Source organism: Acidocella aminolytica 101 = DSM 11237 (assembly GCF_900129125.1).
In the GTDB taxonomy this organism is placed as follows: domain Bacteria; phylum Pseudomonadota; class Alphaproteobacteria; order Acetobacterales; family Acetobacteraceae; genus Acidocella; species Acidocella aminolytica.
This window is the reverse complement of the sequence record NZ_FQVJ01000007.1, coordinates 47,637-104,014: the sequence shown is the minus strand read 5'-3', so window position 1 is coordinate 104,014 and position 56,378 is coordinate 47,637. Positions and strand designations below refer to the sequence as shown.

General features: G+C 61.3%; 54 protein-coding genes and 3 tRNA genes (1 of these 57 only partly in view). 28 read left to right on the top strand and 29 right to left on the bottom strand.

The genetic code is table 11. The features are described from left to right. The 4 genes from BUB54_RS05785 to BUB54_RS05770 form a co-directional block, all read left to right on the top strand. Positions 1-35 carry the 3' end of an ROK family transcriptional regulator gene (locus tag BUB54_RS05785; protein ID WP_048880318.1) on the top strand. Its footprint begins 1,252 nt before the window's first position, so the window shows 35 of its 1,287 coding nt (coding positions 1,253-1,287); its start codon lies off the left edge, out of view; the stop codon is at positions 33-35. An 18-nt stretch (positions 36-53) separates the two neighbouring features. Further along, positions 54-983: a carbohydrate kinase family protein gene (locus BUB54_RS05780; RefSeq protein ID WP_048880319.1), complete on the top strand. Its 930-nt coding sequence runs from the start codon at positions 54-56 to the stop codon at positions 981-983. Between the two features lie 389 nt (positions 984-1,372). Next, a complete protein-coding gene (locus BUB54_RS05775; RefSeq protein WP_048880320.1) occupies positions 1,373-2,215 on the top strand; it encodes an N-acetylmuramoyl-L-alanine amidase family protein in 843 nt (280 codons plus the stop codon). 50 nt (positions 2,216-2,265) lie between these two features. Beyond that, positions 2,266-4,167: a peptidoglycan D,D-transpeptidase FtsI family protein gene (locus BUB54_RS05770; protein ID WP_048880336.1), complete on the top strand. Its 1,902-nt coding sequence runs from the start codon at positions 2,266-2,268 to the stop codon at positions 4,165-4,167. Between the two features lie 8 nt (positions 4,168-4,175). Here BUB54_RS05770 and BUB54_RS05765 read toward each other — a convergent pair whose 3' ends face one another. After that, complete coding sequence (locus tag BUB54_RS05765) at positions 4,176-5,891, bottom strand: thiamine pyrophosphate-dependent enzyme (RefSeq protein ID WP_048880321.1); 1,716 nt, start codon at positions 5,889-5,891, stop codon at positions 4,176-4,178. 124 nt (positions 5,892-6,015) lie between these two features. Between BUB54_RS05765 and BUB54_RS05760 the strand changes: the two genes are divergently transcribed. Continuing rightward, positions 6,016-8,733 carry an ATP-dependent DNA helicase gene (locus BUB54_RS05760; RefSeq protein ID WP_048880322.1) on the top strand — a complete coding sequence of 906 codons (2,718 nt, stop codon included), beginning with the start codon at positions 6,016-6,018 and terminating at the stop codon, positions 8,731-8,733. Positions 8,734-8,842: 109 nt separating this feature from the next. On the opposite strand, the gene BUB54_RS05755 is transcribed toward BUB54_RS05760, so the two are convergent. Together BUB54_RS05755 and BUB54_RS05750 are read right to left on the bottom strand one after the other, a co-directional pair. Then, entirely contained in the window at positions 8,843-9,133 is a 291-nt protein-coding gene (locus BUB54_RS05755; protein WP_048880323.1) for a hypothetical protein, read from the bottom strand. 138 nt (positions 9,134-9,271) lie between these two features. Then, positions 9,272-10,135 (bottom strand): LysR family transcriptional regulator, encoded by an 864-nt coding sequence (locus BUB54_RS05750; RefSeq protein ID WP_048880337.1) that lies wholly within the window; start codon positions 10,133-10,135, stop codon positions 9,272-9,274. 96 nt (positions 10,136-10,231) lie between these two features. Between BUB54_RS05750 and BUB54_RS05745 the strand changes: the two genes are divergently transcribed. Continuing rightward, positions 10,232-11,533: a chloride channel protein gene (locus BUB54_RS05745; protein ID WP_048880324.1), complete on the top strand. Its 1,302-nt coding sequence runs from the start codon at positions 10,232-10,234 to the stop codon at positions 11,531-11,533. 3 nt (positions 11,534-11,536) lie between these two features. On the opposite strand, the gene eutC is transcribed toward BUB54_RS05745, so the two are convergent. The 4 genes from eutC to BUB54_RS05725 all read right to left on the bottom strand — a co-directional run bounded on the left by eutC (position 11,537) and on the right by BUB54_RS05725 (position 15,057). Next, the gene (gene eutC, locus BUB54_RS05740) at positions 11,537-12,277 is read right to left on the bottom strand and encodes an ethanolamine ammonia-lyase subunit EutC (RefSeq protein ID WP_048880325.1); all 741 of its coding nucleotides are present in this window, start codon (positions 12,275-12,277) and stop codon (positions 11,537-11,539) included. After that, positions 12,267-13,670 carry an ethanolamine ammonia-lyase subunit EutB gene (locus BUB54_RS05735; protein ID WP_048880326.1) on the bottom strand — a complete coding sequence of 468 codons (1,404 nt, stop codon included), beginning with the start codon at positions 13,668-13,670 and terminating at the stop codon, positions 12,267-12,269. Before BUB54_RS05735 ends, eutC begins: the two co-directional genes overlap by 11 nt. 43 nt (positions 13,671-13,713) lie before the next feature. After that, the gene (locus BUB54_RS05730) at positions 13,714-14,121 is read right to left on the bottom strand and encodes a response regulator (protein ID WP_082075785.1); all 408 of its coding nucleotides are present in this window, start codon (positions 14,119-14,121) and stop codon (positions 13,714-13,716) included. Positions 14,122-14,184: 63 nt separating this feature from the next. Next, positions 14,185-15,057 (bottom strand): TrmH family RNA methyltransferase, encoded by an 873-nt coding sequence (locus BUB54_RS05725; RefSeq protein WP_048880327.1) that lies wholly within the window; start codon positions 15,055-15,057, stop codon positions 14,185-14,187. 69 nt (positions 15,058-15,126) lie between these two features. On the opposite strand from BUB54_RS05725, the gene BUB54_RS05720 reads away from it, so the two are divergent. From BUB54_RS05720 to BUB54_RS05700, 5 genes are all read left to right on the top strand, one after another. Continuing rightward, positions 15,127-15,212: transfer RNA gene (locus BUB54_RS05720), tRNA-Tyr, on the top strand. A 54-nt stretch (positions 15,213-15,266) separates the two neighbouring features. After that, complete coding sequence (locus BUB54_RS05715) at positions 15,267-15,992, top strand: L,D-transpeptidase family protein (protein ID WP_052948449.1); 726 nt, start codon at positions 15,267-15,269, stop codon at positions 15,990-15,992. Positions 15,993-16,230: 238 nt separating this feature from the next. Next, positions 16,231-18,111, top strand: a complete 1,881-nt coding sequence (locus tag BUB54_RS05710; protein WP_048880340.1) for a ribonucleoside-diphosphate reductase subunit alpha — start codon at positions 16,231-16,233, stop codon at positions 18,109-18,111. An 85-nt stretch (positions 18,112-18,196) separates the two neighbouring features. Beyond that, complete coding sequence (locus BUB54_RS05705; protein WP_048880328.1) at positions 18,197-19,240, top strand: ribonucleotide-diphosphate reductase subunit beta; 1,044 nt, start codon at positions 18,197-18,199, stop codon at positions 19,238-19,240. A 574-nt stretch (positions 19,241-19,814) separates the two neighbouring features. Next, on the top strand, positions 19,815-20,105 hold the full coding sequence (locus BUB54_RS05700) for a hypothetical protein (protein ID WP_048880341.1): 291 nt from the start codon (positions 19,815-19,817) through the stop codon (positions 20,103-20,105). 11 nt (positions 20,106-20,116) lie between these two features. On the opposite strand, the gene BUB54_RS05695 is transcribed toward BUB54_RS05700, so the two are convergent. Further along, positions 20,117-20,680: a DUF6134 family protein gene (locus BUB54_RS05695; protein WP_342351557.1), complete on the bottom strand. Its 564-nt coding sequence runs from the start codon at positions 20,678-20,680 to the stop codon at positions 20,117-20,119. Between the two features lie 186 nt (positions 20,681-20,866). Between BUB54_RS05695 and BUB54_RS05690 the strand changes: the two genes are divergently transcribed. Beyond that, positions 20,867-21,394: a SixA phosphatase family protein gene (locus BUB54_RS05690; RefSeq protein WP_048880330.1), complete on the top strand. Its 528-nt coding sequence runs from the start codon at positions 20,867-20,869 to the stop codon at positions 21,392-21,394. 5 nt (positions 21,395-21,399) lie between these two features. On the opposite strand, the gene BUB54_RS05685 is transcribed toward BUB54_RS05690, so the two are convergent. From BUB54_RS05685 to BUB54_RS05670, 4 genes are read right to left on the bottom strand one after another with little or no spacing between them, the layout of a single operon-like run. Continuing rightward, positions 21,400-22,833, bottom strand: a complete 1,434-nt coding sequence (locus BUB54_RS05685) for an MFS transporter (protein ID WP_306309104.1) — start codon at positions 22,831-22,833, stop codon at positions 21,400-21,402. Next, positions 22,830-23,027, bottom strand: coding sequence for a Trm112 family protein (locus BUB54_RS05680; RefSeq protein WP_139284809.1), 198 nt, complete (start codon positions 23,025-23,027; stop codon positions 22,830-22,832). The genes BUB54_RS05685 and BUB54_RS05680 overlap by 4 nt, the downstream gene beginning before the upstream one ends. A 48-nt stretch (positions 23,028-23,075) precedes the next feature. Further along, positions 23,076-23,750: an LON peptidase substrate-binding domain-containing protein gene (locus tag BUB54_RS05675; protein WP_048880332.1), complete on the bottom strand. Its 675-nt coding sequence runs from the start codon at positions 23,748-23,750 to the stop codon at positions 23,076-23,078. 4 nt (positions 23,751-23,754) lie between these two features. Further along, a complete protein-coding gene (locus BUB54_RS05670) occupies positions 23,755-24,693 on the bottom strand; it encodes a thioredoxin family protein (RefSeq protein ID WP_048880333.1) in 939 nt (312 codons plus the stop codon). 146 nt (positions 24,694-24,839) lie between these two features. Here BUB54_RS05670 and BUB54_RS05665 point away from each other — a divergent pair. The 5 genes from BUB54_RS05665 (at position 24,840) to murA (ending at position 27,043) form a co-directional block, all read left to right on the top strand. Then, a tRNA-Gly gene (locus BUB54_RS05665) sits at positions 24,840-24,914 on the top strand. A 21-nt stretch (positions 24,915-24,935) separates the two neighbouring features. Continuing rightward, positions 24,936-25,010, top strand: a tRNA-Gly gene (locus tag BUB54_RS05660). A 67-nt stretch (positions 25,011-25,077) separates the two neighbouring features. After that, positions 25,078-25,239 (top strand): hypothetical protein, encoded by a 162-nt coding sequence (locus BUB54_RS20705; RefSeq protein WP_175556470.1) that lies wholly within the window; start codon positions 25,078-25,080, stop codon positions 25,237-25,239. Beyond that, complete coding sequence (dcd, locus tag BUB54_RS05655) at positions 25,230-25,784, top strand: dCTP deaminase (RefSeq protein WP_048878181.1); 555 nt, start codon at positions 25,230-25,232, stop codon at positions 25,782-25,784. The genes BUB54_RS20705 and dcd overlap by 10 nt, the downstream gene beginning before the upstream one ends. An 8-nt stretch (positions 25,785-25,792) precedes the next feature. After that, on the top strand, positions 25,793-27,043 hold the full coding sequence (gene murA, locus BUB54_RS05650; protein WP_048878182.1) for a UDP-N-acetylglucosamine 1-carboxyvinyltransferase: 1,251 nt from the start codon (positions 25,793-25,795) through the stop codon (positions 27,041-27,043). Positions 27,044-27,098: 55 nt separating this feature from the next. On the opposite strand, the gene BUB54_RS05645 is transcribed toward murA, so the two are convergent. From BUB54_RS05645 to BUB54_RS05630, 4 genes are all read right to left on the bottom strand, one after another. Then, positions 27,099-27,659, bottom strand: a complete 561-nt coding sequence (locus BUB54_RS05645) for a DUF3035 domain-containing protein (protein WP_048878183.1) — start codon at positions 27,657-27,659, stop codon at positions 27,099-27,101. Positions 27,660-27,674: 15 nt separating this feature from the next. Next, on the bottom strand, positions 27,675-28,157 hold the full coding sequence (lspA, locus tag BUB54_RS05640; protein WP_048878184.1) for a signal peptidase II: 483 nt from the start codon (positions 28,155-28,157) through the stop codon (positions 27,675-27,677). Then, complete coding sequence (gene ileS, locus BUB54_RS05635; RefSeq protein ID WP_048878185.1) at positions 28,157-30,919, bottom strand: isoleucine--tRNA ligase; 2,763 nt, start codon at positions 30,917-30,919, stop codon at positions 28,157-28,159. Before ileS ends, lspA begins: the two co-directional genes overlap by 1 nt. A gap of 120 nt (positions 30,920-31,039) precedes the next feature. Beyond that, positions 31,040-31,975 carry a bifunctional riboflavin kinase/FAD synthetase gene (locus BUB54_RS05630; protein WP_048878186.1) on the bottom strand — a complete coding sequence of 312 codons (936 nt, stop codon included), beginning with the start codon at positions 31,973-31,975 and terminating at the stop codon, positions 31,040-31,042. An 81-nt stretch (positions 31,976-32,056) separates the two neighbouring features. Here BUB54_RS05630 and BUB54_RS05625 point away from each other — a divergent pair, with 81 nt between their 5' ends. Continuing rightward, complete coding sequence (locus BUB54_RS05625) at positions 32,057-33,232, top strand: DUF2125 domain-containing protein (protein ID WP_048878187.1); 1,176 nt, start codon at positions 32,057-32,059, stop codon at positions 33,230-33,232. A gap of 49 nt (positions 33,233-33,281) precedes the next feature. Here BUB54_RS05625 and BUB54_RS05620 read toward each other — a convergent pair whose 3' ends face one another. Then, the gene (locus BUB54_RS05620; protein ID WP_048878188.1) at positions 33,282-33,905 is read right to left on the bottom strand and encodes an MlaC/ttg2D family ABC transporter substrate-binding protein; all 624 of its coding nucleotides are present in this window, start codon (positions 33,903-33,905) and stop codon (positions 33,282-33,284) included. 21 nt (positions 33,906-33,926) lie between these two features. Then, positions 33,927-34,721 carry an MlaA family lipoprotein gene (locus BUB54_RS05615; RefSeq protein ID WP_244890751.1) on the bottom strand — a complete coding sequence of 265 codons (795 nt, stop codon included), beginning with the start codon at positions 34,719-34,721 and terminating at the stop codon, positions 33,927-33,929. A 177-nt stretch (positions 34,722-34,898) separates the two neighbouring features. Here BUB54_RS05615 and metF point away from each other — a divergent pair, with 177 nt between their 5' ends. The 4 genes from metF (at position 34,899) to BUB54_RS20700 (ending at position 39,169) form a co-directional block, all read left to right on the top strand. Continuing rightward, on the top strand, positions 34,899-35,834 hold the full coding sequence (metF, locus tag BUB54_RS05610; RefSeq protein WP_048878189.1) for a methylenetetrahydrofolate reductase [NAD(P)H]: 936 nt from the start codon (positions 34,899-34,901) through the stop codon (positions 35,832-35,834). Between the two features lie 3 nt (positions 35,835-35,837). Further along, a complete protein-coding gene (locus tag BUB54_RS05605; RefSeq protein ID WP_048878190.1) occupies positions 35,838-38,009 on the top strand; it encodes an ATP-dependent helicase in 2,172 nt (723 codons plus the stop codon). Then, the gene (locus BUB54_RS05600) at positions 38,002-38,880 is read left to right on the top strand and encodes a 50S ribosomal protein L11 methyltransferase (RefSeq protein ID WP_048878191.1); all 879 of its coding nucleotides are present in this window, start codon (positions 38,002-38,004) and stop codon (positions 38,878-38,880) included. The genes BUB54_RS05605 and BUB54_RS05600 overlap by 8 nt, the downstream gene beginning before the upstream one ends. Positions 38,881-39,013: 133 nt before the next feature. After that, positions 39,014-39,169 carry a hypothetical protein gene (locus BUB54_RS20700; protein ID WP_158320085.1) on the top strand — a complete coding sequence of 52 codons (156 nt, stop codon included), beginning with the start codon at positions 39,014-39,016 and terminating at the stop codon, positions 39,167-39,169. 186 nt (positions 39,170-39,355) lie between these two features. Here BUB54_RS20700 and BUB54_RS22030 read toward each other — a convergent pair whose 3' ends face one another. The 9 genes from BUB54_RS22030 to BUB54_RS05555 form a co-directional block, all read right to left on the bottom strand. Further along, on the bottom strand, positions 39,356-39,724 hold the full coding sequence (locus BUB54_RS22030; protein ID WP_408735447.1) for an FRG domain-containing protein: 369 nt from the start codon (positions 39,722-39,724) through the stop codon (positions 39,356-39,358). 364 nt (positions 39,725-40,088) lie between these two features. Then, positions 40,089-41,498 (bottom strand): NAD(P)(+) transhydrogenase (Re/Si-specific) subunit beta, encoded by a 1,410-nt coding sequence (locus tag BUB54_RS05590; protein ID WP_048878193.1) that lies wholly within the window; start codon positions 41,496-41,498, stop codon positions 40,089-40,091. Positions 41,499-41,504: 6 nt separating this feature from the next. After that, positions 41,505-41,894: a proton-translocating transhydrogenase family protein gene (locus BUB54_RS05585; RefSeq protein ID WP_048878194.1), complete on the bottom strand. Its 390-nt coding sequence runs from the start codon at positions 41,892-41,894 to the stop codon at positions 41,505-41,507. 21 nt (positions 41,895-41,915) lie between these two features. Then, positions 41,916-43,049 (bottom strand): Re/Si-specific NAD(P)(+) transhydrogenase subunit alpha, encoded by a 1,134-nt coding sequence (locus tag BUB54_RS05580; RefSeq protein WP_073211352.1) that lies wholly within the window; start codon positions 43,047-43,049, stop codon positions 41,916-41,918. A 147-nt stretch (positions 43,050-43,196) separates the two neighbouring features. Next, entirely contained in the window at positions 43,197-43,934 is a 738-nt protein-coding gene (locus BUB54_RS05575; protein WP_048880479.1) for a class I SAM-dependent methyltransferase, read from the bottom strand. Between the two features lie 32 nt (positions 43,935-43,966). Continuing rightward, positions 43,967-45,316: an ABC1 kinase family protein gene (locus BUB54_RS05570; RefSeq protein WP_048880480.1), complete on the bottom strand. Its 1,350-nt coding sequence runs from the start codon at positions 45,314-45,316 to the stop codon at positions 43,967-43,969. After that, the gene (locus tag BUB54_RS05565; protein WP_048880481.1) at positions 45,313-47,127 is read right to left on the bottom strand and encodes a M3 family oligoendopeptidase; all 1,815 of its coding nucleotides are present in this window, start codon (positions 47,125-47,127) and stop codon (positions 45,313-45,315) included. The genes BUB54_RS05570 and BUB54_RS05565 overlap by 4 nt, the downstream gene beginning before the upstream one ends. A gap of 141 nt (positions 47,128-47,268) precedes the next feature. Beyond that, positions 47,269-47,526: a DUF2312 domain-containing protein gene (locus tag BUB54_RS05560; RefSeq protein WP_048880482.1), complete on the bottom strand. Its 258-nt coding sequence runs from the start codon at positions 47,524-47,526 to the stop codon at positions 47,269-47,271. A gap of 64 nt (positions 47,527-47,590) precedes the next feature. Further along, on the bottom strand, positions 47,591-47,902 hold the full coding sequence (locus BUB54_RS05555) for a DUF1244 domain-containing protein (RefSeq protein ID WP_241869479.1): 312 nt from the start codon (positions 47,900-47,902) through the stop codon (positions 47,591-47,593). 27 nt (positions 47,903-47,929) lie between these two features. Between BUB54_RS05555 and BUB54_RS05550 the strand changes: the two genes are divergently transcribed. The 3 genes from BUB54_RS05550 to BUB54_RS05540 all read left to right on the top strand — a co-directional run bounded on the left by BUB54_RS05550 (position 47,930) and on the right by BUB54_RS05540 (position 51,222). Then, a complete protein-coding gene (locus tag BUB54_RS05550) occupies positions 47,930-49,057 on the top strand; it encodes a glycerate kinase type-2 family protein (protein WP_048880484.1) in 1,128 nt (375 codons plus the stop codon). Between the two features lie 9 nt (positions 49,058-49,066). After that, entirely contained in the window at positions 49,067-50,488 is a 1,422-nt protein-coding gene (gene pyk, locus BUB54_RS05545; RefSeq protein ID WP_048880485.1) for a pyruvate kinase, read from the top strand. 152 nt (positions 50,489-50,640) lie between these two features. Further along, positions 50,641-51,222: a hypothetical protein gene (locus BUB54_RS05540; RefSeq protein ID WP_139284807.1), complete on the top strand. Its 582-nt coding sequence runs from the start codon at positions 50,641-50,643 to the stop codon at positions 51,220-51,222. A 43-nt stretch (positions 51,223-51,265) separates the two neighbouring features. Here the strand turns inward: BUB54_RS05540 and BUB54_RS05535 are convergent, their stop codons facing one another. Next, on the bottom strand, positions 51,266-52,636 hold the full coding sequence (locus BUB54_RS05535; protein WP_048880487.1) for a glutamate--cysteine ligase: 1,371 nt from the start codon (positions 52,634-52,636) through the stop codon (positions 51,266-51,268). Between the two features lie 23 nt (positions 52,637-52,659). Beyond that, the gene (locus tag BUB54_RS05530; protein WP_342351556.1) at positions 52,660-53,397 is read right to left on the bottom strand and encodes a 16S rRNA (uracil(1498)-N(3))-methyltransferase; all 738 of its coding nucleotides are present in this window, start codon (positions 53,395-53,397) and stop codon (positions 52,660-52,662) included. Between BUB54_RS05530 and ubiA the strand changes: the two genes are divergently transcribed. The 3 genes from ubiA (at position 53,384) to BUB54_RS05515 (ending at position 56,226) form a co-directional block, all read left to right on the top strand. Continuing rightward, complete coding sequence (gene ubiA / locus BUB54_RS05525; RefSeq protein ID WP_048880488.1) at positions 53,384-54,283, top strand: 4-hydroxybenzoate octaprenyltransferase; 900 nt, start codon at positions 53,384-53,386, stop codon at positions 54,281-54,283. The genes BUB54_RS05530 and ubiA overlap by 14 nt on opposite strands. A 9-nt stretch (positions 54,284-54,292) precedes the next feature. Further along, a complete protein-coding gene (locus BUB54_RS05520) occupies positions 54,293-55,156 on the top strand; it encodes a PrsW family glutamic-type intramembrane protease (protein ID WP_048880489.1) in 864 nt (287 codons plus the stop codon). Positions 55,157-55,272: 116 nt separating this feature from the next. After that, positions 55,273-56,226 carry an ABC transporter substrate-binding protein gene (locus tag BUB54_RS05515; RefSeq protein WP_048880490.1) on the top strand — a complete coding sequence of 318 codons (954 nt, stop codon included), beginning with the start codon at positions 55,273-55,275 and terminating at the stop codon, positions 56,224-56,226. Positions 56,227-56,378: the final 152 nt, after the last annotated feature.

Sequence of the window (56,378 nt, the reverse complement as noted above, 5' to 3'; positions counted from 1 at the left end):
TGCTCACTGGCGGCAACATCCCCAGCGCGGCGTAAGCGTAAGGAAAGACGACTATGATTCTGGTATGCGGTGAAGCTCTGTACGATGTCTTCCCACGAGGCGAAGCTGGCGCGGCCCTGAAGATGGAAGCCTATCGCGGCGGCTCCCCTTACAACGTCGCCATCGGGCTAGCGCGTCTGGGGTCTGAAACCGGGTTTTTCGGCGGCTTTTCAGACGGCCCGCTCGGCGCTGCATTACGCGCCTCGCTCGATGCCGAAGGGGTGGACACCACCCTCTCACCGGACAAATCCGCCCTCACCACCCTCAGCCTTGTGCAGCTCGATGCTTCGGGCTCCCCGCATTACGCGTTTTACGGCGAAGGCATGGCGGACCGCCTACTCACCCCCGCAGACCTGCCCACCCTGCCGGATAGCGTGAAGGCCCTGCATTTCGGCTCTTTCTCCCTGGTCGTGGAACCTTGCGGCAGCACGCTGCTTGCCTTTGCTAAGGCGCAGTCCGGGCAACGGCTGATCGCATACGACCCGAATGTGCGCCCCACCGTGGAGCCGGACATGGCGCTCTGGCGCTCCAAGCTAGGGGAATGGCTGCAAATCGCGGACATGGTGAAGGTCTCGCAGGAGGATCTCTCCTTGCTCTATCCCGGCCGCGACCCGCTGGAAATCGCACGCAACTGGCTGCACCACCGCCCGGCGCTGGTCGTGGTTACACGCAGCGAGGAAGGCGCAGTGGCCCTCACCGCCGGCGGCAAAATCGCCGTCCCCTCCCCAGCCATTGAGATGGTGGACGCGGTCGGCGCTGGTGATGCCTTTCAGGCCGGGCTGCTGCGCGGACTGGAGCTAGCCGGGCGCCTCAGCCGCGCCGGACTAAAAACCCTCACACCGGAAGCCCTCACCAGCGCCCTGCGTCTGGCCGTGGCCGTGGGTGCCAAAACCTGCACCCGCGCCGGTGCCGACCTACCCCGCGCCGCTGAACTCGCCCTCTAAGCCTCCTTGGTTGCGGGACACTTCCCGCAACAAACCGTTGCAAACTGTGTCTTTTTACAACAAAACCGTGAAATTTTCCCCTCCGGGCTTCATGCCTGTCCATGAACACCGCACGCTACTGCGCCGCCCGCTCCCGCAAACCCCTCATAAAACCAGCAACTCAGCCCAACCGGCCCGGCCTGTTTTCAAACAGCCCTTCTGTAACCAACACATTTCACGGCAAAACAAGATTACAAGAAACTGCTGCCCGACAAAGCATTCTTCTTAACACAGCCCCACAGTTAAGGTAGTAGTGAAAGAGTTCTTTCTAATAGCTTGAACAAACAGGTAAGCTCAGTGCCTTCACCCCAAGGTGATGCCTGAGCAAATTCGTCGAGGGGACCTGTGAAATGGAGTTTACGCGCCGCTTTTTGTGTAATCTCGGCACAAAGCTGACCTTATCCATGCCGCTCTGGATGCATACGGGCATCGCCCGCGCCATGCAGAAAAACCTGCATCCCGCCTCGGACCAAACCATCCCGCGCAAGATCGACCCCTCGCATCTCATCGTCATCGACCCCGGACATGGGGGGCGTGACCCCGGCTGCATCGGCTCCGGCGATGTTTTCGAGAAAGACATCGTTCTCGACACCGCGCTCGACCTTCATAACGCCCTGCGCCGCGCTGGTTACCGCACCATGATGACCCGCGACCGCGATGTGTTCATCCCCCTACAAAACCGCGTGGATTTCGCGGAACGCCACCGCGCAGCACTGCTCATTTCCGTGCACGCCAACGCCATCGTCGGCCACCCCAACATTCGCGGCGCTTCGGTTTACACATTTTCGCCCGACCCATCAGACCCGCTGGCCGCCGAAATTGCCCGCAGCGAAAACAGCGTGGAAGTCCTCTCCTCCCCCTCCTTCAAAGGCATATCCCCAGAAGCTAGCAAGATTTTATTCGACCTCATGGGCCGCAACACCAAGATTGAATCCATCCTCGCGCAAAAAACCATGGTGGACTCACTCGCGCGTCATGTGGACATGCTCGGCAACCCCGCCCGCAAAGCTACCTTCGCCGTGCTGCAATCCAACGCGATTCCCAGCATTCTGGTTGAAACTGCTTTCCTGTCTAACCCCACGGACGAAGCCGCCTTGCGTACCCCGGCCTTCCGGCATCGCCTGTCTCAGTCGATGAAAAACGCTGTCGATGCCTGGTTCACAACCCGTCAACGCGAACTCGGCAATATCTGACGAGGCGCCCCCTCTTGTCGTCCAAATTCTCAGAGCGCCTCACCGCGCCCATGGAACATAAACGGCATTATGTTCTGCCCAAGGGCTGGCGTCAAAAATACAAATTCCGGCTTTCCAGCTGCATCGTTTTCTTCATCTTCGCGTATATCACGGTCTTTTTGCGGGTTGTGTATGTCACCGCCATCCACCCCATCAAACCCGCCGCCGCCTGGCTGGCCGCCGTTCTGCCAACCCCGCATATGTCCGCCCCCCTACCGGACCGCGCCTCCATCGTGGATGACAAAGGCCGCATCCTCGCCGTCTCCTTGCCGGACGCCGCTTTATATGCGGACCCCAAGCAAATCACTGACCCTCAAAAGGTCACCAAGGCACTCGCGACCATCCTGCCGGACATCAACCAGCAACAAACCGAGGCACGGCTGTTGCTGAAGCAAAGCAGCTTCGCTTACATCGACCGCGCCTTAACCCCGGATCAGGAAATGGCGGTCAACCGCCTTGGTGTACCCGGCCTTTATTTCCTGCCCAGTTGGAAGCGCCATTACCCCAACGGTTCCATCGCCGCGCATATATTGGGCGGCGTCACACCCGGGCAAAACGGCATCGCCGGGGTGGAAGACAGCTTCAACAAACGCCTCTTAGAACACCCCGGCCAGCCCTTGAAACTTTCAATCGACCTGCGTGTTCAGGACATTGTTCAGCGTGAACTCACCCGCGCCATGAATAATTACGATGCCCGCGGCGCCTGCGCCATTGTTGAGAGCATGACCGGGCGCATCGTCGCCATGGTCAGCCTGCCCACCTATAACGCCAACGACTTCCACGACGCCCCCACAGACGCCCAGGCCGATCGCTGCATCTCCGGCGATTACGAACCCGGAAGCGTCATGAAGCTGATGACCCTTGCAGCGGGCCTACAATCCGGCCTCGTCCATGTATGGGACAAATTCAACACCACCCACCCGCTTTTTGTCGGCGGCTATGCAGTGACAGATTACGAGCCCGTGCATCATTGGCTCGCCATGCCTGCCATCCTGGCATATTCCTCGAATATCGGCGCCTCGCGCATCGCCACCATCATAGGTCCAGAACTCCAACGTGCCTGGCTGAAGAAAATGGGATTCTTCAATCGCTCCCCTATCCAGTTGCCCGGCGCACAATACGGCCTCTGGCACGCCCGCCGGGACTGGCGCTTGCTCACCACCATGTCCGTTAGTTTCGGCAACGGCATCGCCATGCCGCCAATCATTCTGGTCAACGCAGTGGTCGCGGATCTGAATGGCGGGATCCTTTACAAACCAACCTTGCTCGCTCCCCAGCCCGGCGCCCCTCCGCGCCAGGGCGTGCGCGTCATGCGCCCTGAAGTCTCCGTTGACATGCGCAAGATGATGCGCGGTGTCGTGCTCTCGGGCACAGGCGTTTACGCCAATGTTCCCGGGTATCTGGTCGGCGGCAAAACCGGTACGTCACAAGTTGTCGGCGCCAACGGCCATTACGAGACAGACTTGAACAACGCCTCGTTCATCGCGGCTTTCCCCATCAACCATCCGCGCTATGTTGTCTATGCGTTGGTTATTCACCCCAAACCAACCAAGAAAATGCAGAAATTTTCTTATGGTTTCACTACGGGCGGCTATGTCGCGGCGCCGGCAGTGGGGCGCATCATCAGCCGTATCGGCCCCATGCTAGGTATCAGACCGCTTTCCGGCACCGCGCTTAAAGCCGCCAACGCCAAATGGCATTTCCCTCTGGCGCCCAAGCCGCCCGCCTCAGTTGTGGCGTTGGGGCCGGGCCATCCGTTCCCGCCAGGCGCCAACCAATATGCTTACGACCTCACCAAACACCCCGCCCCCGAACATCCTGACAACGCCGCCAAACTGGCCGCGTTGAAAAAGATCGAGCTGGCAAAACCATTCCGCCCTGCCTCCAGCGCGGCAGAGATCGCGTCGTCCTGACACCGCGCTCAGCGTAGAAAATTATCCCGCAGCAACGAAACAACCTCCCCCGCACGCCCATCCAGCACCGCCTTCACGCCAAACAAGGCAGTGGAGGCCACTTGCCCCGCCGTCACTTTTGGCGGCATCACCAACTCCACGCGGTTCACCTTCACATCCAGCAAAGCCGGTCCCTCCGCTGCCAGCCAGCTTTGCATCGCGCCTTCCAGATCATTGGCATTTTCCACCTTCCAACCGCGCAGGCCGCAAACCTCAGCCAAACGCGCGAAGTCAGGATTCTGCAAATCGGTATATGAATCCAGCAACCCTTCCACACGCTGCTCCATCTCCACAAAGCCGAGGGAGCTGTTGTTGAAAATCAGCAATTTCACCGGCAGCTTTTCCTGCACCAGTGTCAGCAGATCGCCCATCAGCATGGACATGCCGCCATCCCCGCACATCGCAATCACCTGCCGGCGCGGATAAGCCGCCGCTAGCCCCATCGCCTGCGGGTACGCATTCGCCATTGTTCCATGCAGCAAACTCGTCAAAAAACGCCGATTCCCATTCGCGGTCAGATGCCGCAGCAACCAAACCATCGGCGAGCCGCCATCGGCGGTGAACAACGCATCCTCCGCTGCCAGCCGGTCCAGCATATGTGCGACGGTTTGCGGATGAATCAGCGCCGGGTCCTTCCCCTCAGCGGATTTCTCATAAGCCCGCTGATCCTCCGCCCATTGCTTCAACGCCTTGTCCAGATGCGTGCTATCCTCAAGCGGTTGTAAGCGCGGCAGCAGCGCCTCGATGGTATCGCCCACATCCCCAACCAGCCCCAGCCCCACAGGGGCGCGGCGGCCCAGATGCGCGGCATCGCTGTCTATTTGAATCACATGCTTGCCTTCAGGGTAGAATTGCGTCCACGCAAAATCCGTTCCCAGACACAGCATGATATCCGCCGCATCAATCGCCTCAACCCCGGCCCGGTTTCCCAAAATCCCGGTCATGCCGATGTTAAACGGGTTCTCCGGCTCAATAAATTCCTTCGCGCGGCTTGTATGCACCACTGGCGCCTTCAAGGCCGCCGCCAGCTTCACCACCTGCGGCGCCGCTTCGCGAGCGCCAATGCCCGCATAAATCGTTACCGTCCCGGCCTTGTTCAGCGCCTCGGCCAGCGCCGTCATCTCCGCGTCTGAAGGGCGCAACACCGGGGCCGGGCGATGCACATGCCACGCCAACCTGTCCTCAGTTTTCTGCGTGAACATATCGCCATTCACGATAATCACCGCCACGCCGCGCTTGCTCAGCGCCGCCTGCGCCGCCTGCGTGGCAATCCGCCGCGCCTGCTCGGGGTGGCTGATATATTCGCAAAACACGCTGGTCTGTTCATAAATCTTCCGCTGGTCCAGCTCCTGAGGAAAATTCAGCCCCACCTCCGTGCGCGCCACGTCCGACGCAATCAGCACAACCGGCGCGCCGTTTCTATGCGATTCAAAAATTCCATTCACAAAATGCAGGCTACCCGGCCCGCACGTGCCCGCGCACAAGGCCAACTCGCCGGTCATATAAGCTTCTCCGCCCGCCGCCAGCGCTCCGGCTTCCTCGTGGCGCACATGCACCCAGCGGACATCGCTTTTGCGAATGGCATCGGTGAAATGGTTGATGGTATCGCCCACGATTCCCCAGCAACGTTTTGCCCCGGCTTTTTGCAGCGCATCGATGACGACTTCCGCAACGGTCCTGGTCATTCCACCCTCCTCATCAATCAGATGACTTTCAGGTAAGGACGCGGAACACGCCCTATAAGCCGTTAAAACCTTACCGATACGTAACCCAAGACAAAGCGTGAACATCCCCCTATAACGAATCACGATGCCGAATCTTCCCGCCCTGCCCGCTCTGGCCGCCGGCCATGGCCGCGCCGTCCTGCTGGATACAGACGGCGTCATCTCCCCCCTCAGGCAAGGCACGGTGGCCCGGCAAGTAGGGGCAAGCATCCCGCTGGCCATCCACGCCCCGGCCACGCTCAAGCGCCTCGGCAACCCGTCCATCCAGTTGCTTGACCTGCTGGAGCTGTTCGCCTTCGTGCATCCCGCGCAAAGCCTCGCTCCTACCCCGACCGGCCTCGCCCGCGCGCTGGAACTCCCCATCCCCACCTCGCTCGAGTCAGCCGCCCAGGCACTGCCGGAAATGGCTGAACTGCTCCTCACTCGTCTGGCCGCAGGCAAAAACACCGTAGCCAACCGCGACGCGCCGGGTCTTGCCGCGCGCATGGGGGCAGCGGGCTGGCTCTGGGCGCCTTATGTGCTGCACGCTCTCTGCACACCGGACGCAAGGCCGGACGACATGGCCATGCGCCTCTGGAAGCGCCTGCCGAAATGGGAGGACGTCGCCCCCCGCCCGCCTCCATCCGCCTTTGCCATCACCCCGACTGAAGCTCGCTCCCGCCTCGCGGGCCTGCTAGGCCCGAGCGCTGAGCAGCGCCCCGCCCAGGCGGATTTCTGCTCCGCCGCCACGGCCGCCTTTGCCCCGCGCGCGTCAGAGGGCCACCCGCAGGTCGTACTGGCCGAAGCCGGAACCGGAACCGGCAAAACCATGGGCTATCTCGCCCCCGCCTCACTGTGGGCGGAGCGGAACAAGGGCTCGGTCTGGCTATCCACCTACACCCGCCACCTCCAACGCCAGATCGAGCAGGAAGCCACCCGCCTGCCCGCCGGCACCAATGTCGTGCTACGCAAGGGGCGGGAAAATTATCTCTGCCTGCTCAATTTCGAAGATTCGATGCACGCCCAAACCCGCGCCATCCCGCTCGGCCTTATCGCCCGCTGGGCCGCCGCCAGCGCGGATGGCGACCTGTTCGGCGGCGACCTACCCGGCTGGTTCGCGGAGTTGTACGGCCAACCCCTCCTAGCCCAAATCGCGGATCGGCGCGGCGAGTGCATCCATGCCGCCTGCCCGCATTTCTCCGCTTGCGTGATTGAGCGCGTCATCCGCAATGCCCGCCAGGCAGATCTCGTCATCGCCAATCACGCACTGGTCATGGCCCAGGCCGTCTGGGGCGGGCTGGACGATGACAGCGTCCCCACCCGCTATGTATTCGACGAAGGCCACCACATCTTCGACGCGGCGGACAGCGCCTTCTCCATCGAGCTTTCCGGCACCGCCATGGCGGAACTCCGCCGCTGGCTCTTGGGCGCCGAGGGCACACGCTCCCGCGCCCGTGGCTTGGCCAAACGGCTGGAGGACATGGCCGCCATGGACGAAGCCACGTATAATTTCATTACCCAGGCTACGAAATTCGCCAAATGCCTGCCCGCGCCCATGTTCTCCGTGCGGCTGGACCCGGAGCTGGCCTCAGACAACAACCCGGCCGAGGAGCTTTTGCGTGCCCTGCGCGCCCAGGCCCGCGCCCGCGCCACGGAGCCCGACCTCGCCGCCTCCACAGCTTTTGAAACCGATCTCCACCCGCTGAACGAGGACGTTCTCCCCGCCGCACACAAGCTCGCTAAAGCCATGGAGCAGCTCAGCGCCCCCCTCAAGGCCTTGCGTGAGCGGATGCTGGAACGGCTGGAAACCGAACCCGACCTTGAAGACGCCATGCGCCAAAGGCTGGAAAGCACCGCCCGCAGCCTGAAACGCCGCGCCATTGACCCGCTCTCCGGCTGGAAACGCATCCTCGACGGGCTGGACGCCGAACCCGCTCCTGGCGAGCGCCCTGCCCGCGTTGAGTTCCTGCGCCTGGACCGCGAAGCCGGAACAGACAAAGATATTGCCCTGCTCTCGCATCTTCTGGACCCCACCGAAGCCTTCACCCAATCCATCGCCGCCCCCGCGCATGGGCTGCTGATCACCTCCGCCACCCTGCGCGACGGTCCGGATGTTGAAGAAGCCTGGGAAAACGCCGAATCCCGCACCGGCGCCGCGCACCTCGCCACTCCCGCCATCCGCGCAGCGTTCGACAGCCCCTTCGATTATGGCGACCGCACCCGAGTGGTGCTGATCTCAGACGTCAATACGCAGGATATCGGCCAACTCGCGGGCGCCTACAAAGCCCTGTTCGAGGCATCGGGGGGCGGCGGCCTTGGCCTGTTCACCGCCATCTCCCGCCTGCGCGCCGTCCACGCCAAAATCGCCGCCCCGCTTGAAGAGAAAAACATCCCCCTCTACGCCCAGCATGTCGATGCGATGGATAATGCCACCTTAGTCGACATCTTCCGTGCCGAGGAACATTCCTGCCTCCTGGGCACGGACGCCATGCGCGACGGCGTGGACATTCCCGGCAATTCCCTGCGCCTCGTGGTGTTCGAACGCACCCCCTGGCCCCGCCCGGACATTCTCCACCGCACGCGCCGCACCCACCTCTCTCACGGCGCCCCACGCACCTACGACGACGCAATCGTCCGCCTGCGCCTGCGCCAAGCCTTCGGCCGCCTCATCCGCCGCGCGGGCGACAGAGGCGTCTTCGTCCTGCTGGACCGCCAATTCCCCTCCCGCCTGCTTACCGCGTTTCCGGAACAAGCGCGGATCATCAAATCGTCATTGTCGGATGCGATTACGGGAATTGGCCGATTTTTAAAGGAGAAGGTTTAATGTTGTCTCCAAGGGAAGAAGTTTACGGCCATCCGGCTTCAAGACACCACCATAAGTTTCCAAAAATCAACATCCCGCGTGCGCCGGAGCAGATCATTGGTTTCCAGCGTTACATTGCGCTGTCCGTGAACTCAACGCCGATCTGATGTCCGGAATTCCAGCGTTGGCGCACCTGAAGTTGCGTGCCATCGCTAAACCTCAGACAAAAAGTCTCTGGAATATCAACGGTTAATATTGTCTCAAGATGCGCGCCCTGAGCCGAAAGATTCAAAACCAAGCAATCAACCACAGCTCCCCAAGAACCACCAAAAACGATCTTTGCGGACTTCAGTACTGACGCCCGCGTCTCTTTGCGTTGGTCAGCGCGAGATACATCAAACTTTGGTGTCAGGGCGTTCATAAAACATCATATAACTAACACACTCGCACCAAACAATTCAAAAATCCTTTATAAAAGCCTAATTTTAAATAGCACACACATCCAAAGAAACTAACAAAACGGATATCAACTTGAATTTTAAGGTTTTTTTATCACCGCCTACCCGCCCCGTAACCGTCCCGTACTCGCCAGCAACACATCCGCCAGCGCCGTCACCGCGTCCCGGCCACCATATTTCGCGCCCAGCACAATAAACTCCACCGCCCCCAGCGTCGGCAGCCCGCTGGAGGTAAGCTCGGCCAACCCGGGTGGAATCAGTTGCGCGGCCAGGGGCACAACACCCAGCCCCGCCATGGCCGCCGCACGCAGCCCGCTCAGGCTTTCGCTGGTGCAGGCCACCCGCCAGCGCCTCTGGTTCGCATCCAGCACCGCGAGGGCCCGACGGCGCGTCATGCTCGGCGGCGGATAAAGCACTAGCGGCAGCGGGGCCCCCAAATCCGGCGCCATCCCCGGCCGCCCTACCCAGCAAAGATCATCCACCCAGGCCCGCCGCCCGCGCGCATCCCCCTCCCGTCGTTTAGCCAAAATCAGATCCAGCTGCCCGGCATCAAACCGCTCATACAGCGCCTCGCTCAACCCCACGGTCAGTTCCAGATCCACCTCTGGATGGCGCGCGATAAATTCCGCCAGCATGTCCGGCAGCGCTGAGAACACAAAATCCTCAGACGCCCCAAACCTCACCCGCCCCCGCAGCGCCCCGGCCTGGAAATATTGCCGTATCCGCGCATTCGCCTCCAACGCCCGCTTCGCGAAGGGCAGCACGGCATCACCATCCGGAGTGGTAGTCACGCTATGTGTGTCGCGCGCCAGCAGCTTGCGCCCGGTCTGCGCCTCCAGCCGGGTGATGTGCTGGCTGACGGTGGACTGGCTCACCCCCAACTGCCGGGCCGCGGTGGAAAACCCTCCCGTCTCCACCACCGCCACAAAGCTGCGCAACAAAACCGGGTCGAGCAAACCGTCCATATCCATCCTGCCTATCACGAAACAGAATAACCAATATCGCTGTTATTCCACCTGCGAAAGCGCCAAAACAAATCCGTTAACAAGGAACACGGAACGATGAGCGGCGGAACAGCACAACAAACCCTGAAACTGGCGGCGGTCACGCTGCTGGTGGGCGTGGCCGGCGGCGTAGGCGGCGGCAGCATGGCGCTGCTGCTGCATTTTGTTCAGCACACCGTTTACGGCTACAGTCTGGCTGATCTGGTGGGGCCCGAAAGCTTCCTGCAGGCCGTTAGCCGTACCTCCGCTTTGCACCGTCTCCTGGCGCTCACGGCGGGCGGCGTGCTAGCGGGGCTGGGCTGGTGGATGGTCTATCATCGCGGCGCCCGGCTGGTCAGCATCAAAGCCGCCGCCACCACCGGCCAGCCCATGCCCTACGCCACCACCACCGCCCACGCGGTTCTACAAATCGTCACCGTCGCCATGGGTTCACCGCTAGGGCGGGAGGTCGCTCCACGTGAAATCGCCGCCATTCTTACCCAGAAACTCACCAACTGGGCGGGCCTCACGGGTGAGGACGCGAAACTGCTGCTCGGCTGCGGCGCCGGGGCCGGCCTCGCGGCGGTGTATAACGTGCCACTGGGCGGGGCCGTATTCGCGTTGGAGGTACTGATCCTGCGGCTGGACCCTAAGGCCATTCTGATGGCGCTTTCCAGCTCCTGCATCGCGGCGGTCATCGCCTGGGCCGCGCTGGGGAATGCGCCGCAATATCACATCCCCGCTTTCACCCTGTCCGTGCCACTGATGGTGCTGTGCGTCCTCAGCGCCCCGCTCATCGGCCTGGCCGGGTACAGCTTCGCCCGCCTCACCGCCGCCGCGCGCCGCAACATGCGGACTGATTCCCGGCTTATCCTGCGCTGCGTGGCGGTGTTCGCGCTCATCGGGCTGGCTGCCACGGCGTTTCCGCAACTGCCGGGCAATGGCAAAGGCCCAATTCAGTTGGGGCTGGAGAGCAACATCCCCCTGCATCTGGGGCTGGCCTTGCTGGCCCTGAAGGTGGCGGCCATTGGCGGCGCGCTCTGGGCGGGGGCGGAGGGCGGCGTGCTGACACCCGGTCTCACCGTAGGCGCACTATTTTCCACCCTGTTGGTGTTGGGCTGGAACATGGTTCTGCCCCCCATTCCACCCGGCGCCTTCGCGCTGGTGGGGGCGGCGGCGTTCCTGGGTGTTTCAATGCAGATGCCCTTCACCGCCGTGGCGCTGATGTTCGGCTTCACCCATGTCGGGCAGAATTTCCTAGTGCCGCTGATCCTCACCGCCACTATCGCCAGCGCTACCGCCCGCGCGGTGCCGATGCTCTCCGCCTTGGTCTCCCCCCGCGCGGAAAACATCGCCCCGGAAGGGGAAGCGGCACAATAACCTTCAGCTAACCAGCGAAACGGCGCCATCCTGCGTCAGCCCGCTGGCCTCTTTCAGTCCCACGCCGGTCAGACCGCGCCGCAGCGCCTCGCGCATCAGCCAAGCCAACATATCCGCCGCCGCGCCGTGAGAGAGCCCGCCATGGGCATGCACGTTGGAGATACAATTTCGGGCGGAATCCAGCGTGCCGCGTTTCGGGGCGTAAGTGAGATAGATCCCCAGCGAGTCAGATACGGTCAGCCCCGGCCGCTCGCCAATCAGCACCGCCACCAGCTTCACCCCCAGCGCCTCGCCGATATCATCCCCCAACGCCACGCGCGCCTGCGTGGCAATAATGGGGGGAGTCAGTTTAAACCCGCTCAACCGTGCCGTCAGCGCCTCATAAACCGGCACGGCATTTTGCATCACCGCCGTGGCTGAAAGTCCGTCCGCGATCACAATCGCCGCGTCATACTCACTTTTGGACAGTAAGGGCAGGCAGTCCCGCGCCAGCTTGCGGCCCAGATCAGGGCGGCGGAGATAGGTTTCGCGGTCCGGGGCCTCGCTGTGCAGCGCGATGGCACCGGGTAGAGCCGCGCGCAGGGCGGCGGTATCCAGCATGGTATGCACAGCATCACGCGCCTTGGCATGGGCGAACTGGAAGTCCAGCACATCGCCAATCTTCATCGCATCCCCCGCGCGGCCCAGCCCGATGCGCGCGCGGGTGGCCTGACGCAGCTTGGCCCAAGGATCCTCAGGCGGCATTCTGCCCCTCCCCGAGCAACAGGCGATTTTGCGCTTTGTTTTGCGGGCCGGGCAGGCGCATCCGGCCGTGGCGGTCCATCATCTCCATCTTTTCCAGCCAGTCCTCGAACTCCGGCGCCGGGCGGGCGCCGAAGGTGGCACGCAGATATAAGACATCGTGATAAGAAAGGCTCTGGTAATTGAGCATCACATCATCCGCCCCCGGCACTGCGATAACGAAATTCACCCCCGCCGCGGTAAGCAGCGTCATCAGCGTGTCCATGTCATCCTGGTCGGCCTCGGCATGGTTGGTGTAGCAAACGTCACACCCCATGGAGATGCCGAGCAGCTTGCCGCAGAAATGGTCCTCCAGCCCGGCACGGATGATCTGTTTGCCGTCATAGAGATATTCCGGGCCGATAAAGCCCACCACCGTATTCACCAGCAGCGGAGAGAAGGCCCGCGCCACCGCATAGGCCCGTGCCTCGATGGTCTGCTGGTCCACGCCAAAATGCGCCCCGGCTGAAAGTGCCGCGCCCTGGCCGGTTTCAAAATACATCGTATCCTGGCCGATGGCGCCCCGTTTGAGGGATTGAGACGCCTCATACGCCTCTCGCAAAATCGAGAGGTTGACCCCGAATCCCTCATTCGCGGCCTGCGACCCGGCGATGGATTGGAATACCAGATCAACCGCCCCGCCCGCATTCATCACTTCGATGGAGTTGGTGACATGGGTGAGCACGCAAGTCTGGGTGGGGATATCGTAACGCGTGCGCAGATCATCCAACATGGAGAGCAGCGAGAGACAGTTTTGCACGCTGTCCGTGGCAGGGTTGATACCAATGACGGCATCGCCCGTGCCGTAGAGCAGCCCGTCCAGCGTGGACGCAGCGATGCCTTTTAAATCATCCGTGGGGTGGTTGGGCTGCAGGCGGGAGGACAAGCGCCCTTCAAGCCCGACGGTGTTGCGGAACGCTTTAACCACCCGGCATTTGCGCGCGACGGCAATCAGATCCTGGTTGCGCATTAGTTTGGAAGCGGCGGCGGCCATTTCCGGGGTCAGGCCCGGCGCCAGGGCGGTGAGTGCGGCGCTGTCCGCCTCGTAAGAAAGCAGCCAATCCCGGAACTGCCCCACGGTCATGTGCGCCACGGGGCGGAAGGCGGCGTGGTCGTGCGTATCGAAAATCAGCCGCGTGACTTCGTCTGTTTCGTAAGGGATTAGCGGGTCTTCGAGGAAAATCTTAAGCGGCAGATCTGCCAACACCGCCCGCGCGGCCACACGCTCGGCATCAGATGCGGCGGCGAGCCCAGCCAGCTCATCGCCAGAGCGGCGGGCGGAGGCACGGGCCAGAACGGTTTTCAGGTCAGGAAAACGGAAGGTTTCCCCGCGAAAGACATGTGAAAAATTCCCCATGCCACATGGAACCACGCAGTTTACCGCAACGCAACGTAAATTATCAGGAAGAAGACGGGCTAGACTCCGCCAGCAGATTATGAACCTTCAGCCCCAGCATGGCCAAGGAGAAAGGCTTGGTAATAATCTCCGCCCCGCCGCTGGAGGCGCTGCCAAACCCAGCATCATGGGCATAGCCGGTCATGAACAGCACTTTTAAGCCCGGACGCAGATGTTTGGCGGTTTCTGCGAGTTGGCGCCCATTTACGCCGGGCAGGGTGATGTCCGTCACCATCAAGTCGATCCGCGCCACCGATTGCAAGATCAGCAGCGCGGCATCGGCATTTTCCGCCTCAACCGTGGCCAAGCCCTGGTCTTTCAGGGTTTCAGCGACAAGCATCCGCACTGTTGGTTCGTCATCGACGACCAACACCGTCTCATCAACGGTTTTCCGTGCCAATTTTTGTCCCATCCAACCTCTCCCAACAGGGTTGTAATGCGGTGTTTCTGGGGGGAAAAGATTAAAGACAGATTGTTACGCAGCACGCGTTAATTCGTAAAGTGCCACGGCCCCGGCGGCAGAGACATTCAGACTCTCCATACCGCCCGGCATAGCCAGGGCGCAAACCTCATCGCAGGTCTCACGCGTGAGGCGGCGCATCCCCTCACCTTCACTGCCCAGAACCAGCGCCACGCGGCGGCCCGCGAAATCCTCCCCGCGCAGGCGTGAGGGGGCGTGACCATCCAGCCCGACCACCCAGACATCGATCGATTTCAGTACCGTCAGAGCGCGCGAAATATTGGTGATCCGCAGCAAGGGGATCGATTCCAGCGCCCCGGAGGCCGCCTTGGCGAGGGCGCCGGTTTCCTCCGGCGCGTTCCGGTCCTGGGCGAGCACGGCGCAAGCGCCGAAGGCCTGGGCCGTGCGCATCAGCGCGCCGACATTGCGGGGGTCGAAAATCTGATCCAGCACCAACACCGGGCCGGGGCGTTTCAGCGCCTCCTGCAAGGACGGTGCGGCGAGTTGATCCGCCAACAGGGCGATTCCCTGATGCACGATGCCCGAGCCGGGGCGGGCGCCGAGAATCTGGTCGATTTTCTCGCGCGGGGAAATTTCTGGGGGAATTGGCCAGGGCTGCGGACATTCCGCCGCCAGGGCCGCTTGCGCGTCCTCGGTAATAACCAAACGGCGCAGCAAACGGGCTGGATTCTTCAGCGCCGCCGCCACCGCATGGGTGCCATAGAGCCACACTGCCCCCGCCGGGGCGCTGGGGCCACGCTTGGCGGCGCCACGATCTCCACGCCGCCCTTCCGGCCGTGGGCCAGTGCCAGATGAGGCTGACCGGTCTTCCCGGAGGGGACGCTGTTTCGGGCCGTTTTTACCCTGAAAGTGACGATTTTGACTCATGAGCCCTCACTATCTCCGCCCCCCTGCGTTGACAACCGGCCCCCTCTCGTTGCAATGAGGCGCGCACGTGGAAGGGTGCCCGAGTGGCTAAAGGGGACGGACTGTAAATCCGTTGGCGTGCGCCTACGTTGGTTCGAATCCAACCCCTTCCACCATCCTCACATCATAATTTAATTTGCAGCGCTTCATTGCGGGCCTACATTTGCCGCATGGCTCGTCAGACCCCGCCATTTCGCGGCCTGTTGGCCGTTTTTGGTCTTTTAGCCTCCATGGCGGCAGCGCCTGCGCGGGCAGCCTTGCCGCAAACCCCGCTTTCCAGCACCGCCGCAGCCGCCTTACTGATGGACTGGCACCAGTTGCTTGCCCAGTACCCAGCCGCGAACGACAAGGTGTTCATTGCCGTGGATGTGGCGCGGCAGCAGCTTTATTTTTTCAGGAACGGCGTGCTGGCTGATACCTGGCCTGTCTCCACCGCCAGCCGGGGCACCGGGGAGCGCGATGGCAGCTTTGAGACGCCGCTGGGTGTGTTCGAGATCTCAGGCAAGATTGGCGCCGGGCTACCCGCCTTTGCGGTGCTGGACCGGCACGGCCCCACTGGCGGCATCGCCCGGCCGGTTTTCACGCCCGATGACCCGGCGGCGAATGAGATGATCACCACCCGTATCCTGACACTCACAGGGCTAGAGCCTGGCTGGAATGAAGGCGGAGACGTCGATACGCGGGCCCGGCATATTTATATCCACGGCACGGCGGATCTGGGACAGTTGGGGCAACCGGCCTCCAAGGGCTGCATCCAGATGGCGCCAGGGGCAGTGATTCGGCTGTTTCGGGCCGTGCAGCCGGGCACTATCGTGCTGATTATCCTAGGGCCGGGCACACTGGAAACCATGCCCGGCGACCCGCCGGCCATTGTGGCCGACCGTGACGAAGACTGAACGAAACGACTCGGTCTCTTTTCATTGACCCGGCCGCCAAACAGGAACATAAAAAGAACAAACGCTCCCGCATTGTTTCTGGCCGCGCCTCCCGCCATGCCCGGACTCGGCAGACGGCCAAAGGCAAGATGGGTCTCAGAAAAAAAACCACGATCGCACCATTAGTTAAGATTGCGCGATATACACACTATATGTTGTTATGGTGACCGATTTTTTACGAACAGAGGTTCTGGCAGAGATGAACATGATGACCAAGCCTGAAGCCGTGCTGCTGGATGCACCGGTGCAGATGCCGGGCCGCTTCCAGGTGAAGCTGGACCGCTCGCGCGATGCGCTGCTGACGGATTTCGGCCGCGCCACGCTGGATGACCGTTATCTGCTGCCGGGTGAGAGCTACCAGGACCTGTTCGCGCGCGTTGCCTCCTATTACGGGGACAACCAGGCCCATGCTCAGCGGCTTTACGACTATATCTCGAAAATGTGGTTCATGCCCGCGACGCCGGTGCTGTCCAATGGCGGCACGGATCGCGGGTTGCCGATCTCCTGCTTCCTCAACGAGGCCACGGACAGCCTGGATGGCATTGTCGGGCTGTGGAACGAGAATGTGTGGCTTGCCTCCAAGGGCGGCGGCATTGGGTCTTATTGGGGCAATCTGCGCTCTATCGGCGAGAAGGTGGGGCAGAACGGCAAAACTTCCGGCATCATCCCGTTCATCCGCGTGATGGACAGCCTCACCCTCGCCATCTCCCAGGGCTCGCTGCGGCGGGGCTCGGCGGCGGTGTATCTGCCTGTCTGGCACCCTGAGATCGAGGAGTTTGTGGATATGCGCCGCCCCACCGGCGGCGACCCCAACCGCAAGGCGCTGAACCTGCACCATGGCGTGCTGATCTCCGACGATTTCATGCGCGCTGTGGAAAAAGACGAGATGTGGGGGCTGCGCTCGCCCAAAGATAACAGTGTCGTGCGCTCCATCTCCGCCCGTGCGTTGTGGATCCGTATTCTCACCACGCGCATCGAACAGGGCGAGCCGTACATCATCTATTCCGACCACGTGAATAATGCCCGACCCGAACAGCACAAGCTGGCGGGGCTGGAGGTCAAGACCTCCAATCTCTGCGCCGAGATCACCCTGCCCACCGGCGTTGACCAATACGGCAAGCAGCGCACCGCCGTGTGCTGCCTCTCCTCGCTGAATCTCGAAACCTGGTTCGAGTGGCATCAGAATGAGCAATTCATCGAGGACGTAATGCGGTTCCTGGATAATGTGCTGGAAGATTTCATCCAGAAGGCACCTGATTCCATGGAGCGCGCCAAATATGCCGCTTACCGGGAACGCTCCATCGGAATGGGCGTGATGGGTTTCCACTCCTTTCTGCAAGACAACAACATCCCGTGGGAAAGCGTGATGGCGAAGGTGTGGAACACCAAGATGTTCAAACATATCCGCGCGCAGGCGGACCAAGCCTCCAAAAAGCTGGCGGCCGAACGCGGCGCCTGCCCGGATGCGGCGGATTACGGGATTGAGGAACGGTTCTCGCACAAGATCGCCATTGCGCCGACGGCGTCCATCTCGATCATCGCGGGCAATGCCTCGCCAGGGATCGAGCCGATCAGCGCCAATGTGTTCCTACAAAAAACCCTCTCGGGCAGCTTCTCGGTACGCAACCGGGCGCTGAAGAAAGTGCTGGCCGGGTATGGGCAGGATAATGAGGAGATCTGGTCCTCCATCACCATCAATAAAGGCTCGGTGCAGCATCTGGATTTCCTTAGCCAGCATGAGAAGGACGTGTTCAAGACCGCGTTCGAACTGGACCAGCGCTGGGTGGTGGAACACGCGGCGGACCGCGCGCCGTTTATCTGCCAGAGCCAGTCGATCAATCTGTTCCTGCCGGCGAACGTTCATAAGCGCGACCTACATCAGATTCATTTCCAGGCCTGGAAAAAGGGCGTGAAGTCGCTTTATTATTGCCGCTCGCTCTCGATCCAGCGTGCTGACAACGTGTCTGAGAAGAAAGTCACCGTAACGCTGGATGAAGCGCCCGCGAACGATGCCGGGGCTACGCTGCCCCTGGCCGCGGCGGGGGCGAATAATTACGAAGAATGCCTGGCCTGCCAGTAACAGGCCAGCTTTCCGCGTGGGCATTGACCCCGCACCACTTTTCTAAAGGATGAGGGCCATGGCCCAGTCTTTGAAGGCTATAACGATGAGCACGAGCGTGACGCCCCCCGAGGCTGACAAGAAAATGGATTTGCTGACCGAAAACCCGGTCTATAAACCCTTCCGCTATCCTTGGGCCTATGAGGCATGGCTGATCCAACAGCGTGTGCATTGGCTGCCCGAGGAAGTGCCACTGGCCGAGGATGTGCGTGACTGGCACAAAAAACTCACCGAGGCTGAGCGCAATTTGCTCACCCAGATTTTCCGCTTCTTCACCCAGGCGGATGTCGAGGTGAATAACTGCTACATGCGGCACTACGCCCAGGTGTTCAAACCCACAGAAGTGCTGATGATGCTCTCGGCATTCTCGAATATCGAGACCGTGCATATCGCCGCCTATTCGCATCTGCTGGATACGGTGGGAATGCCGGAGCTGGAGTATCAGGCCTTCCTCAAATACAAGGCGATGAAGGACAAATACGATTACATGCACAGCTTCTCGATGGAGAACAAGCATGAGATCGCCAAGACCCTCGCCGCTTTTGGAGCCTTCACCGAGGGGCTTCAGCTTTTCGCCTCTTTCGCGATTCTGCTGAACTTCCCGCGCTTTAACAAGATGAAGGGCATGGGGCAGATCATCACCTGGTCCGTGCGCGATGAGTCACTGCATTGCGAGAGCATCACCAAGCTGTTCCGCACTTTCATCTCGGAAAACCGGGAAGTCTGGACCGAGGAGCTGCGCCGGGAAATCTACCTAACCTGCGCGACCATCGTGGACCATGAGGATGCGTTTATCGACCTCGCCTTTGAGCTCGGCGCGGTGGAAGGGCTCACCGCCGATGAGGTGAAGCACTATATCCGCTATATCGCCGATCGCCGCCTGGGCGGGCTGGGGCTGAACCCGCTGTTCCATGTCGAGAAAAACCCCCTCCCCTGGCTGGATGAAATGCTGAACGCCGTGGAGCATACGAATTTCTTCGAAAACCGCTCCACCGAGTACAGCAAAGCCTCCACCACGGGCTCCTGGGAGGATGTCTGGTCGGATTTCGACGACGCGCCGGTAGCGGACAACACCCAGTCGCAAGAGTAAGGCGCTCCAGCGTCAAGCGCGTTTACATTGACGAGACATCGTCGAAATAAACACACAAAGCCGTCTATCCAAACAGAGAGTTAGAATGCGCGGAAACAAGCTGCGTGTTCTAGCTTCTGCCATTCAGCGCTCATTTGAGCGCCACGCCGCCTTTACGGCGACTTTCCGACTGAAATTCACTCAGGGTTCAGGCGAGACAGCCCTTGCCGGCGCTCTCAACCGGGTCACTGTCCGGTTTTCCCATAACAATTTAATAAGATCAGATTTTTTCTCGGTCAGGCGGCGTTTGGCCCGCACCCTCGGTAGTAAACAAAAAGTAAACCACTATTAATAAGATAATACCTTGCGAAATCGCAACATTTCTGCGTTAATCAAAGTTTTGTGTTTATCTAGCCAGACGAAAAATTTTCTTTTAATACTTCTATGTAGGCACACTTAATTTTAGGTCATATTAGCTTAATATGTTTACCGTGAGCGATCGTGGCATAAAAATTGAGAACAATGGCTATAAATGTGCCTCGCGCACGCCAATAATAAAGAACGTCGACTCTATTTAATGACCGGACCAAAACATATGGCAGGTTTCACAGCCCCTGAAGCAGATATTGAACGGTCCTCCGCGCGGACAGGCGGCAATACACCTCGTTATACCCGCCGCTTATCCGACAAGATTCTGCTCGCCTTCCACCACGCGTGCGACCAGGGCGACTATGAAATTGCCGAGCAGCTTCTGCGGATTCTGGAATCCATGCTCACCCGCCGCACGGTTCCGTCCGATACCAACCGTCGCAAGAGCATTGAAAGTCTCGTGGCCGCGCATGAGCGACTGTGGCATTTGCGCCATCCCGAGGAAAACCTGAGCTGACCCGGCCCGGGTTAGGTCACATATTTCTGGAACATCTCGTTCCCGCTGACATGGAACTCCAACCCTGACCACTGGTCGTACTGGTCGTACCATACGGTCAGATGCAGCTTGCCGGTGACATCGAAACGCTGGGCGAGAATGGTGCCCCCCTCCGCCGTGGGCAGCTTGTTCCAGCCGGGTGAATTCACAACTGCCTTATAATGATGCCCGGTCTCCACGTTCAGAATCATTGACTTTAGGATGGCCTTGTTCCAGTAGGTCAGCGGCAGCATCGGCGGGTTGCCGGTATATTGGTAATCGCCAGCCTTCGTGCTTTCCACCGCGTAGCCGCCCGGAATTTGGTTAGCCAGCACGGAAAGCCGGGTGCCGTTATGGTTCACCTTACTGTCCACCCGGAGAAATTTACCCGCCTTCCAGCGTTCCACCACCGACGCGCCGTAATGGAAAATCGGAATCCCGGCGATTCGGACCACCATGTCCGCATGGATATCAACCCGCAGATTGTCACCATCTTGCGTAAACTTCATCAGCTCTTCACCAATATGAGAGCCATTGCGAAGAATTTTGAAGTGCATTTGGTTACTTGAAGGCACAGGCAAGGGCGCCGCTTTTGCCGCCGGGACCGCAGCCAAAGCCGTCGCTCCCGATAAAAAACCTCGCCTTTCAAGCATCTTGCGCGTGAGTTGCATGAGTTCCTTCCCAGCAAGTTTCAGAGACCAGATAGGGGCGACAGAAGCATTCTATCATGGCACAATCATGCCATGCATCAGCTCTTTCTGCTTCGACACGCCAAAGCCGAAACCGCGACCGGCGACCAGTCCGACCATGACCGCGCCCTGACGGAAAAAGGCCGTCGTGCCGCAGGCAAGATCGCCCAAGCCATGCGCCAAGCAGGGCTGGCACCGGAGGTCGTGCTGGTTTCCACCGCCACGCGCACCCAGCAAACGCTGGAAGAGCTGGAAAACGCCCCGGTTTGGGATGAGTGGCCAAATATTGACGCCCTGCCCCAGCTTTATATGGCTACGCCGCCGCAGATTTTGAACACGCTGCGGGATCTGCCTGAGACCGTCCGCAGCGTGCTGGTGATCGGGCATAATCCGGGGCTGCATGAGCTGGCACTGATGCTGGCGGGCCCCACGCGGCCGGATAAAGCCGCCGCGCGGATTGACGAAGGCTACCCCACCGCCGCTTTGTCTGAATTTCTGGTGACCAGCACCTGGCGCCAGCTGGGCAGCGGCAATGCCAATGCCAGCCTCAAGCGGCTGCTGCTGCCCAAGGATTGCGAATAACCATCTCAGCCCCGATGGCCGCTGAGCTGCGCCCCGGCATTGCGGGGCAGCCGGGCGCAAAGCGGAATGGCCAGCAGGGCCACGCCGCTCACCACCAGAAACGCGATCCCGTAATCGGATAGGCTCGGCACCCTATGCCCGCTGGCCCAACTGGAAACCTCCAGGCTAGCGGCGCCTATCACCACGCCCATCGTCAGGGAGAGTTGCTGCACGGTGGAATAGAATGTTGTGGCGGCGGACATGCGCGCACGGGGAATGTCGCCATAGGCGATGCTGTTGAAGGCGGTGAATTGCAAGGACCGGAAGAACCCCGCGACAAACAGCACCCCGTCCATCAGCCAGACTGGCCAGGCAGGCCGGAAGGCGGCGCAGATGGCCATGCTCAAGGCCGCGATGAGGCCATTCCAGACCAGCACGGACCGGAACCCGAACCGCGCCAGAACCGGCTGCGCGGCGAATTTCATCAGCAGCGCGCCCGCCGCCGCCGCGAAGGTGATAAGGCCGCTGGCCAAAGGCGATTTGCCAAAGCCAAGTTGCAGCATCAGAGGCAGCAAAAACGGCAGCGCCCCTACCGCGACACGGAACAACGTGCCCGCCAGCAAGGAGATCGCGAAGGTAGGCACCCGCATCAAAGAGAGGTCGAGTACCGGGTTTTCCTCATGCCGGGCATGGAGCACGTAGAACAGGCAGGACAGCCCGCCGCCCAAAAAAGCAAGCAAGGTCCAGTAAAGCGGGATCAGCCCGCGCCCGACGGTTTCCAGTCCCACCATCAGCAACGCCATAGCGAGACCGGAGAGCAGAATGCCCAGCGAATCGAGATGCCCGCCGCGTCCTTCCTCCCGCACATCCGGGATGAACAGCGATACCGCGACCGCCCCGGCTAGGCCAATCGGCACGTTGATGTCGAACACCCAGCGCCAGGAGGCGAAAGAGACAATAAAACCGCCCAGAGGCGGCCCCAAAATCGGCCCCAGCAGGGCTGGCATGGTCAGCCAGGCCATTGCCGAGACCATCTGCGCGCGGCTGACTGAACGCAGCAGCAACAACCGCCCCACCGGCAGCATCATCGCCCCGCCGAGCCCTTGCACCACACGGGATGCCACCAACACCGGCAGATTGGGCGCGAAGCCGCAAAATATCGAGCCCAGCGTGAACACCACCACAGCCGTGCGGAACACCTGCCTGGCGCCAAAACGGTCCGCCACCCAGCCCGAGGCGGGAATGAACACCGACAGCGAGATGAGATAGGAAGTGACTGCCATGCTCATATAGAGCGGGTCGACATGGAAGCTCCCGGCCATGGCGGGCAGCGCCGTGGTCACCACCGTCGAATCCAAATTCTGCATGAACAGCGCCACCGCCACAATCACGGCGGTGAGGCGCATACGCCCAACGGGAACGAGTAGTTCGGCCTCTTCCTCCGGCGCAGGCGCACTCACGGTTCCAGCGGCCTTGCCTCCTCAGCCAACATGATGGGGATGCCATTGCGGATAGGAAAAGCCAGCCCGGCTTTGTCGCTGATCAGTTCTCTCCGCACGGCGTCATAGCGCAGCGGCCCGCGCGTGAGCGGGCAGATCAGCATTTCCAGAAGGCGCGGGTCGATGCCCGGTTCGCGTGTTTTGTCGTCCATCATCCCAACCTGATTTCAAGATAGCGCGGCGCGCACTGTTCTTTTACAGTTCTAGCTTGCTTTTGGCGTGTCACCGTTACCTGGGCCGCCATCAAAAGCGTCAATCTCCAGCAACGCGCGCAACGCCTCTGCCCGGTGCGATATATCCCACGCTTCCAGCAGGGCCTGCTTTTCCTCGCTGGAGAAGGGGCACGCCATGCAAAGGGAGGTCACAAGGGTGACATCGTCCATTTCCCCGATGGCCTCCCAGTTTGCCTCCACCCCGGCGGCGGCGAAATATCGGTGCAGCGCGTCCAGTAAATCCTGCCGCGGGAAGGGCAGAATCGCCGTTTCCACCGGCGACAGATCCGCCGCGAACCCTGCCAGACCGGCGCGCACCCGGCGGTAGCCGTGCCGCATGCCGACTTCCTCGGCGATGGTGAAGCGGATCACGCCGTTCAGGGAAATCAGAAACCGCCCGTCATCGGTTTCCTCAAAAGCGTTGATGCGGCCTAGGCAGCCGGTGCGATACAGGCCGGGGCCGTTTTCACCCTCCGGCAGGCGCTTATCCGGCTGCACCATGCCGAAATACCGCCCCTGCCCCAGTGCATCCTCAACCAGCGCGAGATAGCGCGGCTCAAAGATATTCAGCGGCAACCGCCCGCCCGGAAGCAGCAACGCCTCAGCGAGCGGGAAAATGGGAAACTCCTCGGGCAGAGCGTCCAGTTTCAAAGAGGCCGCATTCATGGGCTTAGCTGAACAGCAGCGTGGAGAGCTTGCGGCGGGCGGTCATTGTCGCCGGATCGTCCATTCCCCAGGCTTCGAAGAATTTGAGCAGTTGCATCCGCGCGCCATCCTCGTTCCAGGCGCGGTCGCGTTTCACGATCTCCAGCAGCGCGGCGGCGGCCTCGGCCCGCGCGCCGGTGGCGTTGAGAGCGGTGGCCAGATCGTAACGGGCTTCGTGATCGTCTGGATTGGCGGCCAGGCGCGACTCGAGCCCGGCCATGGCGGCCTGGGCCTTGCGGCCTTCCTGCGCCAGGGTTAGGGCGGCGCGAGCCCCGGTGACCTCGGCATGTTCAGCGATGGATTCGGGCACCTGGGCCAGCACTTGCTCGGCCTGATGCTCCTCTCCTATGGCCAGGAAAGCGCGCACCAGACCGCCCCAGGCTTCCGGCTTGTCCTTCGCTTCCTGCAAGGCTGCCGCGAAATATTGTGCGGCCTGCTCGGGCTGGCCCTGGTCCAACAACGCCTTGGCCTCGGTAATCAGCGCTTCGCCCGGGGCGGAGCTGCCCGCAATTTTCAGTAGTGCCTCGACAAAGCGCTTGATCTCGCTTTCCGGCAACGCGCCGGAGAACGTATCCGCGATCTGTCCCTGCCAGAACGCCACCACCGTCGGCACGGACTGCATGGGTAGCCCCATGCGCGAAAGCTGCGCGACCAGCTCACGATTCTGGTCTACATCAATTTTCACGAGCCGCACCCGCCCTTTCTGGGCGTTGATCACGCGCTCCAACGCCGGGGTGAGGGTTTTGCATGGCCCGCACCAAGTGGCCCAGAAATCCACCAGCACAGGCATTTCACGCGAGGCCTCAATGACCTCTTCCATGAAATTTGCCTGTGTGCCGTCGATAATGAAGGCGGAGGGTGCGGCCTCCTGCGGACCGGGTGCGTCGTTGAAGAGCGTGTTCATCAGGCTTGATCCGTCATAAAGGTTTCAGCCCTTTATATAGGATTCAAGCCGTCTCTCACACCCCAAACATGTTTGAATGCTGCAAACCCATTCACCGCCGCTTGCAATCCAAAGCGCGCCCCTATAAAGAGCCTCCCACGCCGCGAGCGGGCGTAGCTCAGGGGTAGAGCACAACCTTGCCAAGGTTGGGGTCGAGGGTTCGAATCCCTTCGCCCGCTCCAATTAAACCGGCGTGACATGATGCGGGCGTAGCTCAGGGGTAGAGCACAACCTTGCCAAGGTTGGGGTCGAGGGTTCGAATCCCTTCGCCCGCTCCAGTCACCACACAATCTCCTTCACAACCGGCCTTGACGAAAAGCTCAGGAAACGGCTTGAACGTCCCGCATGAAGGCGTCGCCCCCCCCCTCACGATCCGACAAGACCGCAGCTGCCCGCCAGGCGCGGGAGCATGCAGAGGCCGCCGCACTGCGCGCCAACCTGGCCCGCCGCAAGGCCCAGGCCCGCGCCAAACCCGCCGAGAAAAAGGACGACCCAAAATGCCCGTGATGCCCGACCATTGGATTCGCCAGCAGGCCCTGGAACACGGGATGATTGAACCTTTCGTGGAGAGCCAGAAGCGCGATGGCGTTGTCTCTTACGGCCTCTCCTCCTACGGCTATGACGCGCGCTGCTCAGAGCAGTTCAAGGTTTTCACCAATGTCGATTCGGCGGTGGTGGACCCCAAAGCGTTCAGCCCCGCCAGCTTCGTGGACCGCACCGGGCCGGTCTGCATTATTCCGCCCAACAGCTTCGCGCTGACCAACACCGTGGAATATTTCCGTATTCCTCGGGATGTTCTGGTGATCTGCCTGGGCAAATCCACCTATGCGCGTTGCGGTATTATCGTGAACGTCACCCCTCTGGAGCCCGAATGGGAAGGCCAGGTGACCATCGAAATTTCCAACACCACCCCCCTGCCCGCCAAAATTTATGCGGGTGAAGGCATCTGTCAGTTTTTGTTCCTGAAGGGCGACAGCCCTTGTGAGGTCTCCTACGCCGATAAGGCGGGCAAATATATGGGCCAGCGCGGCGTGTCGCTGCCAAGGATGTAAGCAACAACATGGACTCGATTCGCATTACCGGCGGCGTGCCGCTGCACGGCACCATCGCCATTTCCGGCGCCAAAAACGCCGCCCTGCCGCTGATGACCTGCGGGTTGCTGACGGATGAGCGGCTGACCCTCTCCAATGTCGCCAGGCTGGCGGATATCGCCACCATGTCCCAACTGCTGGCACAGCATGGCATTGAGGTGACGCCCAACGGGCGCAGCCTGACGCTGGGCGGCAAGATCACCAACACCGAGGCGCCTTATGAGATCGTACGGAAGATGCGCGCCTCGATTCTTGTGCTGGGGCCGTTGCTGGCCCGCACGCGGGAGGCCCGCGTCTCCTTGCCCGGCGGCTGCGCCATAGGTACCCGTCCCGTTGACCTGCACCTGAAAGGGTTGGAGGCGATGGGCGCGCAAATTGAGCTGGATGGCGGTTATGTGAACGCCAAGGCGCCGCAGGGGCTGAAGGGGGCGACCATTGTGTTCCCTTTCGTCTCCGTTGGCGCCACGGAGAACCTGCTGATGGCGGCCGCCCTCGCGGATGGCCAGACCGTGCTGAAAAACGCCGCCCGCGAACCGGAAATCACCGATCTTGCCACATGCCTGATCGCAATGGGCGCCAAAATTGAAGGGTTGGAGACCGACACGCTGACCATTGAGGGCGTGAAGGACCTGCATGGCGCGGACCACGCCATTCTGCCGGACCGGATCGAGACCGGCACCTATGCCTGCGCGGCGGCCATTACTGGCGGCGATGTGTTCCTAGAAAATGCTCGCGCGGCGGATCTGGGCGCGGTGCTGACCTCCCTGGCCGAGGCCGGAGTGGTGATTACCGAAGCGCAAAACGGCTTCCGTGTGACCCGCGCCAACGGGCTACATGGGGTGGATGTGACCACCGAGCCCTTCCCCGGCTTTCCTACGGACATGCAGGCGCAGTTCATGGCGCTGATGACGGTGGCGCAAGGGGCCTCGCTGATTACCGAGAACATCTTTGAAAACCGCTTCATGCACGTGCCGGAACTGGCGCGCATGGGGGCGAAGATCAACATTCAGGGCTCGTCCGCCATTGTGCGCGGGGTGAAGCATTTGACCGGCGCGCCAGTGATGGCGACAGACCTGCGCGCCTCTTTCTCGCTGGTGCTTGCCGCCCTGGCCGCGCAGGGGGAGACGACGATCTCCCGCGTCTATCATCTGGACCGTGGCTACGAATCCGTGGAGCAGAAGCTCGCCGGGTGCGGCGCGCGGGTGGAGCGGGTGGGCTAACCCCCCACCCAGCCGCAGGAGCGGACAAAAAAAAGGGGCCACGGCCCCTTTTTTATTAGAAAATATTTAGGAAACGGTCCCACAGGCTCGGCGGGGCACTGGTTTCCTGCGGCGTGGCGCCGGCGGTGGCCGGTTTGCCGAGGGCGGCGTTTTCCTGCAGGCGGCGCTGCTCGGCGCTGGCATTCACCACCGTCGGGGCGTTAGAATTGTCGTCCATCAGGGAATTGACGAAGCTGCTGGACCGACTGGACACCGCGGCATTCTGGTTCACCTGAGCGCGGATATTGCCCTGCGGCGCCGGACCGGCCTGGTTCAGAAACGCGTTATCGGCGGTAGACATGCTTGGCGGCGCGGTGGGCAGCGCGTTGGCCGGGGCGATGACATTGGCTCCCTCCTGCGCGGCGCTGACCTCCTGCGTGGGCGGCTGGCCGGGATTGGGCGCGGGAAGCTGGCCCAACTCCGGCGGCAGGGACAGCGGCGGCAAGCTGCCGACCTCATAAGCGTTGGGCGGGTTGGCTTCCAGCCCAAAGGTTTTCTTCATACCGGAGCTGCACCCGGCAAGCGCCAGAGCGAGCACGATGGTCGAGGGAACGGCAATGGCGCGGCGTGTTATCATGGCGTCTTCCTATCCTTACCCTTTATCCGCCGCAACAGTCGGCTTGCGGCGGATATTATCGAACATCAGCGCGACCACCCCGCAGACGATGGCGGAATCCCCCACATTGAACACCCAAGGGTAGGCCAGCGCCCCGATATGCACATGGATAAAATCCACCACCGCGCCATAGCGCAAGCGGTCTAGCACATTGCCAACGGCCCCGCCCGCAATGGCGCCCACGGCGAGTGTCACCAGCCAGCTGCGAGTACGGAACATCCAGATCAGCAGCGCGAGCACCACGGCGCTGGCCAGCACCGCGAGCAGAATTTTAGCCCCGAATCCTGCGAACAGCCCGAAGGTGATGCCGTGATTCCAAACCAGCACGAAATCCAGCACCGGCAGCAGTACCAAGAGCTGACCCTGTTGCAGATGCAGGATGTGCAGCACGGCATATTTGCTGGCCTGGTCCGCCGCCAGCACAAAGGCGGCGACCAGCAGGCCGATGCCAAAGCGCATCAGGCGATTTCCTCAACAGCCTCGCAGCAGCGCCGGCAGAGCGTGGGGTGCTTGGCGTTGTCCCCCACCTCCGGCAGCACTTTCCAGCAGCGTTCGCATTTCTGGCCGGGGGCGATACCCGCCTTATTCTCCTCACCAAAGGCGGCTGCGGAGGTGATGCAGATTTCCGCCCAAAAGGCTTCATCACCAAACGTCCGGGCGCCATCGGCCAGCACGGCCTGCGCCTGGAGGGAGGAGCCTATCTGCTTTTCCACGCGCATTTTCTCGATGGCGCCGGTCACATCGCCACGCAATGCGCGAATCTGCGCGAAGCCTTCGGCCAGGGCATCATTTGCCCACGCCTCCGGCGCATCCTCCAACGCGTCCAGATGCACGGACGCCTCGGCGCCGTAACGCGCCATCCAGGCTTCTTCCGCCGTGAAGGGCAATGCGGGGGCGAGCCAAGTGGTCAGGCAACGGAACAGAATATCCAGGAAGCTGCGGCAGGATTTGCGTGTGTGCGAGGACGGCGCATCGCAATACAGGCTATCCTTGCGGATATCGAAATAGAAAGCCGAGAGGTCCGTGGTGCAGAAATGATGGATGGCGGGATAAACGCCGGTCCAATCATGGCCTTCCACCGCCGTGCGCAGCTTGCCGTTCAGCTCCCACAGCCGGTGCAGCAAGAATTTCTCCAGGTCCGGGAAATTCTCGGGCGCAACGCGTTCAGCCTCCGAGAAACCGTCCAGCGAGCCGAGAATCCAGCGGAGCGAATTGCGCAGCCGCCGGTACAGTTCCGCCTGCTGCTTCAGAATTTCCGGGCCGATACGCAGATCCTCGGAAATATCCGAGTTCAGCACCCACAGCCGCAGAATATCCGCGCCGTATTTGTCGTTCACCTCCTGCGGGGCGGTGACGTTGCCGAGCGATTTAGACATTTTGCGCCCCTGCTCGTCCAGTACGAAGCCATCCGTCACAATTGCCTTGAAGGGCGCGCGGCCACGTGTGCCAACGGCCTCCAGCAGCGAGGATTGGAACCAGCCGCGATGCTGGTCCGAGCCTTCCAGATACACATCGGCGGGCCAGCTCATACCCCGCGCTTCGAGCACGAAGGCATGGGTGGAGCCGGATTCGAACCAGACATCGACCACGTCGAAAATCTGCTCGTAATCATCCGGGTTACGGTCGAGGCCCAGGAAGTCGCTGGCCGGGCGGGCGTACCAGGCGTCCGCGCCTTCCTGGGTGAAAATCTCCACTACACGCTCCACCACCCCTTCGTCGCGCAGCGGCTCGTGGGTGCGCTTATCCACGAAAATGGCAATGGGCACGCCCCAGGCGCGCTGGCGGGAAATGCACCAGTCCGGCCGGGTTTCCACCATGGAGCGGATTCGGTTGCGGCCAATCTCGGGCACAAACTTTGTCTCATCCAGCGCGGCGAGCGCCTGTTCGCGGATCCGGTCCTCGCCATCCATGCGGATGAACCATTGCGCGGTGGCACGGTAAATCAGCGGCGCCTTGGAGCGCCAGCTATGCGGGTAGGAGTGCAAAAATTCATTACGATGGACGAGATTGCCCATTTCGGTCAACTTGTCGCACACCGGACCGGCGGCCTTATACACATGCAAGCCCGCGAACAGCGGCACGGAGGGGTAATAGGTGCCGTCATCGCCCACCGTCTCCGGCACTTTGATGCCGTTGGCCTTGCAGAGCGCGAAATCGTCCTCGCCATGGCCAGGGGCCATGTGGACAATGCCGGTGCCCGCCTCCATGGTCACGAACTCACCCAGCATCACCGGCACGGTGAAATCAAACCCCGCATCAGCCTTGGCCAGCGGATGTTGGAAATGCTGACCTTCAAGCGCCGTGCCCTTGAAACGCTCCCCGACGGAGTGGGCGGTGATGCCGACCTCCTTGGCGAAGGCCTCCAGCAATTCCGTGCCGACAATCAGCCGTTCACCGGGCACGGCCAGACTGCCCTCTGCCACCTCATCTACGGTGACGATGGCATATTCCAGTTCATGCCCCGCTGCGAGGCCGCGATTGCCCGGAATAGTCCAGGGGGTCGTGGTCCAGATCACAATGGCGCAGCCCGCGAATGCCCCCTCCGCAGCGGCGGCGGGGAACCGGACATAAATCGCCGTGTCTTTCTTGTCGTGATACTCAACCTCGGCTTCCGCCAGGGCGGTTTTCTCGACCGGGCTCCACATCACCGGACGCAGGCCGCGATAGAGCGCGCCGTTGAGCAGGAACTTGCCGATTTCCCCGGCAATGGCCGCCTCGGAGGCAAAATCCATGGTCGCGTAGCGGTTCGCCCAGTCCCCTGCCACGCCGAGGCGCTGGAATTCCGCCGCCTGCACATCCAGCCAATGCTGCGCGTACTCCCGGCATTCCTTGCGGAATTCCAGAACCGGCACCTGGTCCTTATCCAGCTTCTTGGCGCGGTATTTTTCCTCGACCTTCCATTCAATCGGCAAGCCGTGACAGTCCCAGCCGGGGATGTAATCCGCATCCTTGCCCGCCATCTGCTGGGCGCGGTTGATGACATCCTTATGAATCTTGTTCAGCGCGTGGCCGATATGCAGGTTGCCGTTGGCGTAAGGCGGGCCGTCATGCAGCACGAAGGGCTTTCTGCCCTTGGCGGCGGCGCGCAGGCGGGCCCAGAGGTCCATCTCCGTCCAGCGGCGCAGTATCTCCGGCTCACGCTTGGGCAGTTCCCCACGCATGGGGAACGCCGTGCGCGGCAGGAACACGGTGGATTTATAATCGGTCAGCGTTTCAGTCATGGGAAGCAATCACCTGGCGGCGGAAAACGACACGGCAAGGAAGGCGCAGGAACGCGCGGGAACCCGTTTCAGGCCCGGGTAGGCGGTATAATTCGGTCGTAAGGGCCGGTCATGGCGCATTTATGCGGCCCCGCCCGGCAAAGCGTCAAGCAGGCGGCTGGCTTCGCGCGCATCGCGGGCGATTTGCGCCTTCAGCGCCTCAAAATCCGGGAATTTCTGCTCCTCGCGGATAAAATGGCGGAGTTGCACCACCAGATCCTGCCCGTAAAGGTCGCCCTCGAACGCGAAGAAATGCGCTTCCAGCCGGGATTCGGTGCCGCCCACGGTGGGGCGCAGCCCGATATTGGCCACGCCTTTCACCCATTTACCGGCAATCCGGGCGGTGACGGCATAAACCCCGCGCTGCGGCTCAAGATGCCGTCCCAGCGAGATATTGGCGGTGGGAAACCCGATGGTGCGGCCACGCTTGTCGCCATGCAACACCTCGCCCCTGATGGAGCAGGGTCGCCCCAGCAGCACCGCCGCGCGCTCCGGGTAGCCATCCTGCAACAAACGCCGGATGCGGCTGGAGGAGATGGGCCCCTGCGCGTCCGTGACCTGCGGCACGATCGAGAGGCCAATGCCCAGCGCCTCGGCCTTGGCGCTCAAAAACGCCACATCGCCGCCGCGCCGGTGACCGAAGGCGAAATCCGCCCCGCAGGAAAGATGCACGGCGCTGATACCCTGAAACAGTACCTCCTGCACGAAGGCCTCGGCGGTGAGATGGGCAAATTCAGCGTCGAAGGGCAACTGGTAGAGAATTTCCACCCCCAGCGCCTCCAGCGCCGCCGCGCGTTCCGCCGCCAAGGTCAGGCGGAAGGGCGGGTCCTGCGGACGAAAATATTCGCGCGGATGCGGCTCGAAGGTCAACACGGCGCGTGGCGCGTCCGGACGGGCGGCATGGGCGGCCCGCAGCACCGCTGCGTGACCGGTATGCACGCCGTCGAAATTCCCCATAGCCACGCTGGCCCCGCGAGCGGCGGCAGGCAGAGCGCGCCAGTCCGAATAAATCTTCATGGCTCTGCTAAAGCCCCCACACTTGGCCGCCGGTCAAGGGTGCGGCACAACGGAAGCGAACAAATCCTGAGAGGATCGCGGATGCGAAGTTTCATAAAAGGGCTGGGCGGGCTCGTTATTCTGGTCGTGCTGGTCTGGCTGGGGCTTTGGCTTTACGCCAATATGCGGCTGAAACAGCTGGTCACGGCTGAGATCAACCAGGTCAATGCCAGCGGCACGGCGCATATCTCCTACGACAAGATCGCCACCAGCCGCTCGCCCCTGCTTGCCAGCGTGATGATTAGCCATCCGCACTGGACCTCGCAGCCTGAGCCCTCGGTTCCGGCCGTGACAGCCAGTGCCGCCAGCCTGGGTGCGCATATCAGCCTGCTGCATCCGTTGACCTTGCATGTGGACATGCCGCTGAGTATCGCCATCAGCAGTTCTGAGGCCTCCGGCGCGCTGACCTTCGAGGTGGCAGATATTACCGAGACACTCTCCCCCTCCATCTGGCTGGGCGATACAGACAACCCCATCATCAACGGCGATGCACAGTTCGCGGGCGTGAACCTGCTGGCCAGCAATGGCAGCCTGCAAGTGGCGCAGATCGGCACGCTGACCCTGCATGAATCACTCAACGCCAATGCCAACGCCAGCCAGACCGCCCTGGCCCTGCGGGAGGACATGCATGATTTTAGCCTCTCCCCGATTCTGACCCGGCTGCTCAACCTGCCCTTTGGCGGGAAAATCGAGCATGTCGCCGTCACGGCCCGGCTATCAGGCCCGCTGGACTGGCGCAGCATCGCCAAGCAGGAAGCCAGCTTTCAGGACCAGGACGCGCGCGACAAATTCATGCTGCAAACCCTGCATCAATGGGCCATGGCGGGCGGCAGCGGCCAGGGTAGCCTCAGCCTGAAGCTCGGCCCCTGCCAGCTTAAGGCCGACGGCACCGTGGCGTTCGACAAAGCGGGCCAGCCCTCCGGCAAGACAGACGTCACCGCCGACCATCTGGACCAGTTCACCGGCGCGCTGACCGGCTCCTACCCCGGCCTGCAGGACTGGATCAGCCAGATTGAGGCCACGCTCTCGCCATACCTATCCACCACCACAGATGGCGGGCAGGAGCTGGCCATGCATACGGTCTATGGCAAGGGCGGCATTGTCGTGAACGGCAAAAAAACCGGCGACCTGCCGCCGCTGGACTGGAACAAGCTGCTTAACCCGCCCCCGGCCCCAGCTGTGGCTCCAGGCGACGGCTCGGGAGCGGCGTCTCCATAAACCATAAAAAAGGGGCCAGAACGGCCCCTTTTTTTTTGCCGCCAGACTGTTACTGGCTGGAGGAGATTTTTGTGATCTGGTTCTGCATGGCGCTCAGCAGCGCCGAAACCTGGCCACCATTATCAGTGATCACGCCCGCATAATCGTTGCGGGTGGTAATGCGCAGGGAAGTCCCCGCCACTATCACGTCAATGATCTTGGGTTGGCCCTTGTCCTGCTCCACCACCCAACCAACGTCGGCGGGGGATTTGTCAGGCGCGGTCACTGTGGTATCCACCAGCACGTCGTTACCCTGCTGAGTGGCCTTGTTCACGGTGAAGCTGACGCCCTTATAGGCCTTGATCTGGTAGGTGATGTTGTAGCTCAGCAACTGGTGAAACAGGGTCAGGAACTGCTGTTTCTGTGCCGGCGTCGCCACATGGTTATAGCGGCCGAGAACATAATCCCCCACCTGATCCACCGCGACGATCTGGTTCACCAGATCCCGCAGCTCGGTGGCTTTCTGCCTTTGTGTGCCATCACCATTGACGATGGCAACCAACTTGTCACCAGATTGTTGGATGAAGCTCTTGGCGGCAGCAGGTGCCATGGCCTGCGCGTGAGCAGCACCCGCCATCATGGCAAGCATTGGGACGGAGGCCACGGCCCCCAGAAAGAAGCGGCGAAAATGCATGGTCTGTCTTAAACCCTTACTTTATTGCGCCGGATGGTGATACCAGTCCGGCCAGGTCTTCTTGTCACGTTGCTTGATCTGCTGGAGCTGTGAGGCACGAGATTGGCGATAAAGGCTCCGGAATGTGGCATAAGGATCAAGCGCGGTGGCATTGATCTGATCAATCGGCTGCAGATATTCCGCACGGGTGTTGATCAGGTCGATACCGGTTTCGGCATAGCCGAAATCGGTAAGCGAAGTACTGGCAGGCGCGGCCGCCATGGGGGTGGCGACCCATTCCACCGGCAGGTTCCACACATCGCGGGCGCCGGACGGGCCAAAGACCGGCAGATACAAATACGGCCCGGCGGGTACGCCCCAGCTGGCCAGCGTCAGGCCGAAATCCGTGTCAATCTTGGGATAGCCGAGCGCCGCGGCGGGGTCGAAAATCCCGCCAATGCCGATGGTGGAGTTCAGCAAGAACCGCACGAGGGACGTACCCGCATCCGTGGGGTCGCCTGACGCCATGAAGTTCAGCATCCGCGCGGGCTCACCGATATTTGAGGTGAAATCCCCTACATGGTTGCGGATGCCCTGGGTGGTGACATGCACATAACCTTCGGCCACCGGCTTCATCACATAAGTGTCGAGCACGTTATTGACCTTGAAGAACACGCGGTTGGTGGGTTCCAGAGGGTCATTGAGCTGTTTATAGGCTTGGTAATCCGCCTTATCTGTTTTGGGCGGCGGCGTGGCACAGCCGCTCAGGGCCCCGGCCAGCACCAGCCCGGGGACAGTCACGGCCAAGCCCCTCATCAGCCGGCTTTTCAGCGTCATCTTCATCTCACCTGTCTCCTGGCAACAGCATCTGCGCGTGGCGGCACCATCAATGTGAGTGTCATTACCGTGCCGTCAACCACCGGGCCAGAGCTTCGCGCGCGGTTGTGGCCTTCGCGCCACTTGCGCGACACGGCGTGGCCTGCCACCTAACCCCCTGCACGGAGCGAACAGACCATGACCCATTCTCCTGACAGGCACACTCTGGAACGCTGGGCCGCGGGCGAGCGTATTGCCCCTCTGCCCGCGCGTGACGGCGCCGCCCCGCCCGCGATCTCGTTCGAGTTCTTCCCGCCCAAGACCGAGGGACTGGAAGCCCAACTCTGGCATTGCATCGAACGGCTAGCGACCTTGCGGCCGGATTTCGTCTCCGTAACCTATGGCGCGGGCGGCTCAACGCAGGAGCGCACCCACGCCACCGTGCTGCGAATCGTCAAGGAAACCGCCCTCACCCCGGCCGCTCATCTCACCTGCGTGGGCGCCACCAAAGAGGACGTGAACGCGGTCGCGGAGCGTTATTGGCAGGCGGGGGTCAAGCATATCGTCGCCCTGCGCGGGGACATGCCGGGCGGCGCGCCATATACACCCCATCCCGGCGGCTACGCCTTCGCGGCGGATCTGGTGGAAGGGCTGAAAAAAATCGCGGCCTTCGAGATTTCCGTGGCAGCCTACCCTGAGACCCACCCGCAGGCCGCCAGCCCCAAGGCGGATCTCGACAACCTGAAACGCAAGCTGGATGCCGGGGCGACGCGCGCCATCACTCAGGTGTTTTTCGACAATAACATCTTCCTGCGCTTCATGGATCGCGCCCTGGCCGCAGGCATCAAGGCGCCAATCGTGCCGGGGATTCTACCGGTCACCAACTTCAACCAGGCTCGGAAATTCTGCGAGGCCTGCGGCACCTCCATACCCCAATGGATGGCGGGCATGTTCGAAGGGTTGGATGACGACGTGGAAACCCGCCGCATGGTGGCAGCCGCCGTGGCGGCGGAGCAGGTACGGCTGCTGCAAGCCAACGGCATTGACGAGTTCCATTTCTACACGCTCAACCGTCCGGACCTGACCTATGCCATCGCCCGGATTCTGGGCGTGAAACCGGACCCGGCGGCCTGATCCATGGCAAGCTATCTGGAGGGGTTGAACAGCGCCCAGCGTGACGCCGTGGAAAGCACCGAAGGCCCGGTGCTGGTGCTGGCCGGCGCCGGCACGGGCAAAACCCGGGTGCTGACCACGCGCTTCGCCCATATTCTGCTCAGCCGCCGCGCCTTCCCCAACCAGATTCTTACCGTGACCTTCACCAACAAGGCGGCGCGGGAAATGCGCGAGCGTGTGGCGAAGATCATGGGCGGGCCGGTGGAAGGGCTGTGGCTCGGCACATTCCACGCCCTCTGCGCCCGCATGTTGCGCCGCTGGGCGGAGCGGGTGGGGCTGACCAGCAGCTTCTCGATTCTGGACACAGACGACCAACTCCGTTTGCTCAAACAGATTATGGAAGCCGCGCGGATCGACTTTAAACGCTGGCCACCCAACGCATTGATGGCGCAAATCCAGCGTTGGAAAGACAAAGGCTTCATGCCGGGCCAGATTCCGGTGGCCGAGACCACGGACTTCGCCAATGGCCGGGCGGAGGAATTCTACGCCGCCTACCAGACCCGCCTGCGCCAGCTCAACGCCGTGGATTTCGGTGATTTGCTGCTGCTAATGGTGCATCTCTTGAAAACCGACCAGGAGGTGCTGGCTTATTATCACCGCACCTTCCGCTATATTCTGGTGGACGAATATCAGGACACCAACCTTGTCCAATATTACTGGCTGCGGCTGCTGGCCCAGGGGCATAAAAACATCTGCTGCGTGGGCGATGACGACCAGAGCATCTATAGCTGGCGTGGCGCCGAAATTGAGAATATTCTGAAATTCGAGCAGGATTTCCCCGGGGCGAAAGTGGTCCGGCTGGAAGCTAATTACCGCTCCACCCAGCCGATTCTCGCCGCCGCCTCGCATCTGATTTCCCATAATGAAGGGCGGCTGGGCAAAACGCTGCATCCTGGCCGCAACGATGCCCAGGGCGAGAAGGTTGAAGTGATCTCCTTGTGGGATTCAGAGGAGGAAGCCCGGACCGTGGGCGGGCGCATCGAATCCCTCTGGCGCTCCGGCCATTCTCTGAACGAGATCGCAATTCTGGTCCGCGCCGGGTTCCAGACCCGCTCGTTTGAAGAGCGGCTACTCACACTCGGCGTGCCTTACCGCATTATTGGCGGCTTGCGCTTTTATGAGCGCGCGGAAATACGCGATGCCATCGCGTATTTGCGCGTGCTGGAACAGCCCAGCGACGACCTCGCCTTCGAACGGATTGTGAACACGCCCAAGCGGGGCGTAGGGGATGCCGCGATCCGTAATCTGCACGAGGCCGCGCGAGCCTATAACATGCCGCTGCATGACGCCGCCGCCAAGCTGGTGGCGGAAGGCGGGTTGCGCGGCAAGCTGGCCACAACCATGCGCAACCTGCTGGAGCAGTTCGAGGATTGGCGGAACATTCTGGCCACGCAGGGGCCGGTGGTGGCACTGGATATAGTGCTGGAAGAGTCCGGCTATATCGCCATGTGGAAAGCGGACAAATCCCCAGAAGCACCAGGACGGCTGGAAAACCTCAAGGAGCTTTCCCGCGCCTTGGCGGATTTCGAGACGCTGCAAACCTTCCTTGAGCATGTCGCACTCGTCACCGAGGTTGAGGCGCAGGAAGACGGCGCCAAGGTTTCCATGATGACCCTGCACGGCGCCAAGGGGCTGGAATTCGACACGGTGTTTCTCCCCGGCTGGGAGGAAGGCGTGTTCCCCAACCAGCGGGCCTTGGATGAAGGCGGCAATAAGAGTTTGGAGGAAGAACGGCGCCTGGCTTATGTGGGCATCACCCGCGCCAAGCAACGCGCCATTATTCTGCACGCCGCCAACCGGCGCATCTACGCCAACTGGCAAAGCTCCATCCCCAGCCGCTTTATCGACGAGCTGCCGGAGGAGGTGATCCGCCACTCCGGCTCGGTCCAGCCGCAAGGCGGGCGCATGGCCCCGGCGGCCACGCATTTCCCCGTGCAGGCCCGCCGCCCGGACGCATGGGAGGTGCAAGCCCGCCCTGCCCGAACGCAAAAAATTCCGGTGGGGGCACGGGTGTTCCACCAGAAATTTGGCTATGGCCGCGTCATTGCCGCCGATGACGACCGGCTGGATATTGATTTCGAGACATCAGGAGAAAAACGCGTGCTGGACCGTTTCGTGGAGCGCCAGGATGGCTGAGGAAGTTCTGGAGTGCATCTCGCTCCGCGTCCCCGCTGAAGTAATGGAAACCTTCGAGGCGGCGCTTTCCAGCGTCTGCCGCGCCGTGTCGTTTTATCATGACGAGGACGCGGATGAATGGGACCTGCAAGGCGTGAAGGAACGCGGCGAGTATGAGGACGATCTCGCTGCCGCCCTGATGGTAGCCGAGATGGTCTCCGGCTTCTCGCCAGAAATCACGCGCGGGCTGGTGCCCGTGGGCGGCTGGCTGGCCCGCACCCAGCAAGCCTTCCCGGAACAGCTTATCGGCGCACGGTTTGCCATACGCGGCACCCATATCGAGGGGCCGGAGCTGCCAGGGCGCATCACCATCACGCTTGATGCCGGTCTGGCCTTTGGTACCGGCGAGCATAACTCCACCCGCGGCTGCTTGGTGACGCTGGAGGATCTGGTGAAACGCCACCACCCGCAGCGGATTCTGGACCTTGGCACCGGCTCGGGCATTCTCGCCATCGCCGCCGCCAAACTTATGCATAAAAACGTGCTGGCCACGGATATCGACGCCCGTGCTGCCCGCGTGGCCAAGGAAAATGCCAAGCTGAACGGGGTGGCGGACAGGATTCACGCCATCCAGGCCGATGGCTGGTCGGACTCCCAAATCACCAAGGCCGCCCCGTTCGATTTGGTTTTCGCCAACATCCTGGCTCGCCCGCTCTGCGCCATGGCGCATCATCTCGCCGCACATCTGGCCCCTGGCGGGGTGGCGATTCTAGCGGGACTGCTGAACACGCAGGTGAACTGGGTGGTCTCCTGCCACCGCCGCGCCGGTCTGGTGCTGGAAAAGCGGCTGGTGGATGGCGCATGGTCGATCTTGACCCTGCGGAAGCGTTAACCCTCCTTCCCCGAGAGGGAAACAGCTATGTCAAAGTTCTTGTTGCACCGCAGCAAGCGCTTTGGCATAGTGAGGTCATGGTTTAGCAGGAACGTCCTTCACCGGGGCTCATCCCATTTTGAAGGAGCTGACAATGAACTTCACATCTTCTTTCGAGACAATGGGCGAAAGCATGATCGCCGCCGCCGAAGGTAATCAGCTTATTGGCCAAGCCATCGCCCGTGGCCTGAAGAACGCCTTTGCGAAGCTGGCCATGCACGTACGCGGCGTTCAAACTACGGGCAAGTAACCTCAGAACGCCTGAGACATTAAAACCCTGGGCTAAGCCCCGGGTTTTGATAAACCCATGAATTGACGGTTTGCCAAAGTTTGCACGAGCCCCTCTTCGTTACCGAATAACGTGTAGGCATTGATATTCTGTTCGTTGAGAATGTCCAAAACACGCAAGCGCTCTTCAGACGGCAAGATAAATTTTTTATCCCTTGATTGTCTTGAAGACGCTCACTTTCAGTGATGCTAGTCTCGTGACTGGCGATATATCAGTCATGTCCTCCTCGCTCCTCGTGCTTCTGCCAATGCGCAGAAATCGCGTATTCACCTTGCTGCATAAAATGCCGACGGTGCCCATCATTACGAGTACAAAATCTAAATATTGACGGAAATCCATCGGCACTTTTGAGTCTACGTTCACGCGCATTAAAACATAAATCGTGGCGCCATTTCTTTTTTCTGCAATGTTTTGGAACGCAAAAAATGCCGGGACTAAAATGGATCGCGTCCTATCCAATAGCGGAGATGGAAAACCATGTTGCCGGAGATAGTTTAAGTAATCAAAACCTCTGATCGTCTCTTCGTCCGGGATAGTATAAAGCTAGTCGTCGAAAATAGTTCAATCCATTTGTCGCGATCCATTCCCCACTTTGTATTTGTGGGAATTTCGATCTCGTCTTGTACGATCAGCGCATGAGAAAGGTAATCCAAGAGTGGGATATCAGGATATCCAGCTCTTTCTCAGGTTGTTGCCCACTTCCAGTCAGCATCACAATGCTCTCATGAATAGCAAGTAAGAGCCATTTCCAGTCGTCTCCCCCCGAAGACTCTTTACTTCTGTTACGAATGCTTCCCAGCTCTTGAGACGCTTCTCTTCCATAACCACCTCAAAATAAAGAGGCGCCACATGGGCGCCTCTTAGAGTACTTACTCTTTGTTCAGTGCCCGAGGGCCTGGACGATTTCTTCGGTCATCTTCTTCGCGTCACCAAAGAGCATCATCGTGTTGTCCTTGAAAAACAGCTCGTTCTCCACGCCGGCATAGCCGGAGGCCATGGAGCGTTTCACGAACAGCACAGTCTTAGCTTTGTCCACTTCCAGAATCGGCATGCCGTAAATCGGGCTGGCCGCATTGGTCTTGGCGGCGGGGTTGGTCACGTCGTTGGCGCCGATCACGTACACAACGTCCGCCGTGGCGAATTCGTTGTTGATCTGCTCCAGTTCGAACACTTCGTCATACGGCACACTCGCCTCGGCCAGCAGCACGTTCATGTGGCCCGGCATACGGCCCGCAACAGGGTGGATGGCGTATTTCACTTCCACGCCTTCCTCTTTCAGCATGTCCGCCATTTCCCGCAGGGCGTGCTGGGCCTGCGCCACCGCCATGCCATAGCCCGGCACGATGATGACCTTGGAGGCGTTCTTCATGATGAAGGCAGCATCGTCGGCGGAGCCATGCTTCACGGCCTTGTCGCCAGAGGCACCACCAGCGGCCGCCCCCGCATCGGCGGTATTACCGAACCCGCCCGCAATCACGTTGATGATCGAGCGGTTCATGCCCTTACACATGATGTAGGACAGAATCGCACCGGAGGAGCCAACCAGCGCGCCGGTGATGATCAGCGCCAGATTGCCGATGGTAAAGCCAATGCCCGAAGCCGCCCAGCCGGAATAGGAGTTAAGCATCGAGATCACCACCGGCATGTCCGCGCCGCCAATGGGGATGATAAGCAGGAAGCCGAGCGCCAGCGCCAGCACCGCGATCAGCGAGAACAGCACCGGGCTGCCGCCGGAGACGACAAAGGCGATGATCAGCAGCACCACCAGAATACCCAGCCCGCCATTCAGCCTGTGCTGACCGGAGAAGGTGATCGGCGTGCCCTTCATGAGCGCCTGCAGCTTGGCGAAAGCGATTAGCGAGCCGGTGAAGGTAATAGCGCCGACAGCAAGGCCGATCGACATTTCGATCAGGCTCTCGACATGGATATGATGCGGGGTGCCGATGCCGAAGCTCTGCGGCGCGGTCAGCGCCGAGGCCGCCACGAACACCGCCGCCAGACCCACCAGCGAGTGGAAGGCTGCTACAAGCTGCGGCAGCGCCGTCATTTTGATCTTCTGCGCCACGATCAGGCCAATGGTGCCGCCAATGGCGATGCCTAGCAGAATAATCAGCACCCAGCCCCAATCCATGCCGCCATGCAGGAAGGTCGCCGCCACGGCAATGGTCATGCCGATGATGCCAAACCGGTTACCCCGGCGCGAGGTGGTGGGATGCGACAGACCACGCAGCGCCAGAATGAACAGAACCGCCGCGATTAGATACGCGAAGGAGGTAAGAGACTGGTTCATCGGCCGTTACTTCTTCTTGAACATGGACAGCATGCGGTTGGTCACCGCGAAGCCGCCAAAGATGTTAACGCTCACCAGCACCACGGCCAGGAACCCCAGCACATGCGCCACGATGCTGCCGTGCAGCCCGGTGGCCAGCATGGCGCCGACGATGATGACCGAGGAAATGGCGTTGGTCACCGCCATCAGCGGCGAGTGCAGCGCCGGGGTGACGCTCCAGACCACGTAATAGCCAACAAACACAGCCAGCACGAAAATGCTGAACAGGTAGATGAACGGTGCCGCGGGCGGCACGTGCTGCGCGGCCACGGCGGCCACTCCGGCGGCGTTCTGCGCCAGAATGGAAGCCTGATGGGCCAGGTCCGCCGCCTGGGCGGCTAAATCTGCGGGTGTCATGAATGAAAGCCTCCCTTTGGTTTAATCGGCGGGCTTGAAATTGGGGTGGACGATCTCACCGCCCTTGGTGAGCAGTGCGCCCTTGACCAGATCATCCTCGGGCTTCAGATCCGGCTTGTTGGCTTCCTTGTCCCAGAAGGTCGAGAGGAAGGTGAACAGGTTACGGGCATAAAGCGCGCTGGAGGCCACCGCGATGCGCGCGGGCCAGTTGCGATGGCCGATAATGGTCACGCCGTTGGGGGTGGTAATGGTCTCACCCGGCACAGTCTCGGCGCAGTTCCCACCGGATTCAGCCGCCAGATCCACGATGATTGACCCCGCCTTCATGGAGGCCACCATCTCGGAGGTCACGATCACCGGCGCCTTGCGGCCCTGCACCAGGGCGGTGCAGATCACGATGTCGTTCTTGGCGATGGTGGTGGCCATCAGTTCTGCCTGCTTCTGGCGGAACTCCTCGGACATCTGCCCAGCATAAGGTCCAGTCTGCTTGGCGCTTTCCTCGTCATCCACGCCGACATAGCTGGCGCCGAGGGACTTGATTTCTTCCTTCGCGGCCGGGCGCACATCCGTACCCGACACCACGCCGCCCAGGCGCCGCGCGGTGGCAATGGCTTGCAGACCCGCCACACCGGCGCCGATCACGAACACGCGCGCGGGCGGCACGGTGCCGGCGGCGGTCATCATCAGCGGGAACCCGCGGGTGAAGGCATTGGCCGCCTCGATCACCGCACGGTAACCGGACAGATTTGCCTGGGAGGAGAGCACGTCCATACTCTGCGCGCGGGTGATGCGCGGCAGCAGCTCCAGCCCAACCGCGTCGATCTTTTTCGCCGCCAGGGCCGGGGCCAAGGTGGGATCGGACGCCGCACCCAGCGTCGCCACCAGCAGCGTGCCGGGGGCGATCATCTCGCGCACATTCTCATCCGGCGCGTTCACCGCAAACAAAATCCCGGCCCCTGACAGGGCCGCCGCCGCATCCGGCACAATCTCGGCGCCAGCGGCAATGAACTCCTGGTCGGAAATCGCGGCCTGAAGCCCAGCCCCTGCCTCAATGGCGATGCTCAGCCCAAGCCCAGTCAGTTTTTTCACCGTATCGGGCGTGGCTGCCACGCGGGCTTCACCCGCGCGGCGCTCCTTTAAAACCGCAAGCCGCATTTACCTGTCCTCAAAGTCTATAAAGTTTTGTGAGCAACTTGAGTGAACAAGCAACATATTTCAAGTCGTTCTAAAAGCTGACAAAGCCTTGGCTTTTTAGGACATCTTTGCCAGGGCGGCGGGGCCGGTGTTTATTTTAATGATTATTTAGCAAGTGGAATTTACAGGCTCCGGTAACGCCCCCGGCGCACCGATTCGCACGGCCACATGCCCCTTTTCGGCGGAAAATCCGATATATTCGTAGCTCAGACCTGCCTCGCGGATGAACTCCTGAAACGCCTTATACTCATGCGCCCGCCAGCCGGGATAATTGAAATATTCATCAAAGAGAATCACCGTGCCAGGTACAATTCTTTGCTGCAACGCGAAAAAGATCGTCTGTGTGCTGGTATAAATATCACAATCGACATGAATAAAAGCCGCCGGGCTGGTGTGCGCGGCCAAAAAGGGCGGCAAGGTCTGATCGAACCAGCCCGGATGCAAAACCGCGTTGGGAGGCACTTTCGGCAATTTGCCCCTTTGGGTGAAGGCCCCAGCTTTTTCCTTGGTGCCTGCCCAATCCTCCGGCAAACCGCCAAAACTGTCGAACCCATGCACTTGGCGGACGGTCTGGGTGGCGAGGTTGCGCAGGCTGGCGCCCTTGGCGACACCGAATTCCAGCACCAGCCCCTCCTGCGGCGCGCGAGCGAGGGCAAAACGCGCCAGTTCATTGCGGTCCGCCAGCACCATCGCCTCAGCCATGTGGGCGGTGATGTACGCAATCGCCTCACGCTTGGCCTGCACGCGCAAATCCAGCCAGAGGTCGTTGACATAGATGGAATGCAGCAGCTTCCGGTAAGCCCGCACCAGCAGCCCGGCGCGCAGGCCTCGTTTTAAAATCGCCATCAATTAGGTCCGCTTCGCTGTCCGGTGCCGGTTTACTTGGCCTCAGGCACCCCTGCAATGTTCAGCGCTTCTTGCTGGCGAGCAGCCAAGGCGGCTTGGTCGAACCCGGCCACGGTTTCCTGGAACAGGCGGCACCAGTTCAGCTCCGCGCCCAGCCGCAGGAACACCGCCCCCAGCCCAATAGCGGAACGATCCATCAGCACAAACTCACGCGGCGGGCGCACACCGCCGGTGCGTTGCAACCCGGCATGAACCTTCTGCGCGACCTCGCGGCCGAATTCCGTGCCCTGCCCTTCTTGAATCGGCCGCACCCGGTCCTCGATCAATGGCTTATACAAGAACCGCGCCCACTCATTCAGTACCTCCACCTGCTCATCCGTGATGCCCTTGAAGCCCCAGATGTCATAGGCGTGGCGGGCGCGCGACTCGTTACTTTCCTGCACGGCCTTGTACAGCTCCAGCACACCGCCAACGAATTGCGCAGGAAACACACGGATGCAGCCATAATCAAGGAGATTCAGCCCGCCTACCTCGCTCACCTGATAATTGCCCAGATGCGGGTCGCCATGGATCACGCCATAGCGGTAGAAGGGAATATACCAGGCGCGGAACAAGGCTGTTGCCAGGGCATTGCGCTGCTCCTGGCTGGGATTGCCCTCCATCCAGGACCGGAAGCCCTGGCCTTTCAGCCAGCTCATTGTCAGTAGGCGGGTGGTGGTGTAGCCCTCAATCGGCTCCGGCACGTTCACATTCGGCACATCCGCCAACATCTGCCGGTAGAGGCGCATCTGCGCTGCCTCGCGCTGGTAGTCCAGTTCCTCGCGGAAGCGTTCGCTCAGTTCGACATAAATATCGTCCTGAATGATCGCATTATCCATGCGCTTATAGACGGCCATGGCCATCTTCACCTGCCGCAGATCCGCCTCGATCACGCTCGGCATGTCTGGATATTGCAGCTTCACCGCCACGTCCCGCCCATCCGGCAGCACGGCACGGTGCACCTGTCCCAGGCTGGCGGCGGCCACGGCCTCGCGGGTGAAGCTTTTGAACTTGCTCTCCCAATCCGCCCCTAGCTCACCCGCCATGCGGCGGCGCACGAAGGGCCAGCCCATCGGCGGGGCGTTGGATTGCAGCTCTGCCAACTGCTTCGCATATTCCGGCGGCAGCGCGTCCGGCACTGTGGAGAGAAACTGCGCTACCTTCATCATCGGGCCTTTCAGCCCACCCAGCAAGGATTTCAGATCCTCTGCATGGCGGGCCTGATCGGTCTTAATGCCGAAAACCCGCTCCCCGGCGATGCGCGCTGCAATGCCGCCCACAGCGCCGGACGTGCGGGCCATGCGCCGCACCTCTCCAAAGAGATTACTGCCGCGTTCGCTCATGCGTTTTCCAGCTCGTCGATAAAGCCCGAGATCACATCCAGCCCCTTGTTCCAGAAAGCAGGGTCGGACGCGTCCAGCCCGAAGGGGGCCAGCAGCTCCTTATGCCGCTTGGCACCACCCGCCGCCAACATCTCACGGTATTTGGCCGCGAACGCCTCTTTATCCGGGGTTTCCTGGTAAACGGCATAGAGCGCGTTCACCAAGCAATCCCCGAAGGCATAGGCGTACACATAGAAGGGCGAATGGAAGAAATGTGAGATATAGGCCCAGAAGGTCCGATAATCCTCGGTGAAGTTAAAGGCCGGGCCGAGGCTGCGGGTCTGCACATCCAGCCAGATTTCAGAAATGCGCTCCGGTAGAATCTCTCCCTGGGCACGCTCGGTATGGAAGGCGACCTCGAACTCATGGAAGGCGATCTGCCGGACCACGGTGTTGAGCATATCCTCGACCTTCTGCGCCAGCATGATCCGGCGACGGGCCGGGTCTGTCTCGGCATCCAGCAATGAGCGGAAGGTGAGCATTTCGCCAAACACGCTGGCGGTTTCCGCCAGGGTCAGCGGCGTGCTGGCCAACAAATAGCCTTGGCGGGCCGCCAGAGATTGATGCGCGCCATGACCCAGCTCATGCGCCAGGGTCATCACATCCCGCGTTTTGCCGTGGAAATTCATCAGCACATAAGGATGCGCGGAGGGCACGGTGGAGTGCGAGAACGCGCCGCCCGCCTTGCCGGGGCGCAAGGCTGCGTCGATCCAGTTTTTATCGAAGAAGGGCTTGATGGTCTCCGCCAGCTCCGGGCTGAAGCCACCATAGGCGTTCAGCACAATATCCCGCGCTTCCGGCCAGGAGATGGGCTTGTCCGCATCGGCGGGCAAGGGTGCGTTACGGTCCCAATGCTCCAGCTTTTCCAGCCCCAGCCATTTGGCCTTCAGCACGTAATAACGGTGCGAGAGGCGGCCATAGGAGGATTTCACGGCTTCCACCAGCGCGTTGACCACCTCGTCCTCAACCATGTTCGCCCGGTTGCGGAAGGACCAGGGGTGCGGATAAGCGTGCCACTCATCCTCAATCGCCTTGTCCTTGGCGATGGTGTTCAGCACCAGGGCAAATAATTTCTCATTCTGCTCCATAGCCTTAGCCACGGCCTTGGCGGCAGCCTTGCGGACAGCGCGGTCGGAGTCGGAGAGCTTGTTGAGCGCGGCGGAGAGGGTCAGTTCATCACCATTCACGATAAGCCGAAGCCCGGCTATCGTCTCATCGAACAAGCGCGTCCAGGCGGAATGGCCGGTTACGTCCTTTTCCATGAAGAGCTGCTCGATCATATCCTCACGCTGATGCGGCAGGAACACCCGCAGGTCCCGCAGCCAGGAGACGTAATGGGCCAGTGCCTTGTCCTGCAGCTTCCCGGCCAGCGCCTCGTCCGAAATCCGGTTTAGCTCCAGCGTGAAAAACAGCGTCTTGGTGCCCAGGGCGGTCACGCGCTCGGCCATGGTCTGGTAAAATTGCCCATGGGCGGGGATGGAGGAATCCGCCGAGAACAGCAGCACCGCGTAGGACATGATGCGGCCGGGAATTTCCTGCAAAGACTCATAAGCGTGGATGGCCTCGGCCAGCTCCGCGCCGGACAATGCGGCCAGCCGGCCCTGATAGCGGGCTGCGAATTGCTCCGCCCCGTCCTGAACCTGTTTCAGGTCAGCTTCGATACGCGGGTCCGTGGGGGCGGCGTAGAGGTCCGTGAGGTCCCAACTGGGGAGAAATGCTTTATCCCCGTTGGAAAGCCCTTCCGGGTGCCGCGCCAAACGATTCTGGTCCATGCCCGCTCCGTTCATAATACCGTGGGCACAGATTTAGGCGCTGCGGAGCCAAGGTCAAACAGGTGCCCGACGCCACCGGCCCAAAGGTGGAAAAGTTTTAGGGGTTGCGGGGGCTTTTGACGGCAAGCCCCCGCGAAAATCTTACATGCCGATCGCGCGGCGATAAATATCCAGCAGGGTTTCCTGCTCTTCCACCTCGGCGGGCTCCTGCTTGCGGATGCGGATGAGCTGGCGAATTACCTTCACATCGAAGCCCGCGGACTTCGCTTCGGAAAAAATATCCTTGATGTCATTGGCGAGCGCCTTGCGCTCCTCCTCCAGGCGCTCGATGCGCTCGATGATGCTGCGCAGCCGCTCGCCAGCGATATTGGTCGGTTTTTCTTCGGTAGATGCAGACATGCCCAACTCCAAATCCAGGGCGGCGTGGATAAGGTAAGGGAGCGATACCGGTCAATCCGCTATTTTAGTGGCCGGATTTCGATTCATTCATCTTCGCCAACTGGTCGGGCGTGGCCGGGGTCTGATATTGCGCCTGCCACTCCTTGTAGGGCATCCCATAAATAATCTCCCGCGCCTGCGGGTCCGGCAAGGCGATACCCTGTGCTTCCGCCGCCTCACGGTACCAGCGTGAGAGGCAATTCCGGCAGAATCCGGCCAAGTTCATCATGTCGATATTCTGCACATCCGTGCGCTGGCGCAGATGCGCGACCAGGGCCCGGAAGGCCGCTGCCTCAAGTTTCTCTTTTGTGGCTTCGTCCAATGTGGGGTTGCTCAAGTTTCTGCTCCCGCTCATAGTCGAGGCGTGGAAAACGCCAATTATTACGACCCTAAAAAATATCTGCGCGGCCTATTTCAAGCCGCTATCAACGCAGCCGACCCGGCGCATTGCTTGCCCCCCAACCTGCCGCAGCTAGGCTCAGGGCGCAATATCGTCATTGGCGCGGGCAAAGCGGCCGCCGCGATGGCCGCGGCGGTGGAGGCTGCCTGGGGCGATGCTGATTATGAGGGCGTTGTGGTCACACGCTATGGCCATGCCGTACCCACCAAGCGCATCCGTGTGCTGGAAGCCTCCCACCCCGTGCCGGACGCCAATGGCGAGGCCGCCGCGCGGGAGATTCTGGCCGCCGTACAGGGGCTGAAACCCGAGGACCAGGTGGTGGCACTGATCTCTGGAGGAGCCTCCGCGCTGCTCACCTTACCCGCCCCAGGCCTGACGCTGCAGGACAAAATTTTGGTGAACAAGGCGCTGCTGGCTTCCGGCGCGCCGATTTCCACCATGAACCGCATCCGCAAGGCACTCTCCGCCGTGAAGGGCGGCAAGCTGGCCGCCGCCTGCGCACCTGCGAAGCTCATCACCCTGGCCATTTCAGACGTGCCGGGGGACGACCCGGCGATGATCGGCTCCGGCCCTACCTCGGTTGCTGGGGCGGATTACCGGATGATCGCCACGCCGATGATGGCGCTGGAAGCCGCCGCTCGAGAAGCGGGGATGCCCTCCGAGATTCTCGGCGACGACTTGGAAGGTGAAGCCTGGGAGCTCGGCCGCGCCCATGCCACACTGGCTTTGAACAGCAAGGGGCCGAAACTGCTGCTCTCCGGCGGGGAGACCACCGTGAGCATCGGCAATGCCAAGCCAGGGCGCGGCGGGCGGAATACGGAATATCTGCTCAGCCTCGCCGTGGCGCTGGAAGGTGCGCCCAATATTTACGCCCTCGCGGGCGATTCAGACGGCATTGACGGCACAGAGGATGCTGCCGGTGCCGTGGTCGGGCCGGATACGCTCGCCCGCGCCAATGCCAAGGGGCTGGAGGTCGCCGCGTATCTGGCGGGGCATGACAGCTACAGCCTGTTTGCCGCGCTGGAGGATCTGGTGATCACCGGCCCCACGCTTACCAACGTCAACGATATCCGCGCCATTCTTATCTTTTGAGGTTTTTGCATGGAAAGACTCCGCCGCCACCGCCGCACCAAGGTTATTGCCACGCTGGGACCCGCCAGTTCCACGCCGGAGATGATCCTGCAGCTTTTCCAGGCCGGGGCGGATGTGTTCCGTCTGAATTTCTCCCACGGTTCGCATGAGGACCATGCCGCGCGGATTGAGATGATCCGTGCTGCTGAAAAGCGCACCGGACGGCCCATTGGGATTCTGGCCGATGTGCAGGGGCCGAAGCTGCGCGTGGGCACGTTCCAGTCCGGCCGGGTGCAGTTGCAGACCGGCCAGCAATTCACGCTGGACATGAACCGAGCCCCCGGCGACACGCGCCGCGTCTGCCTACCGCACCCGGAGATTATCGGCGCCGCCGAGATCGGCGCCACACTGCTGCTGGATGACGGCAAGCTGCGCCTGCGCGTGCTGCGTAAGCGCGAGGACCATCTGCTGACGGAAGTTGTCACCGGCGGCGTGCTCTCTGACCGCAAGGGCGTGAACGTGCCGGATGTGGTACTGCCGATTCCCGCCCTCACGGAGAAAGATCGCTCCGACCTGGAATTCGCCCTGCCACTGGGGATTGATTATATCGGCCTATCGTTCGTGCAACGGCCGGAGGATGTGATTGAGGCCAAGCGGATTGCCAAAGGCCGCGCCCTGGTGATGGCGAAGTTGGAAAAACCCCAGGCTCTGGATAATCTGGAAGGTATTCTGAACGAGGCCCAGGCGGTGATGGTGGCGCGTGGCGATTTGGGCGTGGAACTCCCGCCCGAGGAAGTGCCTATCTCGCAGAAGCGCATCATCCGCACGGCCCAGCATCGCGGCTTGCCGGTGGTGGTGGCCACCCAGATGCTGGAAAGCATGATCACCGCCCCTGCCCCCACCCGCGCCGAAGCCTCGGACGTGGCCACCGCCGTTTTTGATGGCGCGGATGCGGTGATGCTCTCAGCTGAAAGTGCGGCGGGCCAGTACCCGCGCGAGGCGGTGAACATGATGGACCGAATCATCTCCCGTGTGGAACGCGATGAGGATTGGCGCATTGGGCTGGATGCCAAGCGCCCGCAGCCGGAAAAAACCTCCGCCGATGCGATCGCCGCCGCCGCCGTGCAGGTGGCGCATACCATCAACGCGAAGGCAATTGTGGCGCTAACCGAATCCGGCTCCACCGCGTTGCGCGTAGCGCGAGAGAAGCCGGACTGCCCGGTGCTGGGGCTGACAGTGAATCAGGCCGTGGCGCGGCGTCTGGCGGCTGTGTGGGGGGTCCATGCGGTACTGGCCGAGCCTGCCCACTCAATGACCGAAGCCGTTGAACATGCCCAGAAAATTACCCGGCGCGAGGGGTTTGCCACCAAGAACGAGGAAATTGTGGTGGTGGCGGGTGTACCCTTTGGCCAAGCGGGCACCACCAACGCGTTGCGCGTGGCCAAGCTGTAAGGGGCTTCATTACTTTTTGCTCGTATTCTGGCAAATGTTTTATTATCAGTGTGTTGCACTTACTCTTTTCAGGTAAATCCGCCTTGGAAGCAAGGCTGATTACCTGTAAGATGGCGGGCGGATTTCAGGCTTCGTCTTTGAGGATTTCTACGTTGCACACATCACGCAAGGCCACTGCCTACGGCACGGCTCTCTTCGCCTTGGGCGCCTCTGCCCTGGTTCTGGCGGGCTGCTCCAAGCCCACCCCCAAGGTGGCCGCTACGAATGCAACCCCGGTTGGGCACATTTATTCCGTGGCCGTGGCCGTGCCACCGCCCGTCTCGTCCAAAATCCGGTTCAGCCCGCATGACCAGGGGGAAATCCAGCAAGCGTTCAATGTCGTCAGCCTGAAATCCGCGCTGATGGTGGCGGCGCTCTCCTGCAATGAGCAGGATCAGTATGACGCGTTCATGCACCAGTTCCAGCCGCATGTGCTGGCCGCGCAGCACAAAATGGACGCCTATTTCTACAAAGCCAGCGGCCCGTATAGCGGGCAGAAGATGGAGGACAGCTTCATCACCCTGCTGGCCAATAACCAATCCGTCGCCGGGCTTAATCAGGGGCAAATTTTCTGCCTGAACAACGCAGCTGAGTTCAAAGCCGTGCTGGCGCTGAAGACCCCGGAACAGCTTGACAATTTTGTCACCAACCTACCCCCCACCGCCCAAGTGGCGAGCGCTGGGGCCGCGCAGTAAGGCAGGCAACAAAAACCCGGCTCATTGGCCGGGTTTTTGTTGCTCAGAAAGCGGCTTCCGCGAAGATTTTGGTGACATCGCCATTCCAGGCACCGTGATAGCGCGCCAGCCAATGTTCGGCCTGGGCGGGACCACCGGCGGCAATCTCTTGCAGAGGGACGAGATATTGCTGCTCATCCTCACCCGCCGCGTTCAGCCGGGCACGAGCTTTCAGGCCCTCGGCGGCGATGGCGACCACCTCCTTGGCCAAATCACGCAGCGTGCCCTGGCCAAAGGGCGTGTTGATGCCAGTGGCGGGCACGGCCGCGCGCAATGCCAGTATCTGCTGGTGCGAAAGCGGACGCACCAGCGCCTGGGCGGCGGCCAGAGCAGCGGGGTCGTAAAAAATACCGGCCCAGAGGGCGGATTGCGCCAGGATCATCGCCGGGTGGCCGGAATCAGCGCCACGGGTTTCGATGTATTTTTTCAGCCTTACATCCGGGAAAGCGGTCGTGGAATGGTCGGCAAAGTCGCCTATGGTGGCGCGTTCGCCCGGCAGTGCCGCCAAGCGGCCCGCCATGAAGTCCCGGAAGGATGCGCCCGCGACATCGTGATAAACGCCATCGCGATAAACAAAATACATCGGCACATCAAGCAGCCAGTTGGCATAGGCCTCGAAGCCGAAACCGTCTTGGAAGATAACCGCCGGGATACCGGAACGGGCATTGTCCGTGTCTGTCCAGACAAAGGCCCGGTTAGAGAGCAGGCCGTTGGGCTTCCCCTCACTGAAGGGCGAGTTGGCGAACAGGGCCGTGGCCAGAGGTTGCAGGGCACTGGCCACGCGCATCTTCGCCACCATGTCGGCCTCGGACGCAAAGTCAAGATTCACCTGCACGGTGCATGTACGCAGCATCATGTCCAGCCCGCGCATGCCAACCTTGGGCATATAAGCGCGCATGATCTTGTAGCGGCCCTTGGGCATCCAGGGCATGGCGGCGCGGCTGGCGGTGGGGTGATAGCCCAGCGGCGCGAACCCCAGCCCCAGGCCCGGCGTAATGTCGTGCAGGCGGGCGATATGCGCGTCCAGCTCCGCCTTGGTGGCGTGCAGGTCGGTAAGGGTGGCGCCAGACAGCTCAAACTGCCCGCCCGGCTCCAGCGAGAGGGAGGCGCCGCCTTTGCCCTTCAGCCCAATAATATTGCCGTTATCGAGAATGGGCGCCCACCCGTCGCGCACCTGCACCGCTTGCAGCAGCGCGCCAATGCCATCCGCCCCCTCATAAGCGGGGGGCGTGGTATCGGCATGGCGGAAGCCGAACGCCTCATGCTCGGTACCGATGGTGAAGTCCTGGGCCGGTTTGCAGCCGGATTCCAGATAAGCTGCCAAGTCTGAGACGCTGGTGATCTCGCGCGTATCGGCATCGCCGGGGTTTGACAAGTGCTTCGTTCCTTCAACGTCTTTTAAGGCAACGCTGCCAGATGCAGCGCCAGCCCGGCTATGGCAGCGGTCTCGGCCCGCAGGATGCGGCGCCCCAATGACACGCGTGTAATGATGGGTGTCCGAGCGATAGCTTCAAGCTCTTGATCGGTAAAGCCGCCCTCCGGCCCGATCATAAGTGCGGTGGGACCGGTGGCGGGGCCGAGCAAGGCGGCGGTGCGGCGTTCATCCGCCACGAAGAGCGGGCGGGCTGGCCAATCCGCCATCAGCTTCATCACCGGCAGCGGGGCGCGGATCTCGGGCACGTGCAGGCGCTCACATTGTTCCGCCGCCTCAGTGGCGATAGCGTGCAGGCGCCCCAGATTCACATGGTCCGCATTAGTGCGGGCGGTGATGATGGGCTGAATGACGGAAACGCCCAGCTCTGTTGCTTTTTCCACCACCATGTCGGTCTTCTGGCGCTTCAGCAAAGCGAAGCAGAGCCAGGCATCGGGCTCCGGCGCGGGAGGGCGGGTTTGGGTCAGGGCTTCCAGCACCGCCGCCTTGCGGGAGATTTTGCGCACCGCCGCGCGCCACTCCCCGGCCATGCCATTAAAAACGCGCAAGCTGTCGCCCTCGGCCAGGCGCATGACATTGGCAAGATAGTGGGCCTGGCCATCAGAGACCGCAAATGCTTCCCCCGGCGTGGGCAGATCAGGAACATAGAGACGAATTGACGTGTCAGCCATGGCGGGCTGAATAGCACCCATGAGCGGATTCACCGATATCGAACGTGGCGGCTGGGTTGCAAAGCTGCCGGACCGGTTCCTCCCCTATATTCTACTGGCGCGGCTGGACCGGCCGATCGGCGCCTGGCTGTTATTTCTGCCAGGGCTGTGGGCCATCTGCCTCACCGCGCACGGCTTTTGGCCAGGGTTGGGGCTGGCGGTTTTGTTTTTCATCGGCTCAGTGGTGATGCGCGGCGCGGGCTGCGTGGTGAATGACCTCTGGGACCGCAAGATGGACGCGCAGGTAGAGCGCACGCGCGGGCGGCCGCTGGCCTCGGGCATGGTGACACCCTTGCAGGCATTGCTGTTTCTGACCACGCTGTGCGCGGTTGGGCTTGTGATTTTGCTGCTGCTGAACAACACCTCCAAGCTACTCGGCGTGGCCTCTCTGGTGCTGGTGGTGCTGTACCCGCTGGCCAAACGCGTGACTTGGTGGCCGCAGGCGTTTTTGGGGTTTACGTTCGGTTGGGGCGCGCTGCTGGGCTACGCCGCCGCGCATGGGCACCTGACTTGGCCGGTGGTGCCTCTTTATATCGCCGCGATTCTCTGGATTATCGGGTACGACACCATATATGCCCACCAGGATCGCGAGGATGATGAGCTGATCGGCATTAAATCCACCGCGCGGCTGTTCGGGAGCCATACGCGCGAGGCCTTGTGTATTTGTTATGGATTCTCGTTTCTGCTGCTGCTGATGGCGATGAGCGCTTTTCCGCTGCATCATCTGGGGTATTGGATGATGCTGCTCCCCGCCGCGCTGATGGTGTGGCAGATTATCCGGCTGGATATCAATAATCCGGCCCGGTGCTTGGCGCTGTTCAAGCTTAACCGGGAAGTGGGGCTGGCCGTTGCGTTGGCGATACTTGTCGGCTGGATGTAAGGAGGTGCTTTGCTCTCATTCCTGATCGCGCTGCTTGCCGCGGTGTTTTTGTGGGAGGTGGCCGCCATTAAGACCAACCTCCGCCTGGCACAAACGGCAAGGAAAAGATTGTTCAGGATGGGCGGGCGCTTTGCCATTGTGGCGCTGCTGGTTGAGCTGGTTGAATCCACAGTGCCGGAGACCGGGCTCTCCCCCCTCACCCATGCCGCGTGGCATGCGCTGCTGATGGCCGCGATCCCGGAGGAGTTGATCAAATTTCTGGCGGTGACCCGGTTTGGCAAACGCGAGCTGAGCGAGCTGGGCCCCAGCATTGCGGTGCTGATGGCGGTGGGGACATCTCTGGGGTTCGGCGTGCTGGAAAGCCAGTTTTCTGGAGGGGGCGTGTTGGGGATTTTCACCGCCCTGCCGATGGATGCGATTTTTGGCTTCACCATGGGCGGGTTTCTGGCGCTGGCCTGGAACAAGTCTGGTGAAACCAATGAGAGTCTGCTGCTGATGGCGCTGCTGGTGCCGATGGCGTTTCACTTCCTGTTCACCTTCCTGCTGGTGCTGCACCAACAGGTTCCGGCGCTAATTTGGCCGCTGGCTGCCCTGCCCGCCGTGATGCTGTTGGAAGGCGGGTTTGCGCTGATTCTCACTAACCATGCGGTGAATAAGAGGTCCGGCTATGCAGTCAAGCGCCCGCCTTTCGACCCTTACGGCACCCGCGCCCGGCAATTTGCCATGCTGTGCTTCGCGCTCACGGGCGTAGCCATGGCCCTGGCCGCTTATGACCCCCACCTGCGGGCGTTGGGGCTGTGCGCGGTGCTGCCGCTGCTGTTCATGCTGGATCTGGGGCTGGTCGCCATGGCGCGCAGCCGTGGCTATGCCTGATTGACGGGCTGACCGAAACAAGTAACAAGCTGCGCCTGCCGGGGTGTCCGCATTGTGTGGGCTGAGATTATACCCATTGAACCTGCCTGGGTCATGCCAGCGAAGGGAGAGCGCCAATGAGCCTCAATCGCCGTTCATTTTTATCCATTAGCGCGGGAGTGCTTGCCGCGCCCGCGATCGCCCATGCCGCTATGGCACGGAAATTCACCCTCATTCTCGACTGGTTCATCAACCCGGACCATGCGCCGCTTTTCGCCGCGAAGTATTGCGGAGCGTATGAAAATGCCGGGCTGGATGTGAAACTCATCGCCCCCACGGATCCAGACGTGCCCCCCCGGCTAGTGGCCGCCGGCAAGGCGGATGCGGCGCTGACCTACCAGACCCAGCTTTATCTGCTGGTGAACCAAAGCCTGCCCGTGCGCCGCACCGGCACGCTGATCAACAAGCCGCTGAACACGCTGACCGCGCTGAAACGCAGGGGGATCACCAAACTCACCGATTTGAAGGGCCGCAAGGTCGGGTATTCAGTAGCCGGGGTGGAGCCGGTGATTATCGGCGCGATGCTGAAACATGTGGGCATGAGCCTGAAGGATATTCAGCTCGTGAACGTAAATTTTGAACTGGTCTCGGCCTTACGCTCGAACGAGGTGGATGCGGTGATCGGCACCTACCGGACCTACGAGGATATCCAACTCGCGCAGGAAGGGTTGGACCCGGTGATCTTTCTGCCGGAAGATTATGGCGTGCCGCCCTCGGATGAGCTGATTCTGCTCTCCAACGCCAACGAACTGAAAAACCCGGCCCTGCCCGCGTTTCTGGGCGCGCTGAAGCAGGGCGTGGCGGCGTTGAAAGCCGACCCGGATGGAATGCTGAAGAAATTCCTGAAGGAAAATCCCAGCTTGAATGACAAGCTGGACATTGCCTCCTGGCACGCCTTGCCGCCTTATTTCGACAACGACCCGGCCGCGTTGGATGCGAAACGCTATGAGACTTACAGAGATTTCCTGTTCGAGAATGGCGTGATCAAGCAAAAACTGCCGCTGGGCAAGTATGCGGTGACAGTCTCCTGACCATAAAAACCCCGGCATCCTGGTGCCGGGGTTTTTTTCAGGCCGAGTGGATCAGTCGAAAATGATTTCCACGCGACGGTTCTGCGGTTCACGCACGCCAGGGCCGGTGGGCACCAGCAGGTGGGTTTCACCGAAGCCGTGGATCTCGATCT

Bases quoted from the DNA above. Each gene is read 5' to 3' on its own strand.
- BUB54_RS05585 (WP_048878194.1), bottom strand. From the start codon at position 41,894: ATGACACCCGCAGATTTAGCCGCCCAGGCGGCGGACCTGGCCCATCAG.
- BUB54_RS05560 (WP_048880482.1), bottom strand. From the start codon at position 47,526: ATGTCTGCATCTACCGAAGAAAAACCGACCAATATCGCTGGCGAGCGG.
- BUB54_RS05645 (WP_048878183.1), bottom strand. From the start codon at position 27,659: ATGATAACACGCCGCGCCATTGCCGTTCCCTCGACCATCGTGCTCGCT.
- ubiA (WP_048880488.1), top strand. From the start codon at position 53,384: ATGAGCGGATTCACCGATATCGAACGTGGCGGCTGGGTTGCAAAGCTG.
- BUB54_RS05600 (WP_048878191.1), top strand. From the start codon at position 38,002: ATGGCTGAGGAAGTTCTGGAGTGCATCTCGCTCCGCGTCCCCGCTGAA.
- BUB54_RS05700 (WP_048880341.1), top strand. From the start codon at position 19,815: ATGGCAGGTTTCACAGCCCCTGAAGCAGATATTGAACGGTCCTCCGCG.
- BUB54_RS05625 (WP_048878187.1), top strand. From the start codon at position 32,057: ATGCGAAGTTTCATAAAAGGGCTGGGCGGGCTCGTTATTCTGGTCGTG.
- BUB54_RS05570 (WP_048880480.1), bottom strand. From the start codon at position 45,316: ATGAGCGAACGCGGCAGTAATCTCTTTGGAGAGGTGCGGCGCATGGCC.
- BUB54_RS05745 (WP_048880324.1), top strand. From the start codon at position 10,232: ATGAGCGGCGGAACAGCACAACAAACCCTGAAACTGGCGGCGGTCACG.
- BUB54_RS05515 (WP_048880490.1), top strand. From the start codon at position 55,273: ATGAGCCTCAATCGCCGTTCATTTTTATCCATTAGCGCGGGAGTGCTT.
- metF (WP_048878189.1), top strand. From the start codon at position 34,899: ATGACCCATTCTCCTGACAGGCACACTCTGGAACGCTGGGCCGCGGGC.
- BUB54_RS05710 (WP_048880340.1), top strand. From the start codon at position 16,231: ATGAACATGATGACCAAGCCTGAAGCCGTGCTGCTGGATGCACCGGTG.
- BUB54_RS05725 (WP_048880327.1), bottom strand. From the start codon at position 15,057: ATGAGTCAAAATCGTCACTTTCAGGGTAAAAACGGCCCGAAACAGCGT.
- BUB54_RS05590 (WP_048878193.1), bottom strand. From the start codon at position 41,498: ATGAACCAGTCTCTTACCTCCTTCGCGTATCTAATCGCGGCGGTTCTG.
- BUB54_RS05675 (WP_048880332.1), bottom strand. From the start codon at position 23,750: ATGAATGCGGCCTCTTTGAAACTGGACGCTCTGCCCGAGGAGTTTCCC.
- BUB54_RS05775 (WP_048880320.1), top strand. From the start codon at position 1,373: ATGGAGTTTACGCGCCGCTTTTTGTGTAATCTCGGCACAAAGCTGACC.
- lspA (WP_048878184.1), bottom strand. From the start codon at position 28,157: ATGCGCTTTGGCATCGGCCTGCTGGTCGCCGCCTTTGTGCTGGCGGCG.
- BUB54_RS05770 (WP_048880336.1), top strand. From the start codon at position 2,266: ATGGAACATAAACGGCATTATGTTCTGCCCAAGGGCTGGCGTCAAAAA.
- BUB54_RS05750 (WP_048880337.1), bottom strand. From the start codon at position 10,135: ATGGACGGTTTGCTCGACCCGGTTTTGTTGCGCAGCTTTGTGGCGGTG.
- BUB54_RS05615 (WP_244890751.1), bottom strand. From the start codon at position 34,721: ATGACGCTGAAAAGCCGGCTGATGAGGGGCTTGGCCGTGACTGTCCCC.
- BUB54_RS05580 (WP_073211352.1), bottom strand. From the start codon at position 43,049: ATGCGGCTTGCGGTTTTAAAGGAGCGCCGCGCGGGTGAAGCCCGCGTG.
- BUB54_RS05690 (WP_048880330.1), top strand. From the start codon at position 20,867: ATGCATCAGCTCTTTCTGCTTCGACACGCCAAAGCCGAAACCGCGACC.
- BUB54_RS05670 (WP_048880333.1), bottom strand. From the start codon at position 24,693: ATGAACACGCTCTTCAACGACGCACCCGGTCCGCAGGAGGCCGCACCC.
- BUB54_RS05680 (WP_139284809.1), bottom strand. From the start codon at position 23,027: ATGATGGACGACAAAACACGCGAACCGGGCATCGACCCGCGCCTTCTG.
- BUB54_RS05735 (WP_048880326.1), bottom strand. From the start codon at position 13,670: ATGGGGAATTTTTCACATGTCTTTCGCGGGGAAACCTTCCGTTTTCCT.
- BUB54_RS05620 (WP_048878188.1), bottom strand. From the start codon at position 33,905: ATGCATTTTCGCCGCTTCTTTCTGGGGGCCGTGGCCTCCGTCCCAATG.
- BUB54_RS05695 (WP_342351557.1), bottom strand. From the start codon at position 20,680: ATGCACTTCAAAATTCTTCGCAATGGCTCTCATATTGGTGAAGAGCTG.
- ileS (WP_048878185.1), bottom strand. From the start codon at position 30,919: ATGACTGAAACGCTGACCGATTATAAATCCACCGTGTTCCTGCCGCGC.
- BUB54_RS05705 (WP_048880328.1), top strand. From the start codon at position 18,197: ATGAGCACGAGCGTGACGCCCCCCGAGGCTGACAAGAAAATGGATTTG.
- BUB54_RS05755 (WP_048880323.1), bottom strand. From the start codon at position 9,133: ATGAACGCCCTGACACCAAAGTTTGATGTATCTCGCGCTGACCAACGC.
- BUB54_RS05760 (WP_048880322.1), top strand. From the start codon at position 6,016: ATGCCGAATCTTCCCGCCCTGCCCGCTCTGGCCGCCGGCCATGGCCGC.
- BUB54_RS05575 (WP_048880479.1), bottom strand. From the start codon at position 43,934: ATGGCGATTTTAAAACGAGGCCTGCGCGCCGGGCTGCTGGTGCGGGCT.
- BUB54_RS05730 (WP_082075785.1), bottom strand. From the start codon at position 14,121: ATGGGACAAAAATTGGCACGGAAAACCGTTGATGAGACGGTGTTGGTC.
- BUB54_RS05765 (WP_048880321.1), bottom strand. From the start codon at position 5,891: ATGACCAGGACCGTTGCGGAAGTCGTCATCGATGCGCTGCAAAAAGCC.
- BUB54_RS05715 (WP_052948449.1), top strand. From the start codon at position 15,267: ATGGCTCGTCAGACCCCGCCATTTCGCGGCCTGTTGGCCGTTTTTGGT.
- murA (WP_048878182.1), top strand. From the start codon at position 25,793: ATGGACTCGATTCGCATTACCGGCGGCGTGCCGCTGCACGGCACCATC.
- dcd (WP_048878181.1), top strand. From the start codon at position 25,230: ATGCCCGTGATGCCCGACCATTGGATTCGCCAGCAGGCCCTGGAACAC.
- eutC (WP_048880325.1), bottom strand. From the start codon at position 12,277: ATGCCGCCTGAGGATCCTTGGGCCAAGCTGCGTCAGGCCACCCGCGCG.
- BUB54_RS20705 (WP_175556470.1), top strand. From the start codon at position 25,078: ATGAAGGCGTCGCCCCCCCCCTCACGATCCGACAAGACCGCAGCTGCC.
- BUB54_RS05605 (WP_048878190.1), top strand. From the start codon at position 35,838: ATGGCAAGCTATCTGGAGGGGTTGAACAGCGCCCAGCGTGACGCCGTG.
- pyk (WP_048880485.1), top strand. From the start codon at position 49,067: ATGGAAAGACTCCGCCGCCACCGCCGCACCAAGGTTATTGCCACGCTG.
- BUB54_RS05565 (WP_048880481.1), bottom strand. From the start codon at position 47,127: ATGGACCAGAATCGTTTGGCGCGGCACCCGGAAGGGCTTTCCAACGGG.
- BUB54_RS05630 (WP_048878186.1), bottom strand. From the start codon at position 31,975: ATGAAGATTTATTCGGACTGGCGCGCTCTGCCTGCCGCCGCTCGCGGG.
- BUB54_RS05780 (WP_048880319.1), top strand. From the start codon at position 54: ATGATTCTGGTATGCGGTGAAGCTCTGTACGATGTCTTCCCACGAGGC.
- BUB54_RS20700 (WP_158320085.1), top strand. From the start codon at position 39,014: ATGAACTTCACATCTTCTTTCGAGACAATGGGCGAAAGCATGATCGCC.